48 protein-coding genes and 2 tRNA genes are annotated in these 54,283 nt (G+C 33.6%); 31 read left to right on the top strand and 19 right to left on the bottom strand.

The window, feature by feature from the left end; genetic code table 11:
• Positions 1–227 precede the first annotated feature (227 nt).
• Together M0Q24_RS05570 and M0Q24_RS05565 are read right to left on the bottom strand one after the other, a co-directional pair.
• Positions 228–1,370, bottom strand: a complete 1,143-nt coding sequence (locus M0Q24_RS05570; RefSeq protein ID WP_295048258.1) for a methyl-accepting chemotaxis protein — start codon at positions 1,368–1,370, stop codon at positions 228–230.
• 99 nt (positions 1,371–1,469) lie between these two features.
• A complete protein-coding gene (locus M0Q24_RS05565) occupies positions 1,470–3,341 on the bottom strand; it encodes a GGDEF domain-containing protein (RefSeq protein WP_295048256.1) in 1,872 nt (623 codons plus the stop codon).
• Positions 3,342–3,486: 145 nt separating this feature from the next.
• On the opposite strand from M0Q24_RS05565, the gene acpS reads away from it, so the two are divergent.
• Complete coding sequence (acpS, locus tag M0Q24_RS05560) at positions 3,487–3,852, top strand: holo-ACP synthase (RefSeq protein WP_295048254.1); 366 nt, start codon at positions 3,487–3,489, stop codon at positions 3,850–3,852.
• On the opposite strand, the gene thiS is transcribed toward acpS, so the two are convergent.
• The gene (thiS, locus tag M0Q24_RS05555; protein ID WP_295048252.1) at positions 3,829–4,029 is read right to left on the bottom strand and encodes a sulfur carrier protein ThiS; all 201 of its coding nucleotides are present in this window, start codon (positions 4,027–4,029) and stop codon (positions 3,829–3,831) included. The genes acpS and thiS overlap by 24 nt on opposite strands.
• Positions 4,030–4,246: 217 nt before the next feature.
• Between thiS and M0Q24_RS05550 the strand changes: the two genes are divergently transcribed.
• Both M0Q24_RS05550 and gdhA read left to right on the top strand, forming a co-directional pair.
• Positions 4,247–4,993 carry a response regulator transcription factor gene (locus tag M0Q24_RS05550; RefSeq protein WP_295048250.1) on the top strand — a complete coding sequence of 249 codons (747 nt, stop codon included), beginning with the start codon at positions 4,247–4,249 and terminating at the stop codon, positions 4,991–4,993.
• Between the two features lie 169 nt (positions 4,994–5,162).
• On the top strand, positions 5,163–6,515 hold the full coding sequence (gdhA, locus tag M0Q24_RS05545) for an NADP-specific glutamate dehydrogenase (protein ID WP_295048248.1): 1,353 nt from the start codon (positions 5,163–5,165) through the stop codon (positions 6,513–6,515).
• 22 nt (positions 6,516–6,537) lie between these two features.
• Here the strand turns inward: gdhA and M0Q24_RS05540 are convergent, their stop codons facing one another.
• Together M0Q24_RS05540 and M0Q24_RS05535 are read right to left on the bottom strand one after the other, a co-directional pair.
• Positions 6,538–10,239: a PAS domain-containing protein gene (locus tag M0Q24_RS05540; protein WP_295048246.1), complete on the bottom strand. Its 3,702-nt coding sequence runs from the start codon at positions 10,237–10,239 to the stop codon at positions 6,538–6,540.
• Between the two features lie 4 nt (positions 10,240–10,243).
• Positions 10,244–11,170: a diguanylate cyclase gene (locus M0Q24_RS05535; protein WP_295048243.1), complete on the bottom strand. Its 927-nt coding sequence runs from the start codon at positions 11,168–11,170 to the stop codon at positions 10,244–10,246.
• A 166-nt stretch (positions 11,171–11,336) separates the two neighbouring features.
• Here M0Q24_RS05535 and M0Q24_RS05530 point away from each other — a divergent pair, with 166 nt between their 5' ends.
• Positions 11,337–11,774, top strand: a complete 438-nt coding sequence (locus M0Q24_RS05530) for a nucleoside deaminase (protein ID WP_295048241.1) — start codon at positions 11,337–11,339, stop codon at positions 11,772–11,774.
• 16 nt (positions 11,775–11,790) lie between these two features.
• Here M0Q24_RS05530 and M0Q24_RS05525 read toward each other — a convergent pair whose 3' ends face one another.
• The gene (locus M0Q24_RS05525; protein ID WP_295048239.1) at positions 11,791–12,663 is read right to left on the bottom strand and encodes a patatin-like phospholipase family protein; all 873 of its coding nucleotides are present in this window, start codon (positions 12,661–12,663) and stop codon (positions 11,791–11,793) included.
• A 77-nt stretch (positions 12,664–12,740) separates the two neighbouring features.
• Positions 12,741–13,079 (bottom strand): P-II family nitrogen regulator, encoded by a 339-nt coding sequence (locus M0Q24_RS05520; protein ID WP_295048237.1) that lies wholly within the window; start codon positions 13,077–13,079, stop codon positions 12,741–12,743.
• Between the two features lie 334 nt (positions 13,080–13,413).
• Between M0Q24_RS05520 and gyrA the strand changes: the two genes are divergently transcribed.
• The 11 genes from gyrA to M0Q24_RS05465 all read left to right on the top strand — a co-directional run bounded on the left by gyrA (position 13,414) and on the right by M0Q24_RS05465 (position 24,882).
• Positions 13,414–15,903, top strand: a complete 2,490-nt coding sequence (gyrA, locus tag M0Q24_RS05515) for a DNA gyrase subunit A (protein ID WP_295048235.1) — start codon at positions 13,414–13,416, stop codon at positions 15,901–15,903.
• A gap of 66 nt (positions 15,904–15,969) precedes the next feature.
• A complete protein-coding gene (locus M0Q24_RS05510; protein ID WP_295048233.1) occupies positions 15,970–16,557 on the top strand; it encodes an LPP20 family lipoprotein in 588 nt (195 codons plus the stop codon).
• Positions 16,506–16,919: a hypothetical protein gene (locus M0Q24_RS05505; protein WP_295048231.1), complete on the top strand. Its 414-nt coding sequence runs from the start codon at positions 16,506–16,508 to the stop codon at positions 16,917–16,919. Before M0Q24_RS05510 ends, M0Q24_RS05505 begins: the two co-directional genes overlap by 52 nt.
• A gap of 21 nt (positions 16,920–16,940) precedes the next feature.
• Complete coding sequence (locus M0Q24_RS05500; protein ID WP_295048229.1) at positions 16,941–18,083, top strand: sigma-54 dependent transcriptional regulator; 1,143 nt, start codon at positions 16,941–16,943, stop codon at positions 18,081–18,083.
• Positions 18,084–18,094: 11 nt separating this feature from the next.
• Positions 18,095–19,126 carry an aspartate-semialdehyde dehydrogenase gene (locus M0Q24_RS05495; RefSeq protein ID WP_295048227.1) on the top strand — a complete coding sequence of 344 codons (1,032 nt, stop codon included), beginning with the start codon at positions 18,095–18,097 and terminating at the stop codon, positions 19,124–19,126.
• A gap of 1 nt (position 19,127) precedes the next feature.
• Complete coding sequence (locus tag M0Q24_RS05490; RefSeq protein ID WP_295048224.1) at positions 19,128–19,646, top strand: YqhA family protein; 519 nt, start codon at positions 19,128–19,130, stop codon at positions 19,644–19,646.
• Positions 19,647–19,694: 48 nt separating this feature from the next.
• The gene (gene hemE / locus M0Q24_RS05485; RefSeq protein ID WP_295048222.1) at positions 19,695–20,735 is read left to right on the top strand and encodes a uroporphyrinogen decarboxylase; all 1,041 of its coding nucleotides are present in this window, start codon (positions 19,695–19,697) and stop codon (positions 20,733–20,735) included.
• Positions 20,736–20,741: 6 nt separating this feature from the next.
• The gene (locus tag M0Q24_RS05480) at positions 20,742–21,674 is read left to right on the top strand and encodes a radical SAM protein (protein WP_295048220.1); all 933 of its coding nucleotides are present in this window, start codon (positions 20,742–20,744) and stop codon (positions 21,672–21,674) included.
• A gap of 56 nt (positions 21,675–21,730) precedes the next feature.
• Positions 21,731–21,805: transfer RNA gene (locus tag M0Q24_RS05475), tRNA-Asn, on the top strand.
• Positions 21,806–21,836: 31 nt separating this feature from the next.
• Positions 21,837–21,911, top strand: a tRNA-Asn gene (locus tag M0Q24_RS05470).
• Positions 21,912–22,089: 178 nt separating this feature from the next.
• Positions 22,090–24,882, top strand: a complete 2,793-nt coding sequence (locus M0Q24_RS05465; RefSeq protein WP_295048218.1) for a bifunctional diguanylate cyclase/phosphodiesterase — start codon at positions 22,090–22,092, stop codon at positions 24,880–24,882.
• Here M0Q24_RS05465 and M0Q24_RS05460 read toward each other — a convergent pair.
• Complete coding sequence (locus M0Q24_RS05460) at positions 24,874–25,317, bottom strand: hypothetical protein (RefSeq protein WP_295048216.1); 444 nt, start codon at positions 25,315–25,317, stop codon at positions 24,874–24,876. The two genes, M0Q24_RS05465 and M0Q24_RS05460, sit on opposite strands and share 9 nt — an antisense overlap.
• 209 nt (positions 25,318–25,526) lie before the next feature.
• Between M0Q24_RS05460 and M0Q24_RS05455 the strand changes: the two genes are divergently transcribed.
• Positions 25,527–25,808: a heavy-metal-associated domain-containing protein gene (locus tag M0Q24_RS05455; protein ID WP_295048214.1), complete on the top strand. Its 282-nt coding sequence runs from the start codon at positions 25,527–25,529 to the stop codon at positions 25,806–25,808.
• A gap of 71 nt (positions 25,809–25,879) precedes the next feature.
• On the opposite strand, the gene M0Q24_RS05450 is transcribed toward M0Q24_RS05455, so the two are convergent.
• Positions 25,880–26,536: a response regulator transcription factor gene (locus M0Q24_RS05450; protein WP_295048212.1), complete on the bottom strand. Its 657-nt coding sequence runs from the start codon at positions 26,534–26,536 to the stop codon at positions 25,880–25,882.
• Complete coding sequence (locus tag M0Q24_RS05445) at positions 26,536–27,753, bottom strand: HAMP domain-containing sensor histidine kinase (protein ID WP_295048210.1); 1,218 nt, start codon at positions 27,751–27,753, stop codon at positions 26,536–26,538. Before M0Q24_RS05445 ends, M0Q24_RS05450 begins: the two co-directional genes overlap by 1 nt.
• A 106-nt stretch (positions 27,754–27,859) precedes the next feature.
• Between M0Q24_RS05445 and M0Q24_RS05440 the strand changes: the two genes are divergently transcribed.
• The 13 genes from M0Q24_RS05440 (at position 27,860) to M0Q24_RS05380 (ending at position 40,838) form a co-directional block, all read left to right on the top strand.
• A complete protein-coding gene (locus tag M0Q24_RS05440; protein ID WP_295048208.1) occupies positions 27,860–28,363 on the top strand; it encodes a peptidylprolyl isomerase in 504 nt (167 codons plus the stop codon).
• 69 nt (positions 28,364–28,432) lie between these two features.
• Positions 28,433–29,515: an epoxyqueuosine reductase QueH gene (locus M0Q24_RS05435; protein WP_295048263.1), complete on the top strand. Its 1,083-nt coding sequence runs from the start codon at positions 28,433–28,435 to the stop codon at positions 29,513–29,515.
• A gap of 51 nt (positions 29,516–29,566) precedes the next feature.
• Positions 29,567–30,013, top strand: a complete 447-nt coding sequence (gene fabZ, locus M0Q24_RS05430) for a 3-hydroxyacyl-ACP dehydratase FabZ (protein ID WP_295048260.1) — start codon at positions 29,567–29,569, stop codon at positions 30,011–30,013.
• Positions 30,014–30,061: 48 nt separating this feature from the next.
• On the top strand, positions 30,062–30,880 hold the full coding sequence (lpxA, locus tag M0Q24_RS05425; RefSeq protein ID WP_295048206.1) for an acyl-ACP--UDP-N-acetylglucosamine O-acyltransferase: 819 nt from the start codon (positions 30,062–30,064) through the stop codon (positions 30,878–30,880).
• Between the two features lie 30 nt (positions 30,881–30,910).
• Positions 30,911–32,155, top strand: a complete 1,245-nt coding sequence (gene clpX, locus M0Q24_RS05420) for an ATP-dependent Clp protease ATP-binding subunit ClpX (protein ID WP_295048204.1) — start codon at positions 30,911–30,913, stop codon at positions 32,153–32,155.
• Positions 32,156–32,218: 63 nt separating this feature from the next.
• A complete protein-coding gene (locus M0Q24_RS05415; protein ID WP_295048202.1) occupies positions 32,219–33,256 on the top strand; it encodes a rod shape-determining protein in 1,038 nt (345 codons plus the stop codon).
• The gene (mreC, locus tag M0Q24_RS05410) at positions 33,249–34,010 is read left to right on the top strand and encodes a rod shape-determining protein MreC (RefSeq protein ID WP_295048199.1); all 762 of its coding nucleotides are present in this window, start codon (positions 33,249–33,251) and stop codon (positions 34,008–34,010) included. The genes M0Q24_RS05415 and mreC overlap by 8 nt, the downstream gene beginning before the upstream one ends.
• Positions 34,007–34,744, top strand: coding sequence for a MipA/OmpV family protein (locus M0Q24_RS05405; RefSeq protein WP_295048197.1), 738 nt, complete (start codon positions 34,007–34,009; stop codon positions 34,742–34,744). Before mreC ends, M0Q24_RS05405 begins: the two co-directional genes overlap by 4 nt.
• A 218-nt stretch (positions 34,745–34,962) precedes the next feature.
• Entirely contained in the window at positions 34,963–38,214 is a 3,252-nt protein-coding gene (gene carB, locus M0Q24_RS05400) for a carbamoyl-phosphate synthase large subunit (protein WP_295048195.1), read from the top strand.
• Positions 38,175–38,648: a hypothetical protein gene (locus tag M0Q24_RS05395; RefSeq protein WP_295048193.1), complete on the top strand. Its 474-nt coding sequence runs from the start codon at positions 38,175–38,177 to the stop codon at positions 38,646–38,648. Before carB ends, M0Q24_RS05395 begins: the two co-directional genes overlap by 40 nt.
• Entirely contained in the window at positions 38,645–39,088 is a 444-nt protein-coding gene (locus tag M0Q24_RS05390) for a hypothetical protein (RefSeq protein ID WP_295048191.1), read from the top strand. The genes M0Q24_RS05395 and M0Q24_RS05390 overlap by 4 nt, the downstream gene beginning before the upstream one ends.
• On the top strand, positions 39,085–39,663 hold the full coding sequence (locus M0Q24_RS05385) for a hypothetical protein (protein ID WP_295048189.1): 579 nt from the start codon (positions 39,085–39,087) through the stop codon (positions 39,661–39,663). Before M0Q24_RS05390 ends, M0Q24_RS05385 begins: the two co-directional genes overlap by 4 nt.
• On the top strand, positions 39,660–40,838 hold the full coding sequence (locus M0Q24_RS05380; RefSeq protein WP_295048188.1) for a glutathionylspermidine synthase family protein: 1,179 nt from the start codon (positions 39,660–39,662) through the stop codon (positions 40,836–40,838). The genes M0Q24_RS05385 and M0Q24_RS05380 overlap by 4 nt, the downstream gene beginning before the upstream one ends.
• A 51-nt stretch (positions 40,839–40,889) precedes the next feature.
• On the opposite strand, the gene M0Q24_RS05375 is transcribed toward M0Q24_RS05380, so the two are convergent.
• From M0Q24_RS05375 to lsrK, 9 genes are all read right to left on the bottom strand, one after another.
• Positions 40,890–41,138, bottom strand: a complete 249-nt coding sequence (locus M0Q24_RS05375) for a helix-hairpin-helix domain-containing protein (protein ID WP_295048186.1) — start codon at positions 41,136–41,138, stop codon at positions 40,890–40,892.
• Positions 41,139–41,245: 107 nt separating this feature from the next.
• Entirely contained in the window at positions 41,246–42,976 is a 1,731-nt protein-coding gene (pglF, locus tag M0Q24_RS05370) for a UDP-N-acetylglucosamine 4,6-dehydratase (configuration-retaining) (protein WP_295048184.1), read from the bottom strand.
• Entirely contained in the window at positions 42,960–44,171 is a 1,212-nt protein-coding gene (locus tag M0Q24_RS05365) for a glucose-6-phosphate isomerase (protein ID WP_295048182.1), read from the bottom strand. The genes pglF and M0Q24_RS05365 overlap by 17 nt, the downstream gene beginning before the upstream one ends.
• A 273-nt stretch (positions 44,172–44,444) precedes the next feature.
• Positions 44,445–45,239: a DNA ligase gene (locus M0Q24_RS05360; protein ID WP_295048180.1), complete on the bottom strand. Its 795-nt coding sequence runs from the start codon at positions 45,237–45,239 to the stop codon at positions 44,445–44,447.
• Positions 45,236–46,048, bottom strand: coding sequence for a glycosyltransferase family A protein (locus M0Q24_RS05355; protein WP_295048178.1), 813 nt, complete (start codon positions 46,046–46,048; stop codon positions 45,236–45,238). Before M0Q24_RS05355 ends, M0Q24_RS05360 begins: the two co-directional genes overlap by 4 nt.
• A gap of 17 nt (positions 46,049–46,065) precedes the next feature.
• Positions 46,066–47,127, bottom strand: coding sequence for an aminofutalosine synthase MqnE (gene mqnE, locus M0Q24_RS05350; protein WP_295048176.1), 1,062 nt, complete (start codon positions 47,125–47,127; stop codon positions 46,066–46,068).
• Between the two features lie 3 nt (positions 47,128–47,130).
• On the bottom strand, positions 47,131–48,801 hold the full coding sequence (locus M0Q24_RS05345) for a class II aldolase/adducin family protein (RefSeq protein ID WP_295048174.1): 1,671 nt from the start codon (positions 48,799–48,801) through the stop codon (positions 47,131–47,133).
• A gap of 18 nt (positions 48,802–48,819) precedes the next feature.
• Positions 48,820–50,022: a methionine adenosyltransferase gene (gene metK, locus M0Q24_RS05340; RefSeq protein WP_295048172.1), complete on the bottom strand. Its 1,203-nt coding sequence runs from the start codon at positions 50,020–50,022 to the stop codon at positions 48,820–48,822.
• A 76-nt stretch (positions 50,023–50,098) separates the two neighbouring features.
• Positions 50,099–51,661 (bottom strand): autoinducer-2 kinase, encoded by a 1,563-nt coding sequence (gene lsrK, locus M0Q24_RS05335; RefSeq protein ID WP_295048170.1) that lies wholly within the window; start codon positions 51,659–51,661, stop codon positions 50,099–50,101.
• Positions 51,662–51,931: 270 nt separating this feature from the next.
• Here lsrK and M0Q24_RS05330 point away from each other — a divergent pair, with 270 nt between their 5' ends.
• Both M0Q24_RS05330 and M0Q24_RS05325 read left to right on the top strand, forming a co-directional pair.
• On the top strand, positions 51,932–52,936 hold the full coding sequence (locus tag M0Q24_RS05330) for a DUF4062 domain-containing protein (protein WP_295048168.1): 1,005 nt from the start codon (positions 51,932–51,934) through the stop codon (positions 52,934–52,936).
• A 108-nt stretch (positions 52,937–53,044) separates the two neighbouring features.
• Positions 53,045–54,064: a TerB N-terminal domain-containing protein gene (locus M0Q24_RS05325; protein ID WP_295048166.1), complete on the top strand. Its 1,020-nt coding sequence runs from the start codon at positions 53,045–53,047 to the stop codon at positions 54,062–54,064.
• The last annotated feature ends 219 nt before the right edge of the window (positions 54,065–54,283 follow it).

The following is a 54,283-nucleotide window of genomic DNA, read 5'->3' as shown; positions in this document are numbered from 1 at the left end:
CTAACAGCATTAGAAATTGGTATGAGATTTATCCTCAACTTAGTATCTTTTTCAGCGAAATTGTGTCAAAATACACTAAGTAATTTAGAGATAGAAGGTGGGTTTACACAGTTTATTTTACACTCTCACTCCTTTTCTTGGTATTGTAATATTGTAGCACATAGATAATTAAATGTAATTCTAAACTATATAAAATTTTCTATCTGTTTTGTTGTGGTTTATCTTTTTCAAATTTTAAATTCATTTAGTTTTTCTCTTAAACTAATACCCCAACTTTGAAGTGTATTTGCGATTTTTCTTACTTCTTCTATTTGTTGAGAGTTCTCATTAAAGATAATTTCAATCTGCTTAGACGACTCCATAACTTCTTTAGTTTCTTCTTTTACTTCTAAAGATTTTTTAGCTATGTTATTTGATAACTTTATATTTTTACCAGAAACCGTGATGAGCTTTTTTATAACTTCATTTGCTGAACTAGATACATTTTCTAGTTCACAAATCTCTTTTGCATTGTTATTCATTTGAATACTTATCTCTTCAATTGAATGTACAACGGCAGTTATAATTATGTTTATTTCACCTAAGCTTGTTTGAGTTTTTTCAGCCAATATTCTTACTTCATCTGCAACTACAGCAAAGCCTCTCCCATGTTCTCCTGCACGGGCTGCTTCAATCGCGGCATTAAGTGCTAGAAGATTTGTTTGATCAGCTATATCATCGATAACACTAAGAACATTTTTTGTTTTATGTGCATCTGCACTAAGCCGATTTAACTCACAAGATAGATAAGTCTCTTTTTCCACACTACTTTGTATCTTTTGTCCAAGAGATATTATATTTATTTGGGTATCTCCTAGATAACTATCAATCTGTTGCATCTCCTCTTTACTTAGTTGTGCACTCTCATTTATATCTTCAAAAATTAGACTCATATTGTTTACATTTTTTGTACTCGCTTCTATTATTTTTCTCTCTTTTTGAGTTTGTGCATTTAAAAAAGAGACAATATCTTGAAGTTTTGAAGAGATTTCATCATGTGTTTTTGATTGCTCTTGAAATCCAAAAATTGCAGTTTTTATTTTATTTTTAAAAAACATAACTGCGTTTAACATAGTTGAAGATTCAGAATTAAAACGAGTATCTATATCTATCTCTTTTGAGAGATCCATAGATTCTAAAGAGCTATTTATTTTGCGACTAAGATCAACTCCCCATTTTTTCTCATCAATGTCATGGATGATTAAAATGACGGCAATTATATACTGAACTGTGGCTCCAACAATACTCTGGGTAAAGAAAAATGCGTTGATAGGTAAAAGAATAAATGCACTAATATGGACAAAGCGCATTCTTAAGAAGAGTGATTTCATAATATTATCCTACTTATTTCTAAATAAGACAATTTTAGTATGATTTTAAAAACGTAAGCTTGACACCTATCAACTCCAAATATATTTTACAAGTTTTGTTTATGAAATACTATATATAACAGCCTTATCTCTTCCAGTATTTTTAGCTTCATATAGTGCTATATCCGCTTTTTTAACGAGACTTTGCGCGTCATCATCATCTGTTAATTGTGCGATTCCTAAGCTTATAGTTTTATAGCCAACTTTGTTAAAATGGTAGCTTGAGACTTCCTCTTTTAACTTTTGAGATAAAACAAAAGCCTCTTCTTGTGTTGTGTGTGGGCAGATTATTAAAAACTCTTCGCCTCCAAATCTTCCAAAAATGTCAGATTTTCTAACAAGATTTGTTATCATTTTAGTAATTTCAAACAATACTAAATCTCCAACCTGATGCCCATGAGTATCATTTACATCTTTAAAATGATCTATATCAACTATAATTAATGATAAGTCATGTTTATGTCTTTTTGCTATTTCTACTTCATAATCTAAAAACTCATCAAGCTTTCTTCTGTTTAAAATGCCTGTTAGCTTATCTATGGAAGATAAGATTTCTAACTCTTTTTTAAGTGTAATATCTTGGCTAACTGATAAAAATGATTCTACTTCTCCTTGCTCGTCCTTAACAGCCACGATGTGTTGCTCTAACCAAAATTCTGTTCCATCTTTCTTTTTGTTTTTAATCTCTCCATCCCAAGCTTTATCACTTAACACATTCTTCCAAAGCTCAGTGTAGAGTAATAGAGGAGTATCTTCATGCCTTATAATGTTCATAGGTTGTCCAACAAGTTCTTCTTTTGAGTAGCCACTTGCAACTTCAAAAGCACTACTAACTTCAGCTATAGTGCTATCTCTTTTAACTCTTGCACTAACTACATACTTATCTAAAATAGACGCAAATCTTTTTAACTCTCTGTGTGCTAGGAAGAGAGCCCTCTGTAGTTCTGATGGTTTTTTTGAAGCAAAAAAAGCCATAAAAATACTCGCTAACATGCTCAGTAGAATAATATAAACCGTAGAGAGTATTCTATCTTTTAAAAATTGTTCTTGATACTCTTTTTTAGGTTTAAGTATCAAGAGTGCTTCATCTTCATTTTTTATAATATCGTTTAGTTTATATACATAGCTATTATTAAATGATTCTTGTTTTGAAAGTATATTTGAAGCATTTTTGGGAAAGTCTTTTGTAATTGTTCTTCGGACTCCTGTATATTTATTAAAAGAGTATCTACTATCTGGATGAACTATATAGTTTCCATCTTTATCTACTATAAAATGTTCAAAAGTTGAAGAGTTGCTAATAGAGTCAAGTAGATTTTTTGTAAGCAGATTTACCATTAGCATCCCCTCAAACCTTTGAGAGTCATCAAAAAGCGGTATGGCAATTCTTATGGTTGGTTTGTACGGTATCTCTACTTTCCCATGCTCAATATTTAAGTCAAACTTAGAGTACCAAACTTTTTTATCTTTCATCGCAGATACAATTTGAAAGTAATCCCTACTAGCTTTATTTTGAAGTTTATCTCTAGCTATCAAAATCGCTTCATCAGAGCGATTACGTTTGTTTATTCTGATAATTTCCATTCCATTTTTATCTATATATCTTAACTGCATAACATCTCTGTTCATATTTGTGATAGTTAAGAACATATCTTCAACTCTTAAGAGCTCATCTATGTCTTTATGCTTAACAAATTCTCTTAATGTAGTGCTATTTGAGAGACTCTTTACGATGTTATCGAGATTATCAACTTCTTCTTTTAGTATAAGAAACTTCTTTATAATCATAATTTCATCTGCTTTAGAATCTAGCTCATCTTTAAAACTGTTTAGTTGAATGTTATAAGCAATGATTCCACTAAAAATAGAGATTAAAGTTCCAAATATAATAAAATATATTGTAAAGAGTTTTTTAAAATTTTTTTGAGACATTTTTTTAGATCCCTTCTTATTATCTTACTATTTATATCATATAGACTTAGTATGTAAGTTTAAGTTTAGTTTATCTGGCTGATTTAGATTTTTAGTAAAACTCCAATATGCTATAATCACAAATAATTTATCTTGAGGGTTTTAAATGATTGGAATTGATCTTATAAAGATTTCTCGGATGCAAAAGCTTGTCGAAAAATTTGGACAAAAAGCACTTGAGAGATTTTTATCACCCTCTGAGATTGAGCTCGTTTCAAACCATAAAACTGCTGCTGGTTTTTGGGCTGCAAAAGAGGCTCTCTCAAAGGCTCTTGGAGTAGGTATAGGACAAGATTGCTCATTTAAGGATATAAGCATCTTTAAAACACAAAGAGGAGCGCCAAAGCTAGAGCTCTCCCAAAAATTAATCGATGCATTTCACATAAAAGATACTTCTCTTTCTATCACTCATGATGGCGAGTATGCTATTGCAGTTGTTGCTATAGAATCAACCTCCACCCACAAAGTCTAATAATTCTAGCTTATCTGAGTCTTTTAGTACACAACTCTCCCACTTATCTTGTTTAACTATTTCCATATTTAGTGCCGCTGCCATTACTTTACCTTCTAAAGACAGATCTCTTAGTACCTCTTGCAGAGTAGCTCCAACTTTAAACTCTTTTTCATTTCCATTTATTATTATTTTCATTTATTACTCTTTTTCATATATTTATGTATCTTGGAACTAAATTATAACATCATTCGCGTACTAGAACTAAATGCTATAATCAATATAACAACAACAATTAGTAACACAATAATTACTATTGTTTTTAATTATTAAAATAGTGTCGTAATTTATTGAAATATGATTCAATAAAAGATATACTAGTAGCTTCTAAACTAACTTTAAACTGGATATTAAAATGCTAAATTCCAAAGAGATACTAAAGTATACTAAGAATCTATCTATATTATTTGCTGAGGATCATGACGACTTAAGGCAAAGTACAACTGAAATACTCAAGAATTTTTTTCAAAGAGTAGATAGTGTAAGCGATGGAAAAAGTGCTTTATTAAAATATAAAGAGTACCAAGAAGAGACTTCCAGTTACTACGATATAGTCCTAAGCGATATTCAGATGCCAAATATAAATGGAGTTGAGCTAACCTCTCAGATCTATGAGATAAATCCTTCTCAACTTCTTATTATTTTATCAGCTCATGATGATACAAAATATCTTCTCCCACTTATAAATTTAGGAATTGAACAATTTGTTAAAAAACCTATAGACTATCAAGAGCTATTAAGAGCCTTGTTAAACAGCTCAAAAAAAGCTCATCAAACTCCAGCTACAAAACAGTTAGTATCTCCAAAAATTCAATTAAGTGCTAATGTTATTTTTGATAAAGTAAATAGCTCTCTTTTTGAAAATGGCAAAATGGTTTACTTAACAAAGTATGAGATAATTTTTATGCAACTATTAAGTAGTAAGATTGGTAAAATTTACTCAAATGAAGATATAGCAAAAAAATATGAAGAAGTTCAAGAGAACTTAGATATTCAAAACATTAGAAAACTAGTCTCAAAACTTAGAAAAAAACTACCTACAAACTCTCTAGAGAGCATCTATGGAGTTGGGTATAGAATCATAGCTTTAAATCAAGAGTAGTAGTTGCACTACTCTTGATTTAAAGGACAATAATTTAACACATATTAAAATAATCCTCTACCTAAATACTACTAAATTCTTAAAATATCGCCTATATTACGCTACATTTACATCTTCTTAAATATTTTTAGAGTAATATCTTTACTCATTTTATTACAAAGGAATAAAAATGCCATATGTTAAAGAAGTTTTTGAATACTTAAAGAGATCAAGCCCTTATCAAAAAGAGTTTTATCAAGCCGCAGAAGAGGTAGTAGAATCACTACGACCTTTAATGATTAAATACCCAAAATATAGAAAACACAAAATTATAGAAAGAATTGTCGAACCAGAGAGACAAATATTTTTTCGTGTTAACTGGGTTGATGATAATGGCGAAATCCAAGTAAACAAAGGCTATCGTATAGAATTTAACTCGGCACTTGGACCTTACAAAGGTGGACTAAGATTTCACCCAAGTGTAACTGCGGGAGTCATTAAGTTTTTAGGCTTCGAGCAGATTTTTAAAAATGCCCTAACCGGTCTTCAGATCGGTGGTGGCAAAGGTGGAAGTGACTTTGACCCTAAAGGTAAGTCAGACAACGAAGTTATGAGATTTTGTCAAGCATTTATGAGTGAATTATTTAGACATATTGGTGCAAATACTGATGTTCCTGCTGGGGATATTGGTGTTGGCGCTAGAGAAATAGGCTATATGTTTGGAATGTACAAAAAACTTGCTAACAAATATGAGGGAGTATTAACTGGAAAATCTCTAAACTGGGGTGGTTCACTAGCTAGAACTGAAGCTACTGGTTATGGCACAGTCTATTTTGCAAAGTATATGCTAGAAGATAGAGGTGAGAGCCTTGAAGGGAAGAGATGTGTAGTCTCAGGAAGTGGAAATGTTGCTATTTATACTATAGAAAAACTCTACCACTTAGGCGCAATTCCTGTAACTTGTAGTGATTCAAATGGCATGATTTACGATAAAGAAGGAATCGATTTAAAGCTTTTAAAAGAGCTAAAAGAAACTAACAGACAGAGACTTACCGAATATGTAAAGTATAGACCAAATGCAAAATACACTCCATCAGAAGAGTATCCAGATGGATGTAATGGTGTTTACAACATTGAGTGTTATGCAGCATTTCCAAGTGCCACACAAAATGAGTTAAATCTAAACGATGCTAAAAATCTTCTTGATAATGGCTGTTTTTGTGTTAGTGAAGGTGCAAATATGCCTTCTACTACTGAAGCAGTTGATCTTTTTGTAGAGTCTAAAATCTGTTATGGTCCTGGTAAGGCTGCGAATGCTGGTGGAGTCTCAACTAGTCAGCTAGAGATGGCACAAAATGCATCTATGGTAAACTGGACCTTTGAAGAAGTAGATGAAAGATTAGCTCAAATCATGAAAAACATTTATGTAAGTGCTAGTCAAACTGCTGCTGAGTTTGGAGAACCTACAAACTTAGTTTTAGGTGCAAACATTGCAGGCTTTAAAAAAGTAGCTGATGCTATGATAGAACAAGGTTTAGTTTAGTCTAAAAATAGATCTCAAACTCTTATAGAGTTGAGATCTCCTCTAATAAATTATCTATAATTTTCATAGCTCCGTCATGCTCTAGATCTTCAATGCTTTCCTTTAACTCTTCTAATCTCTCTTGTGCTATTTTATCTTTTAGAAAAATATAGATATTGGTAAAAAAGATATCCTCTACTATAGATGAATTGGATAGCAACTCTTGTAATTTTACCAGCTCTTCTTTACACTCTTGTATACTTTTTATGCTACTTTGCTCTATCTCTTTTTTTTTTTCTATTAAGTTAATTAATTCATTTTTAGTTTTGCTCATTATTGTCTCAAGGCTTTTTATATCACTACTCTTTATCCCATAGTCAAACGATTCTTCTATCTTTTTACAGATCTGACTAAGCGCCTTAGCCCCTAAACTTCCACTCACTCCTTTTAGTGCATGAATAGCCACTTTTGCTTCTGTATCATTTGATTTTAGTCTCATAACTAGATCTTTAAACTCACTCTCTAGCTGTTCTTTAAACTTAATAAAGAGTCTTTGGGATAGTTTTTCTGAGCCGATGGAATTTTGTAGAAAATCTCTGTCTAAGATCACAATTTCACTATAATTATTTGCTATCTTATCTTTACAAAACTCTTGAATCATAGAGTAGAGTTTATGAGAGTCAATTGGCTTTGATAGATGTTCATTCATATCTGCTTCTAGTGCCTTTTGTCTATCTTCTATAGTTGAGGCTGCCGTTAATGCTACAATAGGTATAACTTTGTCAAACTCTCTTATAAGCTTTGTTGCTTCTTCTCCACCCATAATTGGCATCTGCATATCCATAAGGATCAGATCATACTCACCTTGATGCTCTTTGTATTCTTCTAGTGCTTCTTGTCCATTTTTAACAACAAAGACCTCTATACCTACTCTTTGGAGCATCATAGTTGCAACTTCTTGATTTACTTCATTGTCTTCAACAAGCAAAATTTTTAGTCCACGTAGATCTGGTAAAATTTTTTCATGATTTTTTAAAATATCTTCAAAAACTACAGCTTTAAAGTTTTTATCTTTTTTATTAAAATCTTCTTTCCACTCTTTTACCTCAACGTCTACCTCAAAGCTAAACTTACTTCCAGCGCCCTCTTTACTATCAACTTCAACTCTTCCTCCCATCGCTTCTACAATCTTTTTTGAGATTACAAGTCCTAGTCCGGTTCCACCATACTTTCTTGTTGTTGAATCATCAGCTTGAACAAAAGCTTTAAAGAGTTTTTGAAGTTGCTCTTGGCTCATCCCAATGCCCTCATCTTCAACACTAAAACAAAGAAGTGCTTTTATTGGGCTGATTTTTTGTTTTAATTCTACAGAAACTTTTATGCTACCTTTTGATGTAAACTTATAGGCGTTACTTAAAAAATTAGTCAAAGCTTGTGAGATCCTAAGTTCATCAGAAACGATAACGCTAGGAACATCGTCTTTACTTAAAAAGTGAAGATCCAGCCCTTTCTTTTCAAAACTATCGCTAAATATCACACGAAGCCTCATAAATATATTTTCTAATTCAAAGGCTTCTAGTTCAATTTTCATGCGCCCTGCTTCTATCTTAGAATAATCTAAAATATCATTTATAATCCCAAGAAGCATTTTTGAGGACCCGTTTATCTTTGATAGTAAATCCTGTTGCTTTTCATCTAAGACTGTATCTTGCATAAGCTCACTCAAACCTAAAATAGCATTCATTGGAGTTCTTATCTCATGGCTCATATTTGCTAAAAATTGACTCTTTGCTTCATTCGCTAGTTCTGCTTTTTTAGTACTTTTTTCAAGTTCTATCTTGTCTAAGACTCTTTGAGTTTCATCGTTATATATAGCAACTATTTCTTTAGTAGAAATTCTATAAACAAAGTTTTCTCTATAAGCACTAAGATTATCATCATTATATAAAGATATAGGATGATACTCTGAGAGACCTGTTTCATATACTTTCTTAAATATATCAAAAAGACCCATTTGCTTAACCATAGGAAAAACTTCAGTCACTCTCTTTCCTATCACATCCTCTTTTTTTATGTTATCCATAATCAGAGATGCTTTATTTATATCTTTAAATATAAAGTCCTCTCCATCATTGTAGGCTTCATATATAGCTACTCCACTCTTCATATTATCAAATAGCTCTTGTAGCATCTCTTTGTGTTGTAGTACTTCTTGTTTTAGCTTCTCTTCATCATCTATATAGCTATGAGTTCCAGCCATTCTAAGAGCTCTATTATCTCCATCCCACTCTGTAACTTTTGCTCTAGTAAGAATCCAAACCCAGCGACCGTCTTTGTGTTTCATTCTACATTTAGATTCATAAAAATCACTTTTTTTATCAAAACAATCTTTTAACTTTTTTTTACTCTCTATTAGGTCATCAGGGTGAGTCAACTTATACCAAGTATCGATGTTTACAGGAGAGAGTTCACTTATGCCGTAACCTATCATACTAGCCCATCTCTCATTAATATCTAACTCAGCTGTTTGAATATTATATTCCCAAGTACCAACATTCGTGCCTTCTATGATATTTTCTAATCTTTGCTTTTCATTATAAAGAAGCTGTTTTGTTTCTTTAAGTTGCGTTTGATCAAAAATATATCCGCGAATAGCTACAACTTCGTTATTCGCATCTCTTATAAGCTGTGTAAAATCATAAAACCATCTGTATTCGCCACACTTTAATTTTAAACGATATGATTGCTCATAAACATTTGCACCATTTGATATATAATTATTTACTTCTTTAGCCACTCTTGATACATCATCTTTATGAATTAGATCTAAAAAAACAAAGTCTTCACTCATCATCTCTTCTTTTGAAAAGCCTAAAACAGATCTAGAATTTTGAGAGATATAGTTAATTGGCCATTCCTCACTTGGCTCCCATTCAATAACAACTACAGGACCGCCAGAAAAAAGTCTTCTCTCTAACTCTAGTTCGTTTTGTACCTTTTTCCTCTGCGTTATATCTATCAAACTCCAAATGATGCCTTTGTTTAAGTCATCTTTATCCAATGGTCTTCCAAAAACTTCGCACCAAATAAGATTGTTATCTTTAGTTTTAAATTCATACTCTATATTTGTTATATTTGAATCTGTTAATTTTTTATACTCACTTGAAAAATTTCTAAAAGTATTTGAAGATGAATGTATGATCTCAAAACTTGCACCCACTAGTTCATCTTTGTTAAAGCCAAACATCTCACAAGCTCTTGAGTTTACCTCAAGAATTTTTCTTTGCGAGGATGCTAAAAAGATAGCTACTGCACCATTATCTAAGAGCGCTTGTTTTAGGTTTGTATTTTCTATTAAGAGTTTTTCTTGTTCTAACTCTTGAGTTATATCTATAAAAGTCACAACTACTTCATTTTTACCAAAAAATTGTTCTGTTATCTCTTGAGCAAAAACTTTGAAAGTAATTATATGCTTATCTTTTTTTATCTTAGCAAGATGATTTTCTTTTGGATTGCTTAAGATATATTCTACCCAATTCAAGCTTCCCATATTGCTCTTTAAGTAGCCTTTTTCTTCGATAAAATACTCACAAACACAACTATTATGACTCATAAATTCTTTTATATTTTTATAACCAAAAAAGTCAAAAAACACTTGGTTTGCTTCTATAAGTTTTTCGCCACCCTTAGTCACCAAAACCATATTATGTTGAGCATTGAGCATAGCTTTAAATTTATTTTCCATGTACTTAAGCCTCACTGTTTGAGCAAAATCTATCTCTACCACTATTTTTTGCTTTATATAAAAGCTCATCAGCAGATGCTAAAATCTTATCTTTTTCTATGTTTAAATCTTTTGTTTTGTGAAAAATTCCTAGGCTAATAGTAATTTTATTTTGTACTTTTGAGTATAGATGTTCTATGTTTAAATTCTTCACTGCATTTAAAAGTTCATTGGCGACAATTGGAATGTTGTTTTGTGGTAAATTGTTTATTATTGCGATAAATTCCTCTCCACCATATCTTGCTATAAAATCGCTTGGTCTCTTTAGCGTATCTTTTAGAGCCATAGCTACTTTTCTAAGTGCCTCGTCGCCTTTTCCATGTCCATAATTATCATTATAGAGTTTAAAAAAGTCAATATCTATCATCACTATTGTTAGATCTTCATTTTGTCGCATAGCATCTTTATATCGCCTATCAAACATCTCATCAAAATATCTTCTATTTGGAATATGAGTCAAGCCATCATACATAGACAGCTCTTCGAGTATGTCACTTTTAAGTTTTAACTCAATATGGTTTCTTACCCTTAACTTTACAATAGTTTTTTTAAAAGGCTTAGTTATATAGTCTATAGCGCCTAAGTTTAAGCCATACTCTTCATCTTCTTCACCATCTTTTGCCGTCACAAAAATGATAGGAATATTTTTAGTTTGATCGTTATTCTTTAGCACTTTACAAACTTCATAACCATCCATTTTTGGCATCATTATGTCTAAAAGTATCAAATCAACCTGATTGTCACCAAGTGCTATTTCAATAGCTTTTTTTCCATTTTTGGCAACTTTAACTTCGTACTCTTCTTTTAACAAATCGTTTAAAAGCAATAAGTTTGTTGTCATATCATCAACTAACAAAACAGTTGGCTTTTTATTTATACTTATGTTATTCACTATTTATATTCCTCTGGTTTAAGACTTTTTTCTTAATTAATATAAAAGCAAAAAGTACATGTAAAGTCTCCCATTATAACATTTGACTAATAAATAAAAGATAAAACAATCTTAGTATTTTTGTAGTACAATTCTTCAACAACTATAAGAATAAAGGATATTTAAGATGAATAAGTTTTTACAAGTTGCCATAGAAGAAGCAAAAAAAAGTCTCACTGAGGGTGGGATTCCAATAGGTTCAGTTCTTGTTATAGATGGAGAAATTGTAGGTCGCGGACATAACAAAAGAGTGCAAAACTCTAGTGCAATTCTTCATGCAGAAATGGACTGTCTTGAAAATGCGGGAAGATTATCAGCATCACAATACAAAAAAGCAACACTCTACTCTACCCTCTCGCCTTGCAATATGTGTAGCGGAGCAGCACTTTTATATAAGATCACTAATGTTATCATTGGCGAAAACAAAACATTTCAAGGTCCTGAAGTTCATTTACGTTCACAGGGTGTCAATGTTGAAATTTTGGATAATCAAGAGTGTTATGATCTGATGCAAGACTTCATAAAAACAAATCCTGAACTTTGGAATGAAGATATAGGAGAGTAGTTTCTACTCTTTATATTTATACTTTTAAACTCAAAGCTTCATGTTTTTCCAAAGTCTCTTTTGTTACTTTATAGCCATATTCTATAATCTCTTTTGACCTTGTAAACTCAAACATACTGCATAAATTTCTAGGTATTTTTATCTCTATATCTGGTGGATATGCGGCTAACTTCATTCGAGCGATGCTTCCTTGCATCGTCTCAAAAGATTTATTTGCTACTACATACATACCATCTTCTTTAGCTATAGAATCAGGTATAGATATCTTACTCATATACTTTTTTATCTTTTTAGAAAAATAAGAATCTTCTTTTTCTTTTTTGATTGGTGACTCAGCTAGAGCTTCCCCACTTAAATTGACAGCTATGGTCAAATCAGTTGAGTCATTAAAACTAGGTGCAATTGGAACTGGATTTAAAACAGCTCCATCAACTAAGAGACTTCCATTTCTAGAATATGGTGTAAAAAAAAGTGGTAAAGAGATAGATGCTCGTATGGCTTCTAATAGTCGCCCTTCATTTATCCAAACCTCCTTTTCTTCATCTATATTTGTAGCTACTGCAGTAAATTTTATGTCTAGATCTTCTATGAGAGGATTACCGGCTAATTCCTCCATCTTTTTCATAAGAGCCTCTCCTGATACAAAACCACCAGAGCCTTTGAAATCTAATAGTTTTAACATATCTAAAATATCAATATTTTTTATCCACTCAACATAGTTATCTAACTTGCCAGCTGCATAAAATCCGCCAATTAGAGCCCCCATAGAACAACCAGAGATAGACTTAATCTCAAAATCATTTTCTTCAAGCCATCTTATAACGCCAATATGTGCCAAACCTCTAGCACCACCACTACCCAAAACTAAAGATATACTTTTTTTACTCATCTATGCTCACTCATTTTTATGCAAAACAATCTTATCAAACTTTTAAAAAAGAGAAAAATCTCTTTTTTGTATATTTATTAAATAGCTTCGCCATCTATTTCACCAGTTCTAATTCTTATAATTTTTTCTATATCGCTAACAAATATTTTCCCATCACCTATTTTTCCAGTTTTAGCCGCTTGAATAATAGTTTTAGTCACTTCTTCTACACTTTCATCTTCTACTATCATCTCTATTTTTATTTTCGGTAAAAAATCCACAACATACTCAGCCCCTCGATAAAGTTCACTATGACCCTTTTGGCGTCCATAACCTTTAACTTCTATAACCGTCATACCTGTAATACCTATCTCGGCTAAGGCATCTTTTACATCTTCTAACTTAAATGGTTTTATAACTGCTTCAATTTTTTTCATAAATAATCTCCTAAGGCTTCATATATATTTAATACTTTATACATCTTTTATCTCTACCTAGGTAGAGTTTATTATGTGCGTAAATTGCAACAATCAACAATAAAAAAGCAGTTTTATAAAGTTTTGAATTATACCAACTATGCTTTAAAGAGTATATTAAGTAAATTAAATGTTTAAAAAAATACTAGAGTCAACAATAAGCAATTTTGCATTTATATAGTTTCACATCAACTCATTTTAATATTATTATATTTTTTTAACCATATTTACGCATATCTTAAGAGTGGTTTAGATATTATCAACATATTTTATTTTTCAAGATTAGGTGTTATATATGAGCAATTTGCTAAACAATGATGAAGTACAAACGATAAACATAGAAGAGACTCTTCAAAATAGTTACCTCGATTATTCCATGAGCGTAATTGTTGGTCGTGCCCTACCAGATGTTCGTGATGGGCTTAAACCTGTTCACAGAAGGATTCTTTATGCGATGGACAAACTTAGCCTCTCTCATGGCTCAAAGTTTAAAAAGTCTGCACGTATAGTTGGTGATGTTATAGGTCAGTACCATCCTCACGGTGACACTGCTGTTTATGATGCACTAGTTCGTATGGCTCAAGACTTCTCTATGAGAATGCAACTAGTAGATGGTCAAGGAAACTTCGGTTCAATAGACGGAGACAACGCTGCTGCGATGCGTTATACTGAAGCTAGAATGACAAAGTATGCTGGTGAACTTCTAAAAGATTTAGAAAAAAACACTGTAAACATGATAGATAACTATGATGGCACTACAAAAGAGCCAGATGTTATGCCAACTCGTGTTCCAAACTTACTAATAAACGGATCTTCAGGTATAGCTGTTGGTATGGCAACAAATATCCCTCCACATAACCCTAGAGAGATCTTAACAGGATTAAAAGCACTACTTGCTGATCCTAATATATCACTAACTGATATTATGCAACATATAAAAGCTCCTGACTTTCCAACTGGTGGTATCATCTTTGGTAAAAAAGGTATTATGGATGCATATGAGACTGGTCGCGGTCGCATCAAGGTTCGTGCTAAAACTCATATAGAACAAAAAGCTAAAAAAGAAGTTATTATCATCGATGAACTTCCATACCAAGTAAATAAAGCTAGACTTATAGAAAATATAGCAAACCTAGTAAAAGACAAGATGATAGAAGGAGTCTCTGAAGTTCGCGATGAATCAGACCGCGATGGTATGAGAGTCGTGATAGAACTAAAGAGAGATGCAATGAGTGAGATTGTTCTAAACAATCTTTTTAAACAAACTAGCATGCAGACTACTTTTGGTATCATTATGCTGTCTATATTAAATCAAGAGCCTAGAATTTTTGGCATCATTGATATACTAAAACACTTTATAAATCACCGTAAAACAGTTATCATCCGTCGTACTATTTTTGACCTTGAAAAAGCAAAAGCTAGAGCGCATATCTTAGAAGGTCTCAAAAAAGCTATCGATATCATCGATGATGTTATTCGTGTTATCCGCGCTTCACAAAATGAAGAAGATGCTAAGAATAACCTTGTAAGCGAGTTTGATTTCTCTGAGATCCAAGCTGCTAGCATCGTAGCTATGAGACTTGGTCGTTTAACTGGTCTAGAGATTGAAAAGATTGAAAATGAACTAGCTGAACTTATGAAACTCATAGAGTACCTAGAGTCAATCCTAAAAAGCGAAGAGGTTCTTCATGGTATTATAGGCGAAGAGTTTGATGAAGTTCTCGAGATCTATGGTTCAAACAAAAGAAGAACAGAGATAGAAGATGATTATGATGACATAGACATAGAAGATCTCATTCCAAATGAGCCGATGGTTGTAACTATCACTCATAGAGGATATATAAAAAGAGTACCACTAGCTCAGTATGAAAAACAAAAAAGAGGTGGTAAAGGCAAGACTGCCATAACTACTTATGAAGATGACTTTATAGAAAGATTTTTCACTTGTAATACTCATGACACACTTCTTTTTGTAACAGATCGTGGTCAACTTCACTGGTTGAAAGTATATAAGATTCCAGAAGGAAGTAGAATAGCAAAAGGTAAGGCAGTAGTAAATTTACTTAACCTAATAGCAGATGAAAGAATCTGTTCTATCATTCCAACAACAGACTTTAGCGAAGAAAAAGGCTTAGTTTTCTTTACGCAAAAAGGTGTTGTAAAGAGAACAAATTTAAGTGAATTCTCAAACATTAGAAGTAATGGTGTAAGAGCTATCGTTTTAGATGAAGATGATGCACTAATCACTGCTAAAATAGCAGATCAAGATATAAAATACTTATTTATAGTTACGAAACTAGCTCAATGTATAAAATTTGATATAGAGAAAATTCGTGAGCAAGGTCGTAGCACTCGTGGAGTTAGAGGTATCAAATTTAAACATGAAGATGATGAAGTTATAGATGCTAACATCATTGCAAATGACGAGCAAGAGATTTTAGTAGTCTCTGAAAAAGGTATTGGTAAACGAACTTCTGCAGGTGAGTATCGCCTAACAAATCGAGGTGGTTCTGGTGTTATTGCTATGAAGATGACTTCTAAAACTGGTAAACATGTAGTTGGTTGTCTGATGGTAGATGAGACCATGGACATGATGGCACTCACAGTTGCTGGCAAGATGATAAGAGTTGATATGCAAACAATCTCAAAATCAAGTAGAAACACATCTGGCGTATATATAGTAAAAGGTGATGATGTTGCAAGTGTTTCAAGATGTCCTAAAAAACCTGATGAAGAAGACGAAGAAGACGATATGACTCCAATCAACATACTAGATGTGGAATAGTTGTTGCTAAGATTGACTTATAATTCAAAGACACTTTTTTTAGTGTCTAACAAAAAGGGATAGACTATGAAATATTCTCTACTTTTAATAGCGCTTAGTGCTTGTGCTTTAGTAGCAAATACACCAAAATCAGCTCAAACAATAGGTGATTATGACAAGATAAACTCTATCGAGACTCAAGTCTTAGATATCGATACTAAAGTAACTAGTGTAGAAACACAAGTTTCAGATATGGATACAAAAGTCAACTCAGTAGAAAGAAAACTTGCTTCTATGGAGTCAACTGTTAGTAAGATAAAACAGACCAAAGAAGAACCAAAAGAAGAACAGGTTTTAAAAGAGGACTTAGATATAAGAATCAGCGTAGTTGGACAAGGTGTAGCGCCAATGAACACAAGTTCTCCAGCACAAGCATACGCACTTGCAAAAAGGGCTGCAACAGCAGATGCTTATAGACTTATAGCTGAAAAGGTAAAAGGCGTCCGTATAGATGGTCAAGACTTAATCAAAAATATGATGGTTAAAAGATCTACTATTCGAACATCAGTAAAAGCAATGGTTAGAAATGCAAATGTCGTTGAGACAACTTTTAAAGAGGGTCTATGCGAAGTAGAGATGGAAATCGTTCTCTCACACGCACAATTTTCTTACTAATCCTCCTTAACTCTTTTGTACTCTTAGAGGCAAAAGAGTTTCTTATTTCCTATCGTTATGTAATAAAAGATGCAACTCTATATAATGAAGAACTTTACATCTCAAACTCCATGCAGAAGTGTTTAGGAAAACCACAAAAATCACTTACTCTAACAAGCTACAAAAATAATGATTTAAAAGAAACTATCGAAAAAAACTCTCAAGAGTTTATAGATTTTATTCACAAACTTGGTCTAAGTGTTGAACATAAAGAGAAAACTACAAATCATATAAATAGATCCACAACGATACTAACACTCAAAACTACTTGCTTCAAAGTCGATTTTAATGATAATTTCGCTAGAATTGCACCTTTAAAATAGGGCTCGTAATAGGACATTTTTGTGAAAATTGCAATAGTTGAAGACGATATTAATATGAGAAAATCTTTAGAAATTGCGATGAGCGATTATAAAGAATTTGAGATCATCACATTTAAAAATGCAATAGATGCTCTTAAAAAGCTAGATTCTTCATTTGATTTAATTATCACAGATATTAATATGCCTAAAATGGATGGTATTGAGTTTGTAAAAGAGTTAAATGGTAAATATGAAGTCATTATCATGACTGGAAATGCAACACTCTCCCGAGCTATAGAATCTATACAGTTAGGTGTTAAAGATTTTTTATTAAAACCATTTGATGTTGATACTTTAGTTGCGGCTATAAAAAGAGAAGATAAAATCCAAAAAGTACAAAAAAAAGTTCCTAAAGCAAAAAAAGACTCTAGTGGATTTTTAGGAAATTCGCCTGCTTTAGAAGAGGTTTTAAAAATAGCAAACAAAGCTTGTAAAACTGATGCTAGCATTCTTTTACTTGGTCAAAGTGGTGTTGGTAAAGAAGTTTTTGCGGATTATATCCACAAAAATTCACCTCGTGCAAAAGGTCCATTTGTTGCAATAAATATGGCAGCTATTCCTGAGAATCTTATAGAGAGTGAACTTTTTGGTTTTGAAAAAGGTGCTTTTACTGATGCGTCTGAGGCAAAAGCTGGGCAGTTTGAGTTAGCACAAGGTGGAACACTTTTTTTAGATGAAATAGCAGAAATGCCCTACTCCCTTCAAGCAAAACTTCTTCGTGCTTTGCAAGAAAAAGAGGTAAGAAGATTAGGATCATCAAAGAGTATTAAGATAGATATTCGTGTTGTCTCAGCTACAAATGCAAACTTAACGCAAAAGATAAAAGATGGTGAGTTTAGAGAAGATCTCTACTATAGATTAAACACAATTCCCTTAAATATTCCACCATTAAACCAGAGAAAAGATGAGATCTTAGATATTGCAGATGCGATGATAGAGATTAACTGTAAAAAGTACTCATTTGATACAAAAACACTAAGTGATGATGCAAAAGAACAACTCTTATCATACGCTTGGCCAGGAAATATTAGAGAACTTTTATCGGTCATAGAGCGCGCAGTTATTCTTAGTGAATCAAACATCATAAAAGCAGATGAACTTTTTTTACAAAATAAAATACAATAACAGGAGAAATAATGTCTAAAAAATACAATGTAGCAGTAGTTGGCGCAAATGGCGCAGTTGGAGAAGAAATTCTAAGAGTTCTTCAAGAACTTGATTTTCCATTAAACAAATTAGTACCACTAGCAAGTAGTAGAAGTGCTGGAAACAGAGTTGAGTTTAACTCAAAACCTATAGTTATAAAAGAACTTACAAGTGATATCTTTGAAGAAGAAGAGATAGAAATAGCACTTTTTTCAGCTGGTGGAAGTGTAAGTGCTAAATATGCACAAGATGCAGTCCGTGCGGGTGCAGTAGTTATTGACAACACTTCTCACTTTAGAATGGACGCAGATATTCCTTTAGTCATTCCTGAAGTAAATCCAGAAGATATTGCAAAGTGGAGAGTAAAAGGAATCATTGCAAATCCTAACTGCTCAACTATTCAAATGCTACAAGTTTTAAAACCCTTAGATGACGCATATGGTCTAACAAGAGTAGATGCAAGTACATACCAAGCTACTTCTGGTGCTGGAAAAGAAGCAATGGAAGAGTTAGTATCTCAAATGCAAGCATTTTTTGCTTTTAATCTAGATGATGCAGAGCATAAGTGTTTTGCACATCAAATAGCTCTAAATGTTATCCCGCAAATAGACGTTTTCATGGATAATGGTTACACAAAAGAAGAGATGAAAATGGTAAATGAGACTAGTAAAATCTTACATAGAGAAGTTCCACTAAGTGCTACTTGTGTTCGTGTACCTACTCTTCGTGGTCACGCTGAAGCGCTTACTCTTACATTTGCTAAAGATGTAGATGCAAAGATGGCTAAAGATATTTTACAAAAAGCTCCAAACATAGTTATTGTAGATGAGCCTAATGAAAGCCTTTACCCAATGCCTGCAACTTGTGTTGATAAAAATGAAACTTTTGTAGGTCGCATACGAGCTGATAACTTTGCAAAAAACATCATTCACCTCTTTGTTGTTGCTGATAACCTAAGAGTTGGAGCTGCTACAAACGCTGTTCGTATAGCTCAAAAGTGGATAGAAATGGAATCTAAGTAGTATGTTTGAGAGACTCTTTGAAAGTACTCTATGGAGCACAAGATTTATAGTCTTACTAGCTGTTATTTTTGGTCTTGTTGGTGCTGTTATTTTATTTGCGGTGGCGAGTGTTGATATCTACTCTACTGCTAAGTATGTTTTTGCAACTTATACAACAGGTGCTCATCCAGATAAATTTCATGAAGATGTAGTTGGCGGGATAATTGGTGCTGTTGATTTATATCTTATTGGTATAGTTATGCTTATATTTTCATTTGGTGTTTATGAGCTTTTCATCTCAGATATAGATGCAGCAAAGTGTGAAGCAAACGCTGAAAATAAAGTTCTAGCTATTGATTCACTAGATCAGTTAAAAGACAAGATCTCAAAAGTCATAGTAATGGTACTTGTGGTTGGATTTTTTCAAAAAGTTGGGTACACTAAATATGAAGGTGCACTGGATCTATTCTACCTAGCACTATCAATCACTGCAGTAGCAGTGGGTTTGTACTTTTTATCAAAAGTAGGAAAAAAGCATTAGTTTTAAGATAAGTAGACTAAAATTACACAACGATTCAAAAGGATAAAAATGAGTAAAATATTTGTAGATGCATGTTTTGGCAAGGAGACTCCATACACTCCAGTTTGGATGATGAGACAAGCGGGTCGCTATCTACCAGAGTATATGAGAGTTCGTGCTGAGGCTGGAAACTTTTTAAACCTTTGTCATGATCCAAAAAAAGCTTGTGAAGTTACATTACAACCTGTAGATATAGTTGGAGTTGATGCTGCAATACTTTTTAGCGATATCTTAGTTATTCCAAATGAGATGGGAATGGATTTAAAATTCATTACAGGCTCAGGTCCAAAATTTGACAATCCTATAGAGACAGAAGCTGATATCGATGCACTCATTGGTGGCGAAGAAGCAGCTTCAAAATTAACTTATGTTTATGAGACAATAGAACTTATAAAAAAAGAGTTAGATGCAAGAGGTGGTAAAACTGCACTTATCGGTTTTACGGGTGCTCCTTGGACGCTTGCAACTTACATGATAGAAGGTGAAGGTACGAAGACGTACAATATTTGTAAAAAAATGATGTACTCAAATCCCGCACTTTTACATAAAATACTTGCAAAAGTTACAGAAGTTGTAAAGATCTATATGCAAAAACAAATTGAAGCTGGGATCGATGTAGTTCAGATCTTTGATTCATGGGCAGCTGCTATTGAGCCTGGTAAATATGATGAATTTTCTTGGAAATATATGGTTGAAATCGCTGACTTTTTAAAAGAGAAATATCCTCATATTCCTATCATTATGTTTCCAAAAGGTATACCTGCATTTTTAGATAAAGTTTATGGAAACTTTGAAGTATTTGGCGTGGACTGGTCAACTCCAATGAGTCTTGCTAAAGAAAAACTTGGAAGTAAGTATGTTCTTCAAGGAAATATGGAACCATGTCGTCTTTACTCCAAAGAGGCTATCACCGAGTGTGTAGAGGCTATTCAAGAGACGATGCAAGGAAAGAGACACATCTTTAACTTAGGTCATGGAATACTCCCAGATGTTCCTGTAGAAAATGCTAAACACTTTATAAAAGAGTGTCAAAGAGTTAGTAAAAAGTAATTAGAAGTGAAAACTATTTTCGGTCCTATAAACTCAAGAAGATTTGGTTCTTCTTTGGGTATAGACCTCTCCCCTGCTCTAAAACAATGTAACTTCGACTGTCTTTACTGTGAATTAGCCCCTGCTCCTACAGTAGATGCACAAAAGAGCATAGTAACTGTAGAGCAAATTATTAACGAGCTAAAAGAGCATTTAGATGATAAGATAGATGTGATAACCATAACTGCTAATGGCGAGCCAACACTATATCCACACTTAGATGAACTAATAGATGAAATCAATAAAATAAAAAACAATACACAAACTCTTATCCTTACAAACAGTGCAATGCTAGTAGATGAAAGTGTCTTTAACTCTCTTTTAAAGCTAGATCAAGTAAAGCTCTCTCTCGATGCTATTAGCGATGAAATTTTTAAAAAGATAGATAGACCGCATAAAGATATCAAAGTTGATGAAGTTGTAAAAAAAGTACAAGAGTTTAGTAAAGTGTTTAAAGGTAAACTTTTTATAGAGATACTCTTTGTTCACGGACTAAATGACACCAAAGAAGAGATAGCAAAACTAAACAATGCACTACTAGGCATAAAAGCCTCAAGGATAGACCTAGGAACGATAGATAGACCACCTGCTTACAATGTATGTGGTATTAGCTACAAAGAGCTTCATGAGGCTGCACTTCTCTTTAGTCGAGATCTACCTATTCACATTGCATCAAGAATCCATGCCGAACCAAACCATGCAAACTATAGCGAACAAGAAATACTAAACACACTAGACAAAAGACCACTTACCATGGATGATATAGACATTTTGTTTGATGAACAAAGTAAAGATAGACTAGACATCCTCATAAAAGAGCAAAAAGTAATCAAAAAAATAGTTGGAAATCTAGAATTTTTGCTCCCTTTTGTAAATGTAAAAAGAAAAAGAGTAAACTAACCCAAAAACCTTGACTTTTACGCCTTCGTAAAGTATAATTTCGGCTCAATAATCAATCCGGATTAGCTCAGCGGTAGAGTAGGTGACTGTTAATCACTTGGTCACTGGTTCGAATCCAGTATCCGGAGCCACTTTTTATTGAATCCAATTACTTTTTAATTTTCCGGATTAGCTCAGCGGTAGAGTAGGTGACTGTTAATCACTTGGTCACTGGTTCGAATCCAGTATCCGGAGCCACAACTTTTCAAACCCCTAAAACAATAACTTTTAAGTATTTACATCTTAACTTATATTTTCATATATGATTTTATTTACTTAAAAACTGCTCTAATTTTTTTAGAATTGGTATTTAATAATTTCCTTATAATCAACTATTAAGTAAAATGTTTATGAAACTAATTTAAGGTGTTTTTTTTTGATAAATAATCACAACTCTCTAAATCATTTTAAGGAACTTTTTTTAGAAAATTCTAAAAATGCTCTTTATTATATGCATTTGCCAAGTGGTAAATGTGAGTACATTACAGACTCTTCTATGTCTCTTTTTGGATATACTCCAGAGGAATTGTATAACACCCCTCTTCTTTTACAAAAACTTATACATCCTGATTACAAAACATACTTTACAAAAATGATCCAAGAACTTTCAACTAACAATATAACTAAGATTTTTGGGTATAAAATCATCGATAAATATAACAACACTAAGTGGATAAGCCAACGAAATTCTATAGTAAAAGACAAAGATGAAAATACAGTTGCCATCAGAGCAATTATCTCTGATATAACATACTATAAAGTTCTGCAAGAAGATCTAGAAGAGTCAAAAGATAAATTAACAATACTTTTAGAAACCTCATCTGATTGGGTTTGGGAGATTGATGCCAATGGCGTTTTTACTTTTGTAAGTGATAGAGTAAAAGACTTTTTAGGTTATGAGGTGGATGAGATCGTTGGACAAAATTCTTTTTCTACTATGCCAAAAGATGAAGCAAAGAGAGTAAGAAAGTTCTTTGAAAGTCTCCTAAAAACAAAAGAACCTTTTAAAGATTTAGAAAATATAAATATACATAAAGATGGCTCCATTGTTACACTTCAAACAAGTGGTTTTCCTATCTATGATAAAGAAAAAAACTTTATGGGCTACAGAGGAACAGATAGAGATATAACAACCATCAAAAACCTCATCAAAAATTTAAATGAAGCACAGGCTATAGCTAAGGTTGGTCATTGGAAGTTAAATTTGCTTACAAATGAGCTTTTTTGGTCTGATGAAGTTTATAAAATCTTTGGACTTAAACCAAATGAAATAACAGCTACTTATGAAGGATTTTTAAGCCTCATTCACGAAGAAGATTGTAAGGCAGTTAGCGATGCATACACAAAATCGCTTGAAGATAAAAAACCATACACAATCAAGTATCGAATTATTACAAAAAATAAAAAGCTAAAGTATGTTGAAGAGAGATGTATTCACAGACTTGATATTGATGGCAAAATCATAAAGTCAATAGGAACAATCCATGACATCACAGATAGAGTTGAGCACGAAAAAGAGTTAGAAATAGCATCAATTGTTTTTAAAAACTCTTCTGATGGAATTCTTATAACTAACAAAAACAACAAAATAGTCTCAGTAAACAAATCTTTTGAAAAACTTACAGGATATCACAAAGATGAAGTCATAGGAAAAGATCCAAGATTATTAAGTTCAGGTTGGGGCGATAAAGAATTTTACAAAAATATGTGGAGTAGCTTACAAAAAAATGACTTTTGGAGTGATAAACTTCGTGATAGAAAAAAAGATGGATCCATTTATGAAGTGGAACAATCTATCGTTTGCGTTAGAGACAAAAATAATGAAATCATAAACTATATAGCAATATCTCGTGATATAACTGAGGTTAAAAATAGAGAAGATGAGATTCATCAGCTCGTATTTTATGACTTTTTAACAAAGCTACCAAATAAAAAACTTTTTAAACAAGAGGTTGAAACATATCTAAAATCATCACACTATAATAATGAAGAATTTGCCATACTCTTTTTAGATTTAGATAATTTTAAATGGATCAATGATTCACTTGGTCATCAAGCGGGAGATGTTTTACTTGTTGAGATGGCATCAAAACTAAAAAATATCATCTCGCAAGACAGTATACTCTCAAGACTTGGAGGAGATGAGTTTATTATTTTAGCTCCATATGAAAATTTGCTTAGTATCTCTCAACTTGCTAACGCTATACTAGAAACGGTTAAAGATCCTATAGAGATCCAAGGTAAAGAAGTAAACGTTGGATGGAGTATCGGTATTAGTTTATATCCGCAAAATGGTGAAAATTACAATGATTTACTCAAAAATGCTGATGCTGCGATGTATGAAGCAAAAGACAAGGGTAAAAATACTTTTAGATATTTCAACGATGCTATGAATCAAGATGCCATATATCGACTAGAACTAGACACAAAACTTAGACATGCTATTGCAAACAATAGTTTTTTTCTAAACTATCAACCAAAATATTCCTATACTGATGATAAAACTATAGGTGTTGAAGCTCTTATAAGATGGATAGATAAAGATTTTGGTTTTATTCCACCTGATAAATTTATACCAATAGCAGAAGAGTCAAACTATATAAATAAGATAGGACATTGGGTTATAAAACAAGCTCTTCATGACTTAAAAATCATCAACGAGACATTGACTTTTCCTATCTCTATCTCTATAAATGTTTCAGCAAATCAGCTCGATGATGAAGATTTTTATAATGAAGTAAAAGAGCTTCTAAGTGAGAGTGGTGTTGAACCATCTTTAGTAGAATTTGAGATAACTGAAACTTCTATCATGCAAAACATCCAAAGCGTTATAGAGATACTAAAAAAGATTAAAAAACTAGGTGTTAAGATCTCTATAGATGACTTTGGTACTGGTTACTCGTCCATGTCATACTTGAAAAAACTTCCAATAGACACACTAAAGATAGATAGAGAATTTGTAAAAGAGTTAGAGAGTGACGATGACTCTAAAAGTATAGTTAGTGCAATCATGGCTCTTGCAAAATCATTAAATCTTACAACTGTAGCTGAGGGTGTAGAAAATGAGAAGCAAAAAGAGATCTTAAGAGAGAGTAAATGCGACATGCTACAAGGATATCTCTATAGCAAACCTCTCTCTTTAGATGATTTAGTAAAGTTTTTAAGCTAAAAACATCCATTGTGAAGAGAGTACTATCAAAAGTCCTAACACAATGACAAGCTTATGGAAGTGATGTTGCATAAACTCACTCTTTTTCTTCTTTGCAAATTTTGCGTAGAGATTTGATAAAACACCAAGTGCAATAATAAGTGCTAGAGCTATTTTAAACATCAAGATCTTTTGCAGATCTGTCTCAAAAACACCTGCACTAGAATTTATATATTTTGACATCATTATGCCACCTGTGAGGATTAAAAACAGAAGTGTTAAAGGAAATATTTTAAAGCTTCTTTTTCCTAGTTCTTGATTTATTTTCTCCTCATCTTGTTTTGAGAATTTACTCTTAAGTGCTGATATAACAGCTAAATCGGTAAATACATAACCTAAAAACATAATAGCAAGTATAAGATGTATGATGTGTGCGTATGGGTAGATAGCTTCCATAGTTTCTCCTGTAAAAAATTAGTTAGATTATACTAAAAGAGTATGAATTAAAACTTTACAAATGCAAGATAATTATAAAAGCAAAATAGCTAATATTAATTCAAGGAAACTTAGAAGATAATGGCTTATCAAAAAATTTGATTAAAACATAATTGCTTTTTAAATTTAATCAGATTTTCACAATAACTAAGCACTAAAAAGGATCTAAAATGAGAAAAAGTTTCAAAGCATTAAATATAAAATGTAGTGGTTGCGCAAATACCGTAAAAGAGTCTCTAAAAGAAGATTTTGGAGAAGTGGAAGTAGATCTAAGCCAAGAGCCTAGAGTTGTAAGTGTTGAGATAAAAGATGATGATCAAGAGCAACTCTTTCGAAAAAAGATGAGAAAACTAGGTTATCCAATGGATGATGAAGAACTAGGTACATTTGAGTCAACTGGTCTTAAAGCAAAGAGCTTTGTCTCTTGTGCTATAGGAAAGATGAATCAATAATTCCTCTCGTTCAAAGCTTAATATAGATATAAATCCGGTACAAATGGGTTTTAAACCCTTATAATTAGGGATTAAGGTTTGTCTATCATATAACCCATACCACGAACATTTATAACAAAATCTTCTTTTAGATTTTTTTTGAGCCGATTTATCTCGGCTCTAATTGTTGCATTATCTACAAGTTGCTCACTCCATACATAAGTCTGAAACTGTTCAAAATCAACTACCATTCCCCTATTTCTTGCAAGTAGATCTATCATTTGAGACTGTTTTTTTGTAAGAATTTGTGGTTCGTCATTGAACAAAAGAAGGCTATGTTCTTGATCATAGCTGTAATTTTTAGAGATCCTAAGATGAACTCTTGGTCTCTCTCTTTCTAATTTTACTCGGTTGATACGAAGAGCCAACTCTTTTAGATGGAATGGTTTTTTTAAGTAGTCGTGACACCCTAAATTATAAGCACGAGAAATATCTTCTATATCTACTAATGCACTTATATAAATAACACTCACATATATTTTCAAGTGATGTAACTCTTCTAAAAAGGAGAGTCCATCTATTCCTGGTACATTTATATCTAATATAAGCAGATCGTATGAGCTTTGTTTTATGGCACTAAAGGCGTCAGTTCCATCAACAAAAGATTCTACTTTGTGTCCATCTGACTCTAAGTACTCACATATAGACTCATTTAACATAAGCTCATCTTCAAGTAGTAAAATCTTCATCAATCACCCATCATTTTAAATACATACTTAAAAACAGTCTCATGAGCATCTGAAGATACAGAGATTTTAATATTTTCTTCTTCACATATACTTCGAACAAGTCCTAATCCTATTCCAAAACCATCAGCTTTTTCTTCTTCTCTATAGTACTCATGAAAAACTTTTTGTGTATCTTTTATAGTTTTTGCTTTTGAGCCCATAGCAAACTCTATATTTGCACCAATTTGCATAAGAGTTACGGTTACTACTTCTTTTGGAAGCGTATATTTTATGGCATTTGTTATAGTATTGTCTACTATTCTTTGAAGCTTTGTTTCATTGAAATATATGTGCATTTCCTTTGCTTGAATTTTATTGTTAAAACTCACTTTTGACTGCTCGGCAACTTCTGTAAAAAAGTCTATTCTTGCATTTATATAGTTAGCAAAGTTTATAGCTCTCTTTGGATACTCAACTTGATCTTTTTTTACCAAATAACTCAGATCATCATATATGCTAAAAATATTTTTAACAGCAGCTTCTATCTTGGACAATTGTCTATCTCGTGGGTTTTTCATCAGATACAACTCTATAGACATAAGTATAACACTAAGAGGTGTGTTTGTTTCATGTACGGTATATCTTAAAAATTCTTTTTGAGCTTTTAGTAGATCTTGTGAGAATTTCTTCTCTTTTTCTAAGTTTTCATTGATAGATTCAAGTTTTGTCATCTTCATCTTCACTCTCTCTTCAAGCCCCTGATTTAGCTCTTCAAGAGAGTCTCTTTGCTCTTTTATCTTTGTTACCATCTCATTTGCATATCCGACCATGATCTTAAAGTCTTGAAAAAATATCTTATTTGGATCTATTATATAATCGCTATGTGTATTTTGCTCAAAAAACTTCAAAAATCTCTTTGTATCCATATGAAGCAGTTTGTTAAAAAGGTTATGAAAACCTAAAAATATAGCAAAAAGTATAAACGAGAGAGTAACTATTGCTAATGCAGTTTTAATCAAAAGAGACTTCAGCCTTTGATGTTTTTGTGCTATTAGTTCGCTCTCAGAGAGTGATTCAATACTAATAACATAACTCTGTTCTATCGCTTTTTCATAATCCTCATACATCTCTTCAACTAAAAGACCAACAAAAATCATAGTACACAAAAATATAACGCTGACCGTAATTATATCGGCTTGTTTAATAGTTATGGTTTTAAAAAATGAGCTTATCTTCATGCTTGGTATTATACACTAAGTGCTGCGTTTGATATAAACTAAACTCCTAACTTTCAAATACTCTAAGATTAAGTCATTATAATTTCAAAAAACAACAAGGACTCAAATGTATAGAAATACACAATTAAAGACTTACGACTTAAGCGCTGAGGAGTTAAGCAAACTTCAATGGGCAAAAGTATCTACAAGTAAGGGCGATATCTGGTTAAAGCTTTTTCCTGAGGAAGCTCCAAACACAGTTGCAAACTTTGCACACTTAGCAAACACTGGTTTTTATAACAACCTGAATTTTCACCGTGTAATCCCAGGTTTTATGGCTCAAGGCGGATGTCCTACTGGTACTGGAACTGGTGGACCTGATTGGGCTATAGCGTGTGAGACTGCACAAAACACTTCTCGCCATACAAAAGGAACGCTCTCAATGGCTCACGCTGGACCAAACACAGGTGGAAGTCAGTTCTTTATCACTTTTGCAGCTACTCCACATCTTGATGGTGTTCATACAGTTTTTGGTGCGATAGAAGAAGATGACGCAGAGAGTTTTGCAGTTCTAGACTCTATCCAAGGTCAAGATGCAATTAACTCTATAGAAGTTTTAGAGACAAAGTAATTTAAAAATACCACCTAGATCCACCTCTCCCGAGGTGGATCTACAAGAAAACGAGAAGAGGAATTACAAATCTTAGTTCATATCTGTTGTAGCGTAGATTCACATTTTTTCTTACAAAAACTTCAACTTGATTTTCCTGATGAAAAACTCATAGCTTTTTTCTACGATCCAAACATCCATCCATATTTAGAATACAAACTCAGACTTTTAGATGTTACTAGATCATGCAAGAAACTTGGCATTGAACTTATTGAGGGTGAATATGATTATGAGAGTTGGATGAGTGCTGTAAAAGGTCTTGAGAGGGAGAGAGAAAAAGGTGCTAGATGTGAAGTGTGTTTTGATAGACGCTTTGAAGTTAGTGCAAAAAAAGCTCTTGAACTTGGTGAGAAAAAGTTCACAACCACTCTTCTTGTAAGCCCTCTAAAATCTCAAGAACAACTAAAAAAAAGTGGTGAAGCTTTTTTTCTAAAACACGGAGTTGAGTTTATAGCACTTGATTATCGCTCAAATGGTGGCTCGCAAGATCAAGCCCAAGTTACAAAAGAGGAGATGCTCTATAGGCAAGACTATTGTGGATGCATCTATGGTTTGACTATGCAAAGAGAAGATCAAGGTCGCATCATGGATGAGATGTTCTCACCAATCTCAAACACTACACTTCCTGCTTCCATAGAAGATCGGCTTGAGATCTATACAAAAAGAGTTGAACTTGAAGAGAAAAACATCGCCTACAAGATAGTAAAAGAGAAGTTTTTAAACTACCGTATTTTTAGCCTTAACCTCACTAAAGGCAAAAATGAAATTATCCCAGCTTACTCACTTTGCTACTCCATGCTTGATAAAAAAAAGGCTGATGGACGCATAGAATTTGAGGACAAAAATATTTACTATTTCAACCGACAAGAGATTAAATTTATAGACTTAAAACATTTCAATAAGCTATGTAGATCTAACTATAAAAGTATAAAAGAGCTGATCTTCAATCCCCCAACATTTGACAAAGAACTTAACATTAGAAAACTTATAGATCCAAATCCATACTCTTTATCTCCTATCATCATAGTTGATCTCATATGTGATACTAAACTCACAATAACACTAAATGCCACAACTTACCAAGACACTAAAGAAAAACTAATGATTATATAATCTTTTTTTAGCTAAAATATCCAAAAATTACTATAAGGCTTCTTGACTATGATTATGGATGTTATGGAAATTCAAAAGATTATACCTCATCGATTCCCTTTTTTACTGCTTGACCGTGTAACTCACATTGTAAAAAATGAAACTCTTGTTGGTTTTAAAAATGTAACTATTGGCGACAATGTTTTTCAAGGGCACTTTCCAGGTCACCCTATTTACCCAGGTGTTATGATATTAGAAGGAATGGCTCAAGCTGGTGGCATACTTGCTTTTAAAAGCATGGACGATATGACCGAAGAAGAAGCTGCAAACAAAGTTGTTTACTTTATGAGCATTGATAAGGCTAAATTTCGAGCTCCCGTAAAACCAGGTGATAGACTAGAATATCATATCAGTGTTATAAAAAACAAAGGTGCTATTTGGATGCTAGAGGGTAAGGCTTATGTTGATGATGTTTTAGTTTCTCAAGCTGAATTAAAAGCAATGATAGTAGATAAATAATTAAAATTTATGAACAAAAAACACAAGTTTAAAATAAAAAGAGACTAAATGTCAAACAATAAAATTTCCCCTCATGCAATTATAGAAGATGGTGCAAAAATTGGCAAAGATGTTGAGATAGGAGCATTTTGTTTTATCTCAAAAAATGCAATTATTGGTGATGGAACTAAGATAGCACAGAGTTCTTGCATCTACGGAAAAACAACTATTGGAAAAAACAATATTATTTTTTCTCACTCTGTCATAGGCTCAATCCCACAAGACTTGAAATATGCTGGAGAAGATGTTGAACTTATCATTGGTGATAATAACAAGATAAGAGAGTTTACACTCTTCAACCCTGGAACAAAAGGCGGTGGTGGAAAAACTATCATAGGAAACCACAATCTTTTTATGGGTTATGTACATTTAGGTCACGATGTTATCATTGGAAACCACTGTATCCTAGCGAATGCTGCAACTTTGGCTGGACATGTTGAAGTTGGAGATTACGCTGTTATTGGTGGAATGACTCCTATTCATCAGTTTGTTCATATTGGAGATTATGCAATGATTGGTGGTGCTTCTGCACTTGCCCAAGATGTTCCTCCTTTTTGTATGGCTGAGGGAAATCGTGCGACACTTCGTGGACTAAACCTAACAGGACTAAGAAGAAGTTTAGATAGAGAAGACATAAATGAGCTAAAATCTGCTTATAGAGAGCTATTTGAGTCTGGTAAACCTTTAAAAGAGAGTGCAAGTGAGCTTATTGAGACAACTCAAAATCACTATGTTAATGATCTTTGTGACTTTGTATTAAAGACAAAAAGAGGCATACCATTTGAGAGAAAAAGTAATACTCAAAGAAAAAATAATGAAAAAGTTTAGTGATACTGATGAGTAAAAAGGAAGTAAAATATGATTCATAGACATTGTAGTTTTTGTGACGCAAGTGAGAGCGAGGAAAATCCACTAATAGCTGGTAATGGTGTTTACATCTGTAAAAACTGTGTTATCTCAGCTTATAAAATAATGTTTGGCGATGAGAAAGAGTCTTTAAGAGTAAATGATGAAGAACTCCTAGAAGCTGTAAATAACTTGATGACACCAAGAGAATTAAATGAATTTTTGGGTGAGTATATTATTGGTCAAGAGAGAGCGAGAAAACTCTTAAGTGTTGCAGTTTACAACCACTACAAAAGAATCTTTAAAACAAAACATATAAAAGATGATGATACAGAGATAGCAAAATCAAATGTTTTACTAATAGGTCCAACAGGAAGTGGTAAAACTCTTATGGCTCAAACTATTGCAAGAGTTCTAAATGTACCGATTGCTATTGCTGATGCAACGAGTTTAACTGAGGCTGGATATGTTGGAGAGGATGTTGAAAATATCTTAACAAAACTCATCCAAGCAGCTGATGGTGATGTAACTAGAGCTGAGCAAGGCATAGTCTTTATAGATGAAGTAGATAAAGTTTCACGCATGAGTGAAAACAGATCTATAACAAGAGATGTCTCAGGCGAGGGAGTCCAACAAGCACTTCTAAAAATAGTTGAAGGTGCAGAAGTAAATATCCCACCAAAAGGTGGTAGAAAACATCCAAACCAAGAGTTCACTACTATAAACACTACAAATATTCTATTTATCTGTGGTGGTGCTTTTGATGGTCTTGATGAGATTTTAAAGAAAAAACAAGGCGATAATGTTTTAGGTTTTGGACATGACAAAAAGAGCAAAGAAGAGAGAAAAATGACTTACGACATGGTAGAACCAGATGATCTAGTCTCTTATGGTCTTATACCTGAATTAGTTGGAAGACTTCCTATCATCGCTTCACTAAATGAGATAAGCCAAGAGGATATGGTTCGCATCCTAACTGAGCCTAAAAACTCTCTAATAAAGCAATACAAAAAACTATTTCTTATAGATGAAGTAGAACTAAACTTTGAAGAAGAAGCACTAAAAGCAATTGCCGCAAAAGCTATCAAAAGAAAAACAGGAGCACGTGGACTTCGTGCAATACTCGAAGAAAATATGATAGATATAATGTATGAACTTCCTGATTATGCTGGTTATGAAGTTTTAATAACTGCTGAAGTTATAAATGAAAATGTAGCACCTGTATATATAAAAAAATCAACTAAAAAGATAGCGTAAGTATCGATATGAACCTCGATACTATTATAATTAAATGACACAACCAAATTAAGGACAAAAGATATGATATTTAACAAACTAGTAGGGCTTTTTTCTAACGATTTATCTATAGACTTAGGAACTGCAAACACTATTGTTATTGCAAAAGGTCGCGGTATTATTATAAATGAACCATCAGTTGTTGCAGTAAAAACAGAAAGATATGGACATCAAAAAGTCTTAGCAGTCGGGCATGAAGCTAAAGAGATGGTTGGTAAAACTCCAGGAAACATCAAAGCTATTCGCCCTATGAGAGATGGTGTTATTGCTGATTTTGACATGACTGAAAAGATGATTAGAAAATTTATAGAAAAAGCACATGGAAGAACTTCTCTAATAAGTCCTAGAATCATCATATGTGTGCCTTATGGTTTAACTCAAGTTGAGAGAAAAGCTGTTCGTGAATCTGCTCTTAGTGCAGGTGCTCGTGAAGTATTTTTGATAGAAGAGCCAATGGCAGCTGCAATTGGAGCAGGCATTGATATTCGTGAACCACAAGGAAACTTAGTTGTTGATATCGGTGGTGGTACTACTGAGGTTGGTGTTGTATCTCTTGGTGGTTTAGTTCTCTCAAAGTCAATTAGAACTGCTGGAGATAAACTTGATAAAGGTATTATTGATTATGTTAAAAAGAAGTACAACTTACTTATAGGTGAAAGAACTGCTGAAGAGATTAAGATAAACATAGGAACAGCTGTAACACTTGCTGAAGAGCTAACTATGGTTGTAAATGGTCGTGACCAAGTTGAAGGACTTCTTAGCTCTGTTGAACTTACAAGTGAAGATGCAAGAGAGGCCATGAAAGAGCCTTTAAAAGAGATAGCTGAAGCACTTCGTGATGTCTTAGAGAAGATGCCACCAGATCTAGCTGGCGATATTGTAAATCACGGTATTATTTTAACTGGTGGAGGAGCTCTTATTCGCCAACTTGATAAATATCTAGCTGATATTGTAAAAGTTCCTGTTTATGTCGCTGATGAGCCACTTCTAGCAGTTGCTCGTGGTACTGGTCGTGCCTTAGAAGAGATAGACCTACTCCAAGAACTTTTCGAAAATGAATAAAGAGCTTTTAGGCTTTTTTCTACTCTTTATCGCACTCTTCGTGAGTGCCTTATACTACACAAACACTATCCAAGGCCCATTAATTTCGGCTCTTAACTACTTTAAATCACACTATCACAACTCAACAGAGTTTGTACAAAATAGTATTGATAAACATATTTTTCAAGCAAAAACAATAACTTCACTAAAAGATGAACTTCATAATTACGAAAACAATCATCTCGTGATGCAACAGATGGCATCTGAGATAAATGATCTATTTAAAGCAAACAACTCTGAAATTACTATTGACCCAAAAGTTCAACTTGTCCGCGCTTTGTCGTATCAAAAATTTGGTGATTTAAATAGGGTTTGGTTAGACATAGATGACTATAATGCTTCTAAGATCTACGGTTTAACATATAATGAGCTTGTAGCTGGAATAGTAGTTCCTCAAAATAAAAAACCATTAGGACTTCTAAATAGAGATATTCAAAGTTCTTATGCTGTTTATGTTGGTAAGACAAGAGCACCTGGAATAGCACATGGAAACAATGCAAAAAATCTAGTAGTAAAGTTTATACCTGCTTGGTTTAAAGTAGAAGTTGGAGATGAAGTTATTACTTCTGGTTTAGATGAGATCTTTTTCAAAGGCTTAAAAGTTGGTCGAGTTATCTCTGTAAGTAAATCTCAAGGTTATCAAAATGCTCAAATTGAGCCCTACTACGAGTCAAACGACCCAAACTATTTTTATATAATAAGACAAACTAGATGAAATACATTTTAACTCTATTATTAATTTTTTTTAATCTTCAAGCAGAAGATAAAAAACAAAATCTCATAATAGGAGCTGGTGCATTTTTTCAATCTCAACCATATGAAAATGTAGATGCAACCATCTTACCTAGCCCCGTAATCTTCTTTGACAACTCCATCATATATATACAATGGTCAAGAGCTGGAGTCTATTTTTTGGGAGATAGAGATGAAGATTTTGCATGGGGATTTTCACTGACTGCTCAACCAAGAGTCTATGGCTACAAAGCAGATGATATAGCTGGTATGGATGAAAGAAGGAAGACATTTGAGGGCGGTTTAGCTTTTAGTACAAAAAAAGGACCTGCTCATCTAGAACTGATGCTATTAACTGATATCTTAAATAGACATGACTCTTGGATTTTAAAGAGTGAAATGGGCGTTGACTTTAAAATTGGAGATTTTTCATTTTATCCTAGTCTAATTTTGGTGTATGAATCTAGTAAATTTTTAAACTACTACTATGGTGTTAAAAAATCAGAAGAGTTAAAAAACAGAAAAGCTTATACTCCAAACGATGGTTTGTCTGTAGGAATTCAAACTTATATAAAGTACCCTATCACTAAAGATATTTCTACTTTAGTAAACCTTAGAATAGATAAACTCTCAAATGAAGCAACCTCTAGTCCTATAGTAAATGAAGACTATCTCTACTCAGGACTTCTCTCTTTAATATACACTTTTAAGTACTAACACAAAATTTTTATAATCAGCACTACATACATATAGCTTTATTTACTTTAATTTTACGGCTTGCATATTTTATTCGAAAATCTGTAGTACTACAAATTAAGAAGCTAGTGCATCTCATCAAAAATTAAGTGCTTTTTGAGTAAAATCGCGCTTATTATCTATAACTTTCAAGTAGACAAAGTCTTTTTTTTGTAACGGACTTTACGCAAAGGAAAAAAATGCCAAAACGCACCGACATTCACACGATTTTACTTATAGGTTCTGGTCCTATTATTATTGGTCAAGCTTGTGAGTTTGACTACTCAGGAACTCAAGCTGTAAAGACTCTAAAAGAGCAAGGTTATAGAGTTATTCTTATCAACTCAAATCCAGCAACTATAATGACAGATCCAGAGTTTGCAGATAGAACTTACATAGAGCCAATCACTGAGGATGTAATAGCACGCATCATCAAAAAAGAAAAAGTAGATGCAGTTCTTCCAACTATGGGTGGACAAACTGCACTAAATGTAGCTACTAGTATGTTTGCAAAAGGCATGTTAGAGGGTGTGGAGTTTTTAGGTGCATCTCCAGAGGCTATACATAAAGGTGAAGACAGATCTGCTTTTAATGAAGCGATGACAAAAATCGGTATGGATCTACCAAAGAGTCGTAATGCTTATAGTGTTGATGAAGCGATGGAAGTAGCAAAAGAGATAGGTTTTCCAGTCATCTCTAGAGCCTCTTTTACACTTGCTGGCGGTGGTTCAGGTGTAGCATACAACATGGAAGAGTTTAAAAAACTAGCACAAGAAGGCATCTCTGCATCTCCAGTTAACGAGATAGAAATCATGGAGTCGATGCTAGGTTGGAAAGAGTATGAAATGGAGGTTATCCGTGATAAGGCTGATAACTGTATCATAGTCTGTTCAATTGAAAACTTTGATCCTATGGGTGTTCACACAGGCGATAGTATTACAGTTGCCCCTGCTCTAACTCTAACAGACAAAGAGTACCAAAGAATGCGTGATGCTTCTTTTGCAATTTTAAGAGAGATTGGCGTTGATACTGGCGGATCTAATGTTCAGTTTGCAATAGATCCAAAAACGGGCAGAATGATAGTTATTGAGATGAATCCTCGCGTTTCAAGATCTAGCGCACTTGCATCTAAGGCTACTGGTTATCCTATAGCAAAAGTAGCAACTCTTTTAGCAGTTGGTTATACTTTAGATGAGATTACAAACGACATAACTGGAACTCCTGCGGCTTTTGAACCAGTTATCGACTACATAGTAACAAAGGTTCCTCGCTTTACTTTTGAGAAGTTTCCAGAAGCAGTAAGTACACTAAGTACAAGTATGAAGTCAGTTGGCGAGGCTATGGCAATTGGTAGAACTTTTAAAGAGTCTATGCAAAAAGCACTCTGTTCACTTGAGACTGGTATTTGTGGTTTTGAGCCAATGGAAGGTGATGATGAGTTTATAAAACACGAAATTCGTCGTCCAAATGCAGATCGTGCACTCTATGTGGCTGAAGGATTTCGTCGCGGTATGAGTATTGAGGAGATGTTTGATACTTGTGCTATTGATCCATGGTTTTTATATCAACTTCAAGAGATAGTTGAGTCTGAGAGCACAATCACAAAAGAGATACTCCAAGATGCAACACTTATGAGAAGCATCAAAGTTGATGGCTTTTCTGATAAAAGAATCGCTCAGCTTATAAGTAAAGAGCAAAAAACAACAGAGATGCAAGTCTATGATGCTAGAAAAAAACTAGGAATATCACTAGAATTTAACGAAGTTGATACTTGTGCAGCAGAGTTTGAAGCTCTTACTCCTTATCTTTACTCAACTACAAATATCACTGCTTCACCTGATGCTAAAAACAGAGTAAGTGATAAGAAAAAAGTGTTAATCCTTGGTGGCGGACCAAACAGAATCGGTCAAGGTATAGAGTTTGACTACTGTTGTGTTCACGCTGCTTTTGCGCTTAAAGAGATGGATATAGAGACTATTATGTATAACTGTAATCCTGAAACAGTCTCTACTGACTATGACACTTCTGATGTTCTTTATTTTGAACCTATTGATTTTGAACATGTTAGAGAAGTTATAGAAAATGAGCAACCAGATGGGATCATAGTTCACTTTGGTGGGCAAACTCCTCTAAAGTTAGCAGATGGTTTAACAAAGATAGGAGCGAAGATTGCAGGAACTCCATCAGCTGTTATAGATCTAGCAGAAGATAGAGAGCAGTTTTCTAACTTTGTAGAAAAACACAATCTAAAACAACCTGCAAATGGCTTAGCAAGAACAAAAGAAGAGTCTTATCTCATAGCCGAAAAGTTAGGCTTCCCTGTTTTAGTTCGTCCATCTTTCGTTCTTGGTGGTCGTGGGATGAGAATAGTCTATACACAAGATGAACTTAAACAGTATATGGATTTAGCTATCTCAGTTTCAAATGAAGCTCCTGTTCTTATAGATAAGTTTTTAGATCAAGCTATAGAGCTTGATGTTGATGCTATTTGTGATGGTACGGATGTTTATATCGGATCTGTTATGCAACATATCGAAGAAGCTGGAATACACTCAGGAGATAGCGCTTGTTCACTCCCTCCAGTAAACCTCTCAGATGAGATGATTCAAAGAGTAGAAGAACAAACTCAAACTATAGCACTAGGACTAGGTGTAATTGGTCTTATGAATGTTCAATATGCAATTTATAGAGATGAGATCTATCTTATAGAAGTAAATCCAAGAGCATCTAGAACTGTTCCTTTTGTATCTAAAGCTACTGGGATGCCACTAGCAAAAGTTGCAACTCGTGTTATGGTTGGTGAGAGTCTTAGAAGTTCACTAGCGTACTACGACAAGTACGATATAGTCCAAGAAGTCAATGGTCTGTTAAAGCCAAAACTAAAAGGTCACATTTCTGTAAAAGAAGCAGTTTTTCCTTTTCATAAACTCTATGGCGCAGATCTAGTCTTATCTCCGGAAATGAAGTCAACTGGAGAAGTTATGGGAATTAGCTCAAACTTCGGAATTAGTTTTGCCAAAGCTCAACTCTCAGCTGGAAATAAAATACCAAAAAGCGGAACTTGCTTCTTATCTTTTGTAGATAGTGACAAAATACACGCTTGTGAGATAGCATCAGGACTACACAAACATGGTTTTAAACTAGTAGCAACCAAAGGAACTCAAGCTATAATTCAAGAGGCTGGCATCCCTTGTGAAGTAGTTTTAAAGATTTCAGAAGGTCGTCCAAATATTGAAGATAGTATGAAAAATGACGAAATTGCTATGGCAATAAACACATCTGATAACAACACTTCTAAAAAAGATGCAATAGTAATTCGCCAAGAAGTTTTAAAGAGAAACATTCCTTACTTTACAACTCTTAGTGCTGCTAGAGCACTAATTTTAGCTCTTGATGAGATTGGTGATGACTCATGGTTAGACTCAAAAGCTCTACAAGATTTTCTCGCTTAAGCGTGAGAGTTATTTTAGCTCAAACCGACACTACTGTCGGTTTTTTATCTCAAAATAAAGAAAAACTTAAAGAGATAAAAAAAAGAAGCCATGATAAACCCTTTATTAAAATCTATAAAGATTTCAAATCTCTCAAGTTATCAAAAACAAGAATCCCTCAAAAGTTTAAAAATAGCGTAAGACGCGCTAAAAAAACTACTTTTATAGTTAAAAACTCTTCATTTAGAGTGAGTGTTAGTCCCCTAAATTCTCAACTGCTTCGAGATCTAGCGTGGCACTACTCTACTTCTGCTAATGATTCAGGCTTAGATTTTAATATGGAATTTTGCGCTGATAAAGCTGATATAATAGTACAAAACAGAGATGGACTTCATCAAAAAAGCTCTTCATCTTTGTATATTATAAACAATCACACAAGGAGAAAACTAAGATGACAAAAGCTCTTCAAGCACTTTTAACTGGTATGTTTGTGACATTTATTTTGGATTTTTTTATCTTTTTAGGTTTATTAAAAAACTATATAGATTTTTATGAAATCAAAGTTTACTACAATGTCCTATTTGTAGATCATCAAAATATATTTTTATTTATGTTTTTTTCCATAATAATAGGATTTTCTCTAATCTATGTAAAAAATCTTAAAATATCTGCTTTATTTATCTCTCTGCTCTTTATTATCTCACTCTCAACGCTTTATCCTAGCGTAGGTTATGCACTTGGGGAAAAGATGTTTATGCAAAAAAATGTAACTCTCAATGATAAGAAAAATTTCTTTGTTGGAGATATTTACTATGAGGGAAGAGAGATAATCACCTTTTATGATTATGATCTTAAAAAAACAATACTACTAAAGAAAAAGGATTTAATAAGATGAAACATATTTCAAGTTTGGCAGGCGGCGTAGCACTAGGGAGTGCAGGAGTTATTATGATGAGTGTTTTAAGTGGTTGTGAGGCACAGCAGCAACAAGAACAACAACAGCAAAACCGCTTTTTGGTAATTGAGCAACAAGCAAATGGTAAGTATATAGTAACTGAAGAGATGCCAACTGATGGACCAAACAGAGCTATCATCCGTGAAAAAGATGCCAATGGAAATACTATTGAGCGCTTTATGAGCGAAGAGGAGATGAAAGCCCTAGCCGAACAAGAGTATAAAAAAGTTCAAGATGGAACCTCTGAGACTGTTCAAAGCGGAGATAGCAGTGCTGGAATGGGCTTAGCTGGAACTATACTCGCCGTTGCAGCTGGATCACTCTTGGGAAATATGATAGGTAACGCTCTTATGAACAATAAAAACTTTGCAAAAAATTCGGCTAGTACAAACAAGAGTGCTTATAGTCGCTCAGCAGCTTCAAAAGCATCTAAGAGTTCGTCTTCTAAAAAAAGTTTCTTTGGTGGAAGTAATTCAAGAACTTCATCGCAAGGTAGCAGGAGTTATGGCGGATGATAAGTCTACAAAAGATAAATAACTTAAGTGATGCTAACTTAGAAGAACTAGGCTTTACATGGCACACAGATAGTGATACTACAAAGTATATAAATGATGAACTCGTAGTTATTACTCAAGATGAAGCTGAAGCTTATTATAAAGCTGGAAATGAGATCTACGATATGTTTGTAGAGGCGGCTGAATATGTTATAGAGAACAACCTTTTTTTTGAGCTTGGTATTCCTTTTAATTTAGTAGAGATGATAAAAAAGAGTTGGGAGAATGATGTTCACTGGCATATTTATGGTCGTTTTGATCTCGCTGGTGGCATTGATGCTAACCCTATAAAACTTATAGAGTTTAATGCTGACACTCCAACTTCACTTTTTGAGACTGCCCTACTTCAATGGGCGCTTCTTAAAGAGAATGACATGGATGAAGAGAAGCAGTTTAACAATGTTTATGATGCTATAAGAGATAATTTTAAGAGGCTAATTACCTTAGATGAAGAGACAGATCTCTTTGATGAAAGATATGATGGTTGGAAAATACTCTTCTCAAGCGTAGAGGGAGATGATGAAGAAGAAGCTACAACAAGACTACTTCAACAGATCGCGACTGATGCAGGCTTTAACACAAGTTTTGAGTACTTAAACAATGTTAGATTTGACGAAGAAGGAATTTTTGATGGGGATGAGAACCAGTATGAGTACTGGTTTAAACTCTACCCTTGGGAAGATATAGGAAGTAGTGAGCCAGAACTTGCAACTACACTAAACACTATTATGCAAAACCAAAAAGCTATCATCTTAAACCCTGCATATACACTTTTGTTTCAATCAAAAGGCATTATGAAGATTATTTATGATCTATTTCCAGATAGTCCATACCTACTTAAAACTTCTTTTGAACCATTAAATGGTCTCAAACAAGTTGAAAAAACTGTTTTTGGCAGAGAAGGTGCAAATACTAAAATCTTAAGTACTAATGGTGATGTGATTGAGCAAACTGATGGAGAGTATGGTAACTATAAAAAAATCTATCAAGAGTATGTCGAGTTTGCCAAAGATGAAAATGGAGCAAAATATCAAGCTGGTCTCTTTTTCGCATATGAATCTTGTGGTCTTAGCTTTAGAAAAGGCTCAGAAATCATGGATAATATGAGTAAATTTGTAGGGCATGTTATAGTTTAGAAGTTGCATATGTGCGAAGAGATATTTTCGCACATATATTTTAAATATCTACTACTTTTTACACTTACTAGCAGTTAAATTTTTTCTATTTTTCTCTATAGTTTTTGCGCCAATTCCCTTAACTTCTGCAAGTTCATCAACACTTTGAAAACACTTTGCTTCTCTATGTTTTACAATCATCTCAGCTTTACTTCCACCAATACCACTTAAAGTACTTAACTCATCTTTACTTGCTGTATTTATATCTATAGCAGCAAACAACATACTAAATCCCAAAATAACCATAGCTAAAATCTTCATTTTAACTCCTTTTTTTGATCTTATTTAGTATATTATAATATTTTATATATACAAAAAATGATTATTAATATTTAAAACTATTTATAAAAGATTACTATTTGTTACAATCAGTTAAGCTGATGATCAAATTCTGGAACTATCTCTTTTAGTTTTTTTAGTTTATTCTCACTTTTTAAAAGCTCTTGTATATCTTTGTTTAACTGCTCTATATCATAAACACTTGGTCTTGCCACAGTTATAGACTCATACTCTGTTTGACAGTCAGTGTCATCTAGAAGTAACTCTTCAAATAGTTTTTCTCCAGGACGAAGTCCACTAAATTCTATTTCTATCTCTTTCTTACCACTTAGTTCTATCATCTTTTTAGCTAGATCTACTATCTTAATAGGTTCACCCATATCAAGAATAAAGATCTCTCCACCACTTCCAATAGCTCCAGCTTGGAGCACTAACTCACACGCTTCTGGGATTAGCATAAAATATCTTGTAATATCAGGATGTGTTACAGTTATATTTTGTCCATTTTCTATCTGAGATTTAAACTTAGGGATAACGCTGCCGCTACTACCAAGTACATTTCCAAATCTGACTGCAACGATATCTGTAGAACTTCTTTTACTATTCTGCGCATATAGTTCACAGATTCTTTTTGTTGTTCCCATAACATTTGTAGGTCGAACTGCTTTATCAGTAGATATAAGTACAAACTTCTCAACTTTATGCTTTATAGAGATATCTACTGCATTTTTAGTGCCTATGATGTTGTTAATGATAGCTTCATCAATATTTGCTTCAACTAAAGGCACATGTTTATATGCAGCTGCATGGATAACTATTTGCGGTTTATGAAGCTTAAATGTTTCTTCAAGAGCATCTCTGTCTATTACACTCTGCATTACACAAACTTTCTCAACCTTTGTAATCTCTTCTGCAACTCTATAAAGATTGTATTCACTATTGTCTAAGAGTATAAGTTTTTTTGCACCAAACTTCTCACACTGTCTCGAGATCTCACTACCAATACTTCCACCAGCACCAGTTATTAGTATGGTTTTATCTTTTATAAAACTCTCTATCTTTTTCTTATCGAGATCTTTAGGGTTTCTTGCTAAGAGATCTTCAACTGAGATCTCTTTTAATTGAGTTGAAAAATCTTTTGACTCAAGTATCTCATCTATAGATGGAAGGATTTTTATCTCATGAAAATATTCATTTAGTTCGTTATATATATTTTTTGTAATATTTTTTGAGATGGAGGGCATTGCAATGACTAAAAGATCATACTTTTGTCCTTTTATTTTTCTCTTTAGTCTCTCTTTTGAAATAACTTTAATAGCATCTATGGAACGATTTTGAAGCACCTTATCATCATCTATAAAACACCTTACTTTATACTCACTATGGGCAAACTCACTCTCTAACTTTATCCCTGCTCTTCCTGCTCCATATATAACTACTGATTTTGTTTTTTCGATCTTTGAGCGGTTGATAATGTAGTAATAAAGATACATAGTAAAGTTTATGCTAAAGAGGTATATAAATAGTTCTGAGACCATAAAAGAAAATCTAATCTTTCCATAGAATATAGGCAAGTAGAGTAAAAATGCAGCTATATAGACCACACTCTTTGTTAAAAATGTTTTTTGAGAAACTTTAGACCATGAGAGAGAGTAGTCGCTAAAAAAAGCCACCGAAGCAATCATTCGGATAGCTACAACACTTAAAACAATATAGAGTTCGAACTCTTGATGATATATAAAAAATGTCCACCAAAATGTTAAAAAACTAAAAACTATAATGACTAAAAAATTTAAAACACGCTTATCTATGTTGAACATTTAGTCGCTCTTTAAGTATCTTCTTTCCAGCTTCAACACCAGGTTGGTCATAAGCATTTATGTACATAAACTTTGCACATAGAGATGTTAAAAGCTCATACTCATACATCAAGCTAGCAATGCTTGTCTCACTCACTCCATCTATGGTTATCACATCACATGGGATATCATTTAGGTTGTTTATAGATTCTATGGTTGCGTCTGCTTGTTGGTTTATGAGGTATGAAAACTTGATACCATCGATATAGTCTAACTCTTCAAGCCCTTCTAATTTAACATGAGGAATCTCTAGATCACTTGCAAAGTCTTCTACTTTGATAACGGTAACTGTCTTATCTCTTTTACCCTCTACTATAAGTTGTAAAAATGAGTGTTGGTCTATAGGACCTATAATTCCAATTGGCGTTAAACCTTGTCTACTTGAGTTTATGTCTATTTTACCCAAACTCTCTCCCCAAAGTTGTATATACCAGTCGTTAAAACCCTCTAGTCTTGAAGAGTAAGAAAAGACGACATTTATGTTGTAATTATGCTTATACTCAGCGAAAAATCTCGCTTTTTTAAGTAGTCTCACATAAGCCTCTTCTTTATCAAAGAAGCTATTATATATCTTTTTAGCACCACTTAAAAGTTCATCTATATCTATCCCAACTATCGCTAAAGGAACTAGACCAACTGCACTAAATACTGAAAATCTTCCACCTACATTTTTTGGTATCTCAAAACTTTTTATAGAGTTTTGCTGTGCGTAGTAATTGAGCTTAGAATCACTCTCCGTGATAACTAGAGTATTATCCTTATTGCACTTTATCAAAGAGTTTATATACTTAAAGATAGAAACTGTCTCTATAGTAGTTCCTGACTTTGAGATCACCACAAAAAGAGTATCTTTTAGATCTATAGCTTCAAGTTTTGATTTTATATCTATTGGATCTGTAGTTTCCAAAAAATAGAGCTGTTTTTTTAAATTTTTAGAATATTTCAAGTACTTGTAGATTGCGTAAGTTCCAAGTGTACTTCCACCGATACCAATCACCACAATATTTGACTGTTTCACCTCTTTAGCATACTCTTTAAAAGCAGTTGTATCTTGGTGGACAAGGTTGTAGTAACCTATACTCTCTTTCTCTTTTTGTATCTCTGCAAATACATCTTTATCTGAGATGCATGGGTTGAAGTTGTGGGTATATTTCATATCTATTCCTTAAAATTTAATTGAGCTCTCTAGTTAATCTATAAACTAGATTCCGTGTCAAGCACGGAATGACGGATACGCGCCATACTAAACAAACTGTCATCCTGAACAAACAAACTGTCATCCTGAACAAACAAACTGTCATCCTGAACAAACAAATTGTCGTCCTGAACAAACAAACTGTCATCCTGAACAAACAAACTGTCATCCTGAACAAACAAACTGTCATCCTGAACTTGATTCAGGATCCAACTTAATAATTTTTCAAAGCATTCAATTTCTAATGCGTAAAAAAACTGGAAATCTAGGGTTACCCTTTGATGTAAGTCCATAATATTTAAATGTAATTATAGCACCTATTTTTGGTGGATCTGCCCTTTGTGCATCGCTTAATCCACTCCCAATTTTTATAATTTTACCATCTTGCATCTTACATACCAAAGAGCCCACCATATCTTTGTACTTTCCCTTGCCTTTTGTGTAGTTAACTACTTCACACTCTGTATCATTAAAGCTTTTAACTTTTAAAGCATTGTTGTTTCTTTGTGCATAATAATCCAAACTTCCATCTCGAACAACTAAACCCTCAGCACCCTTTATTTCTAACTCTTTTAAGTACTCTTCAAGGTGCTTATTATCTCTTACTTTTATCTGCTTTATAAGTTTTATATATTTTGACTTCTTTACAAGACTTAAGCGCTCTAGAAGTCCACCTTTAGCATTTGGAACTTCAAAAATATTGTAAGTAAGTTCACTCCATCTAGCTTTATCATCCTCTGTGCTTACAATTGAGTTTATGTTTGAGAAGTCTTCTCTTTTGCTCCACAACTCACCATCTAGCTCACAAGAAGGAAATTTTTTTGTAAAAAAACTAGGCGCATTAAAATCATTTCCAGCTCTTGAGATGAGTCTTTTGCCATCCCAATAAGCTCTAACACCATCGAGTTTTTCACTCATATACCATGAGCTTACATTGATATCTTTGCTATATACATTGAGTAGAAAAAGTTCTGGTTTTTTAGCATAAAGAGATGATAAAAGAAGAAAAAGTATTAAAAAGAATTTCATATCAAAGCTTTGATCTTCTCTTCATAGATCTTAGCACCTTCAACTCTCTCATGCTTTAGAGCTCCTTTTAGTAGAAGCTTGTATTTTTTGAGAAGTTCCTCTCTTATCATCTCTCTTTTTTCACCCAAAGAGATCTCTTGCATAAGTTTTTCTAAAGACTGCACACGAAACCTATCCATACCCCAAAACTTTGTACTTAACTGATCAGCAGATCCTCCATACTTTGTAATAAGCTTCTTATCAACTAAACCAATTTTATATTCTTGCGAGACTCTTAACCACAGATCATAATCTTCACAAACCTCTAAAGTCTCATCAAAATACCCAACAGAGTCAAAAAGAGATCTATGCATCAAAGCAGATGATGGTGCTATTATGCAGTGAGATAGTGAGGCTTTAAAGAGATTCCCACCAACTTTTGCATATTTTTTTGCAACTTTAACCTCTTTAGCATCTCTTATCCACTTCTCATCTGTATAGCTTATTAGTAGATCTCTTTGATCTCTATGTAAGTTTGCTTGCTCTTTTAGTTTATCTTCATGCCACTCATCATCAGAGTCTAAAAATGCTACCCACTCATATTTTGCAGATCTTATACCAGCATTTCTTGCACTTGAAACACCAAAATTTTTTTGATATATGTAAGTTATGTTAGGAAAATATTTTATAATTTGAGAGGTTTTATCATCAGATCCATCATCCACTACGATGATCTCTTCTGCTTGATGAGTCTGCGCAAAAACAGATGCTAAAGCTCTCTTTAGAACTTCAAATCTGTTGTAAGTTGGGATGATTACTGAGATCTTCATTGTAGTAGCTTAAGAGTCTACCACTCTTTTATCTCATTATAAATACTATCTCTCTCAACTGGAATAAAGCCGCTGTTTTTTATAAGGGCTACAAACTCATTTAACTCAACTCCATTTGCACTTGCAGCTCCTGCTGCGGAGTTTATAGACTCTCTCTCTATAGTTCCATCGAGATCATTTGCACCAAACTCTTGAGCAACTAAAGCTAGGTTTACAGTTGAAGTAACCCAGTAAGCTTTTATATTTGGCACATTATCTAAGACTATGCGACTGATGGCAATAGTTCTTAAGATCTCATCTGCACTTATATCTTTTTCAATTTTTAAGTAGTTGTTTTCTGTCTGATATACAAGTGGAATAAAAGCGTTAAAGCCCTTACTTCTATCTTGCAGATCTCGTATGCGCATCATATGATCTATGCGGTTTGCCCTGCTCTCAACATGACCAAAAAGCATTGTAACATTTGACATTTTACCTCTTGCGTGCCACTTCTCATGGATCTCAAGCCACTGATCTGATGTAACTTTTCCTTTACAAATATAGTCACGAACCTCTTCATCGAAGATCTCAGCTCCACCGCCAGGCATAGAATCTACACCATTTTCAACCATAAGATCTAAGATCTCATCGTAACTTTTGTTGTACTCTCTTGCTAAAAAGTCAACTTCTGCCGCTGTTAATGCTTTTACATGCATATTTGGATATGCCTCTTTTATCTTCTTAAAGATACCAAGATACCAGTCAAGCCCAGTCTCAGGGTTGTGAGCGGAGACTATATGCACCTCTTTTATCCCGCGACTCTCTACATCTTTTACTATCTTCATGATCTCATCATGTGTCATTGTGTAGGGATTTGGATTTTTTCTGTTTGCTGAGTATGCACAGAACTTACAGATGTCTGCACAAATATTTGTTGGATTTATATGGCGGTTTATATTGAAGTATGTTTTTTTACCATGAAGTGCCAATCTTTTTACATCGGCTAGCTGACCTAGCTCAAAAAAATCCATCTCATAGAGGCTAAGAGCCTCTTCAGATGTGATTCTTTGACCATTTAATATCTTCTCTTTTAAATTCATTTTTTATCCTAAAATTTTGACTTTTGGATTTTTAGCGATAGCACAGACTAGCTCCGCTGCCTCTTTGTTTAGAGATCTTAGCTTTAATATATTTGTAGTAGTATCAGACTCTTTAAAGTCAAATTTTTCATCTTTATTTGTAAGCATGATTATACTCGGATCTACTCCATATTTTAAAAATCCCAAGCTTTGTTTTACTAACTCATCTTCATCTCTATGAGCAATAAGAAGATCCACTCCACCAAAGTTTTTGATAGTAAACTCTAACGCTTTTTGCACCTCATCACTAAGTGATGAATCGCATTTAAGTTTTACGAGATCTGCTTTTTCTAAACTTTCATCACTCCCAAGAACAACCACAGATGCACCTTTTTTTTGTAAGATCTCAGCACTCATCTTTGAGGCTTCACTCTGTCCACTTACAAGTGCAATCTTGCCCTCAAACTCTTGCTTAGATGAAGATTTTTTAAGCTTCGCTTGCTCTAGTTCCCAATACTCAACATCAAAGATCTCAGATGGACTAAGAGCTTTATACCCGCCTAGTTTTTCGGCTTTTAGTATAGCTTCAAAAGTATGCTCATTTATATCTTGGATAATTTTTGCTTCTTTTTTACTTTTGCCAAAACTAAGAGATCCAAGATCTTTTAAAATTGCAAAGTTTGGAGCTGGGTTTAGAAGTATTTCATCTTTTTTGTTATTTTCAAAATATTTAATATATTCATCTACATAAGATTTTAGTTCCATCTCAGCAGATATGAAACTAGAGCAATTTAAAATAGCAGGTACTCTCTTTGTTCGTATCACATGATCTGGTGTTAGAGGTCCTCTTGTAGCTATTTGTTCTACATTCTCTTTTGAGAATTTTTGCGCAAGAGGTGAGTCATTAAACAAAGAGATCGTAGCCTTGCCTTTGAGTTTTGAGGTCTCTTGTCTTATCTTAGCTAATTCTATTAGCTGTTCTGTAGGAAGCGAGGTTTCAACCTCGTTAAGATCTAACGAAAGTCTAGCTCCATTCTCAAGCAAATATTTCTCAGCTAAATCCACAAACTCTATAGTCTTCTCATATGACTCTTTCGCATCATCACTAAAAGTAAAGAGACCATGATTCATTAAAACCATAGCATCTATCTCACTCCAATTGAGATCCTTGGTCATCTCATAAACAAGTTTTGCAAGAACAAAACCGGGCATGATGTAGGGGATGATGAGAACCTTATCTCCATAAAGCTCTTTTATTCTTGTCTTTCCATCCTCTGTATTTGTAATAGTTACAACAGCATCAGCGTGAGTATGATCTACAAATTTGTAAGGGATGATGGCATGAAGAATTGCCTCAACAGAAGGGTTTGGAGCGGATGGGTTTGTCATAGCAAGTCTTTGGTACTTAACCATATCGCTATCACTCAAACTCTCTAGTTTTGCCATTTGAAGTAGCATATCCATCTTTACAGGTGCAAAACCCTCAGCTTCAATGGTTGCTAGATCCCAACCACTTCCCTTTACATATAGTATCTCTTCGCTCTCGCCAAAAAGATTAGTCTCGCTTGATTTTACAGAGGTATTTCCACCACCGTGAAGTACTAAAGAGCTATCTCGTCCTAGTAGTCTTGATGTATAGACTCTAAGATCTAAATCTGTTTTAATCTCACTTGCATCTTCATATAAACTTTTCAAACTATTCCTTAATACTTTTTACTTTTTTAGTTTCTCAAAAATCTCTAAAGCATCTAACTTTTCCCATGGATAATCACTCTGCCCTACTTGTCCACGAGCTGCTACATCAGCATAAAGAAATGTTGTAGCACTTGGGCTATCTAGTCCAAACTTCTTAGTGATCCAGTTAGGAGTTAGTGAGAAGTTTTCACTCACAAAAGTAGAGAGTTTATCATCATCAAGACCTTTACTAACAGTTCCATATGTATCTACCGAAACCGAAGTTGGTTTTGCAACACCTATAGCGTAAGAGAGTTGAACTGAGCATTTCTTAGCAAAGCCCGCTGCAACTATGTGTTTTGCTACCCAACGAGCCGCGTAAAGTCCACTTCTATCTACTTTTGTGTAATCTTTAGATGATTGTGCCCCTCCGCCAATAGGTGCGTAACCACCAAAACTATCAACTATAAGTTTTCTACCAGTCAGACCACTATCATGAAGTGGAGAGTGACTTACATATCTGCCAGTTGGATTTAAATGTATGATTGTTTTTTTAGGGTCGTACAAGTTTGTAGGAAGTCCTGCATCGTCGATCAAACCTTGAAGCAGTTCTCTTACTTCTTTGATGTCCATATCTTCATTAGATGGAGCCGAGACTACTATAGTATGGATCGAAATAGGATTACAATTTTCAAAGTTCTCTTTAGTTCCATAGTCGAGTGTGACTTGAGTCTTTATGTCAACTCCAAGCTTATGGTTGTGTTTTAGTGCATATTGGTAAACTTTGTCACTTAAAACTCTCGCGTAAGTAATGGCCGCTGGCATAAAGTCAGCTGTCTCATTAGAAGCATAACCAAACATGATGCCCTGGTCCCCTGCTCCAGTCTCTCCATCTTCTTGATCTACTCCCTGATTTATATCTGGTGATTGTTGATTTAGAAGAACTTGAACTTTTACATCCTCTGGATATAGACACTGCTCTTTTGTAAAAGCACTCTTTCCATCATAACCGATACCAATAAGTGCATCTTTAACTATCTTTTCATAGTCTTTATCACTAAGTTTTGCCTTTGATGTAACTTCGCCACCTATGATGACATGCTTACCAGCTACAAAAACCTCTGATGCTACTCTACTTTGTGGATCTTCTATGATGAGTCTATCGACTATGCTATCTGCAATAATGTCTGCACATTTGTCTGGGTGACCGGGGGATACTACTTCGCTTGTAAATAAATACATTTTTTTCCTTGAATTATTATCAGTCCACAGGGAATGTTACCCTATAGACTAGTTTGCAAGACACTTTTGATCTAGGTTATAAGCCTGGTGCCTTCCACATTGAAGTCGTGATATTATCATCAACTAACTTTAGTTGCGCTTCATAAGCGCTCTCAAATTTTTGCTTAAGTTCTTTGTAGATCTCATGATTTTTCATATCTGGTTCGTAGGTTTTACTCCATACTACAAGCTTACTTGCAGCATCACACATTGACTCATAGATCCCAGCTCCAACACCTGCTGCCATTGCACCGCCTAAAGCTGTAGCTTCTGTTACTTTTGGGATCTTTACCTTGCATCCTAGAACATCACTAAGGATCTGAGACCATAAAGCCCCACGACTTGCACCGCCTGCAAAGACTATCTCCTTTACTTCAACACCTGTAAACTTTTTTATTTTGTCAAGGTTTATACTAGAGACTATTGCCGCATTTTCTTGCAAACTTCTAAACATAGATGCACGGTTACAGATCTCTGGATCTAGACTTAGATTTAAAAAACTAGGGCTTGCATGGTACCACTTGCCATACTTCATAGAGTCTGAAAATATCGGAATAATGCCGTGTGAGCCAACAGGAACTTTTGAAGCTTTTTCTTCTAAAATAGCATAAGCATCAACGCCCTTCTCTTTTGCTTCAAGTTTCTCTAACTCACAAAAAGCATCTCTAAACCAACGCATAACTAAACCACTAAAAAAGGTAATGCCCTCTGCTTGTGATTGATCTGGAATAACATGAGGATTTACTCTTATGCCCATATCTTTTGGTGCTGGAGTTTTACTTGGTATGTTTACCACTTGTTGCCAAAAAGAGCCGCCTAAAATTGCAGCATCTCCTATCTTTACAACTCCAAGTCCTGCAGATCCAAGCTGAACATCTCCGCCACCCATCACAACTTTTGTACTTGTTGAGAGATCTGTCTCTTTAGCAGCGGCCGCACTTACAGTTGCTATAACAGTTCCAACTTCCACACATGGCACAAAAATATCATCTTTAAGTCCAACTTCTTTTGCCATCTCACTCATCCAGTCGCGAGACTCTAGTGAAAATATCCCAGTAGTCCCAGCATTACTAGGATCTGTAAATATTTTACCGCCTAGCTTTGCTAAAATCCAATCACCTATCATAGAGATTTTCGCTACTCTCTCATAGATCTCAGATCTATTGTTTTTTAGCCACATTATCCTTGGTAAGGCTCCTAGAGCAAAAGTTTGACCTGAGAGAGCGTAAAATCTCTCTTCAATGCCATCAAAATTTTCTTTTAGATCTCTTACCTCTTTTGAAGCCCTAGCATCAACATTTGCAACAGCCCAAAGCTCACGGTCATTTTCATCATAAAGCACGATAGCCTCACGCATACTCGTAGCACTCACAGCTAAGATCTCATCGCCACTTATCCCTGCAAGAGAGATGGCTTTTTTGATGCACCCAACTGTAAGTTCCCAGTTTTTCTCAAAGTCAAAACTCATAGAAGAAGCAACCCCATCTTCAGCCAAATGAGTCCACTCCTCTTGAGCAACGCTTATCTGATTGCCTAAAGTATCAAAAATAACCGCCCTAATACTTCCAGTCCCAGCATCTATAGCCATTAAATATTTCATCTATTTGTTTCCTAAAAATGTTTTTTATCACTCTATTTTTTGTGACAATAATATAATGATTTGCTTTTTTTGTAAAGGACATATAATTTTTAAGGACTTTAATAAAAAAGAGCATAAAATCTTAAATATATGTCAATCTACAACTAATCTAACTAAATAAGTGAAATAAAAGGACATTCAAGGTGTTGATTCAATTTGTGATTTTCTAGTTAATTACGATAAAATGTTCCTTGAATAAATTCTTATCACATATAAATCAAAAGGGAAATTTTGGAAATTAGATATCAAGTTTTTGTTAGCTCAACTTATGCAGATTTAAAAGACGAAAGACAACATGTCCTTCAAGCACTGATGGAAATGGATTGTATTCCGGCAGGAATGGAATTATTTCCAGCAGCCGATGAAGAGCAGTGGGAATTTATAAAAACTATTATTGATGATTGTGATTACTACCTATTAATTATAGGTGGTAGATATGGTTCTGTAACTGATGATGGAATAAGTTATACTGAGAAAGAATTTGATTATGCTGTTGAAAATGGCTTAAAGGTTATTGCATTAATACATAGTGAGCCTAACGATATTCCATTTGGAAAATCCGAACAAGATCCTATTTTAAGAAAAAAATTATTAAACTTTAAAGATAAGGTAGTGGAAGGACGATTAGTTAAGTTTTGGAAAAATGCGGAAGAGTTACCCGGTCAAGTAGCGCTCAGCTTAACTAAAACAATAAAAATGTATCCCGCAGTTGGTTGGGTTCGTGCTAGTAATGCAGCGAATGAAAATGTTTTATCTGAGATTAATGAATTAAGAAAACAGAATCTTGAATTAGAAAGTTCATTAAAAAATTTTACAAGTCAACAGCCTACTATAGTTAAAGATATTGCTGATATAAATTCACTTTTTACTGTCCATGGGTCATACAAGACACAAAAGTCTGCATATAGTATTAATCATACATTTGAAATTAATATTTCATGGAAAGAAATCTTTACTCTAATAGCTCCTTATTTAATTGAACATCCAAGTGATACAGGTGTCAAGTTAAAACTAGCCTCATTACTTCATGAGAAGAATGGTGAACATTCATCTGGGTATTCTATAACTATTAATGATCAAGAATTTAAAACTCTTACTATTCAGCTAAAGGCTTATGGGTTAATACTAACAAATTATACTAAAACTACTAAAGGTGGCATGGCTCTTTTTTGGTCTTTAACACAAGAAGGTGAACAGTTAATGATAGAGTATCGAGTTGTTCGAAAACATGCCTAACAAGTACAAGGAACGCAATAATATACCCTACGGAAAAATTATCGTTTATGACAACCGTTATGTCACAATAGTGTTTACTTAATTAAAAAATTTATATAAGGATTGGTTATGGGGTTATTTGATTTTTTCAAAAGAAAGAAAACAGCTTTAATTCCAAATAAAAGCACTAACCTTTCAGTTAAGGGTCTGAGCATCCATGAAGATTTAATGGAACTAGTTTGGATTGGAGATGGAAAGTATAAAAATTATGAACAATCCAAAGAAAATGAAAATTCATTTGAGGTTGATGGTTTTCGAATATCAATTTCGTTTCAAAATCAAGAAGAGCCAAGTCTGATATATACAAATCAAAAAATCAATAAAATAGAAGATTTAACTTCTATTGAAAAACCATCATATTGGCCAACTTATTCAGAATTAACACCTGAGCAAAAATGGGTATATCTAACACTCCTCTCAAACCCATACAACAGTGCAATAGACATCGGCTTTGTTTTTATCTTATATTATGGCTTAGAAAGACACTTACTTTGTGGGAATTTTGAAGAAGCTATTTCTGTTATTTTAAAATTGAGAGATGTCCATACAAATAAATCATTTCAATCTTATTCTGCAAATGCAATAGTTCTATCATGTATGTTACATAAAAGAGGCGATCTTGTTTTAGATTTTATAAATTCACTAGATAAAGAGCATGAATTATCATTTTCTAATAATTTATTTTTAATCTGTTATTATAGTTTTGATATTCATTTACTTCCAAAAGATGTAATGAGGATGGCCTCTACTTTTGAATTTAACAAAAAAAACTATATAAAAAAACATCCAGAATTATTTTTACAAAGCCTTACTGAAGCAATAGAATCAAAACTAAAAATAGATACTATTGATTTGAAAAAATATTTAACAGCTAGTGAAATAAAAAAAGTGAAACAACAAGAGGTTGGTATATTTGCGAATATGTCAATTATAGATAAGTCAATTACAATTCCACTTCTTTCTGATAATTTTAAATTAAAAAGAGAAATGTATAATTTCTTAGAAATCGCTCACGAGGATGTAAAGAAAAAACTTGCTGAAATGAGAAAAGCAAAAAAGTCCCATACCTCAAAGAAAGAACTTGAATAAAGACATAACAAAACGCAGGAGCCGATATTTGACCTAAGGACGGGTCAAATATTGCTCTCCTTAACCGTTAGCATACATATATTTACATAAACTATTTAAGTTCTACCAATGGGAACTTTGTTATAATACCCCTCATGAGAATAATTTCAAAAAAAACTCTTAAAGACTTCTATATGAACCCACAATATTCAGATAGCAAGAGTGCTTTGGAGTCTTGGC

This window comes from Sulfurimonas sp. (assembly GCF_023228785.1).
Lineage (GTDB): Bacteria > Campylobacterota > Campylobacteria > Campylobacterales > Sulfurimonadaceae > Sulfurimonas.
Note: the sequence above shows the minus strand (reverse complement) of the source record. Positions and strands in the feature narration are given on the sequence as shown.

Coding starts and splice junctions, on each gene's coding strand:
- M0Q24_RS05550 (WP_295048250.1), top strand. CDS start 4,247: ATGCTAAATTCCAAAGAGATACTAAAGTATACTAAGAATCTATCTATA.
- hemE (WP_295048222.1), top strand. CDS start 19,695: ATGAGTAAAATATTTGTAGATGCATGTTTTGGCAAGGAGACTCCATAC.
- M0Q24_RS05495 (WP_295048227.1), top strand. CDS start 18,095: ATGTCTAAAAAATACAATGTAGCAGTAGTTGGCGCAAATGGCGCAGTT.
- lsrK (WP_295048170.1), bottom strand. CDS start 51,661: ATGAAATATTTAATGGCTATAGATGCTGGGACTGGAAGTATTAGGGCG.
- M0Q24_RS05510 (WP_295048233.1), top strand. CDS start 15,970: ATGAAATATTCTCTACTTTTAATAGCGCTTAGTGCTTGTGCTTTAGTA.
- M0Q24_RS05565 (WP_295048256.1), bottom strand. CDS start 3,341: ATGTCTCAAAAAAATTTTAAAAAACTCTTTACAATATATTTTATTATA.
- gyrA (WP_295048235.1), top strand. CDS start 13,414: ATGAGCAATTTGCTAAACAATGATGAAGTACAAACGATAAACATAGAA.
- M0Q24_RS05440 (WP_295048208.1), top strand. CDS start 27,860: ATGTATAGAAATACACAATTAAAGACTTACGACTTAAGCGCTGAGGAG.
- M0Q24_RS05530 (WP_295048241.1), top strand. CDS start 11,337: ATGAATAAGTTTTTACAAGTTGCCATAGAAGAAGCAAAAAAAAGTCTC.
- M0Q24_RS05525 (WP_295048239.1), bottom strand. CDS start 12,663: ATGAGTAAAAAAAGTATATCTTTAGTTTTGGGTAGTGGTGGTGCTAGA.
- M0Q24_RS05445 (WP_295048210.1), bottom strand. CDS start 27,753: ATGAAGATAAGCTCATTTTTTAAAACCATAACTATTAAACAAGCCGAT.
- gdhA (WP_295048248.1), top strand. CDS start 5,163: ATGCCATATGTTAAAGAAGTTTTTGAATACTTAAAGAGATCAAGCCCT.
- M0Q24_RS05450 (WP_295048212.1), bottom strand. CDS start 26,536: ATGAAGATTTTACTACTTGAAGATGAGCTTATGTTAAATGAGTCTATA.
- M0Q24_RS05505 (WP_295048231.1), top strand. CDS start 16,506: ATGCGAAGTAGAGATGGAAATCGTTCTCTCACACGCACAATTTTCTTA.
- acpS (WP_295048254.1), top strand. CDS start 3,487: ATGATTGGAATTGATCTTATAAAGATTTCTCGGATGCAAAAGCTTGTC.
- mreC (WP_295048199.1), top strand. CDS start 33,249: ATGAATAAAGAGCTTTTAGGCTTTTTTCTACTCTTTATCGCACTCTTC.
- M0Q24_RS05570 (WP_295048258.1), bottom strand. CDS start 1,370: ATGAAATCACTCTTCTTAAGAATGCGCTTTGTCCATATTAGTGCATTT.
- M0Q24_RS05325 (WP_295048166.1), top strand. CDS start 53,045: ATGGGGTTATTTGATTTTTTCAAAAGAAAGAAAACAGCTTTAATTCCA.
- M0Q24_RS05385 (WP_295048189.1), top strand. CDS start 39,085: ATGAAACATATTTCAAGTTTGGCAGGCGGCGTAGCACTAGGGAGTGCA.
- M0Q24_RS05380 (WP_295048188.1), top strand. CDS start 39,660: ATGATAAGTCTACAAAAGATAAATAACTTAAGTGATGCTAACTTAGAA.
- thiS (WP_295048252.1), bottom strand. CDS start 4,029: ATGAAAATAATAATAAATGGAAATGAAAAAGAGTTTAAAGTTGGAGCT.
- M0Q24_RS05455 (WP_295048214.1), top strand. CDS start 25,527: ATGAGAAAAAGTTTCAAAGCATTAAATATAAAATGTAGTGGTTGCGCA.
- M0Q24_RS05375 (WP_295048186.1), bottom strand. CDS start 41,138: ATGAAGATTTTAGCTATGGTTATTTTGGGATTTAGTATGTTGTTTGCT.
- M0Q24_RS05415 (WP_295048202.1), top strand. CDS start 32,219: ATGATATTTAACAAACTAGTAGGGCTTTTTTCTAACGATTTATCTATA.
- metK (WP_295048172.1), bottom strand. CDS start 50,022: ATGTATTTATTTACAAGCGAAGTAGTATCCCCCGGTCACCCAGACAAA.
- M0Q24_RS05520 (WP_295048237.1), bottom strand. CDS start 13,079: ATGAAAAAAATTGAAGCAGTTATAAAACCATTTAAGTTAGAAGATGTA.
- carB (WP_295048195.1), top strand. CDS start 34,963: ATGCCAAAACGCACCGACATTCACACGATTTTACTTATAGGTTCTGGT.
- M0Q24_RS05540 (WP_295048246.1), bottom strand. CDS start 10,239: ATGGAAAATAAATTTAAAGCTATGCTCAATGCTCAACATAATATGGTT.
- M0Q24_RS05360 (WP_295048180.1), bottom strand. CDS start 45,239: ATGAAATTCTTTTTAATACTTTTTCTTCTTTTATCATCTCTTTATGCT.
- clpX (WP_295048204.1), top strand. CDS start 30,911: ATGATTCATAGACATTGTAGTTTTTGTGACGCAAGTGAGAGCGAGGAA.
- M0Q24_RS05395 (WP_295048193.1), top strand. CDS start 38,175: ATGGTTAGACTCAAAAGCTCTACAAGATTTTCTCGCTTAAGCGTGAGA.
- M0Q24_RS05405 (WP_295048197.1), top strand. CDS start 34,007: ATGAAATACATTTTAACTCTATTATTAATTTTTTTTAATCTTCAAGCA.
- mqnE (WP_295048176.1), bottom strand. CDS start 47,127: ATGAATTTAAAAGAGAAGATATTAAATGGTCAAAGAATCACATCTGAA.
- pglF (WP_295048184.1), bottom strand. CDS start 42,976: ATGTTCAACATAGATAAGCGTGTTTTAAATTTTTTAGTCATTATAGTT.
- M0Q24_RS05365 (WP_295048182.1), bottom strand. CDS start 44,171: ATGAAATATACCCACAACTTCAACCCATGCATCTCAGATAAAGATGTA.
- lpxA (WP_295048206.1), top strand. CDS start 30,062: ATGTCAAACAATAAAATTTCCCCTCATGCAATTATAGAAGATGGTGCA.
- M0Q24_RS05390 (WP_295048191.1), top strand. CDS start 38,645: ATGACAAAAGCTCTTCAAGCACTTTTAACTGGTATGTTTGTGACATTT.
- M0Q24_RS05490 (WP_295048224.1), top strand. CDS start 19,128: ATGTTTGAGAGACTCTTTGAAAGTACTCTATGGAGCACAAGATTTATA.
- M0Q24_RS05460 (WP_295048216.1), bottom strand. CDS start 25,317: ATGGAAGCTATCTACCCATACGCACACATCATACATCTTATACTTGCT.
- M0Q24_RS05355 (WP_295048178.1), bottom strand. CDS start 46,048: ATGAAGATCTCAGTAATCATCCCAACTTACAACAGATTTGAAGTTCTA.